Source organism: Methanococcus mangrovi, assembly GCF_054506835.1.
Window position 1 is genome coordinate 1,663,923 of the sequence record NZ_CP197114.1, and the last position, 57,671, is coordinate 1,721,593.

Genomic DNA, 57,671 nt, shown 5'->3' on the forward strand with positions numbered 1-57,671 from the left:
TTCCAAGAAGGTTATTGTTTGTAACCATTATTAATGCAATCAGTGAAGCCATTATTGGGGAAATTACCGATAATTTAAACGTTACATAACCTAAAATAATCGACATAACGCCCAAACTTAAAAACGTGTGCGTAATCCCCCTGTGTTCAGCATAATATGGTATAACATAAATTAAACTGCTTAAAATAGCTGCTATAAAAAAGCCGGTGTTGAAATATTCTGGTTTAAACAGATACGCTAAAATAGAAACTAAAATAAGGCCGCCTGAAAGATAGAGTCCTCTCTGAACTATTTCTGATTTTACATCGTGATCCAAGTCCGGATAGAGAGCGCCTGCAACAAGTAAAAAAATCTGTTCAGGAGAAGAAATAAATGGAAGTCCCATTAATATTCCAAGAGTGATATGTCCTTTCCAGTTCATTGTAACCACCAAAAGAAGCGCCTGCCTCTTTGGCAGGTTTATAGCAAGGGTATTGCATCAAATTTATTTTTAATTCTAAGTACGATTTCGGGAATCATCGTAGTGATTACTGTTTTGTCAGCACTTTCAAGAGCCTTTTTATCATTTCCGCTGCAAGCGTATGCATTTATCCCGTTATCATTTAAGATTTTGACGGTTGCATGTTCGACCCACGGGTCAACATCGCTTACGTATAGTTCTTCTGGTTTAAGTGCACTTGCAATACCCCATGAGATGTACCGTCCACCAAGAACCCCTACTTTATCGCAATTTAACTCTTCTTCAAGGGAATCAAGCGTTTTTCCAAAGTATGGCGCAGTATACATTTTGCTGTTTGTAACTGATACCCAGTGAGCATCACCCATGAAGTAATCTCCAACCATTGAAGGATATATCAAATGATTTCCTTGGTAGTTTAAAAATCTGCTACTTTTTGAAAGTACTTTTAAAAGTTCCCTGTTTGCAATGCAGATGTTAATTTTTTCAGCTTCTTCTTTCATTATTTTTAAAACTCTTGGAAGTCCAAAGTTGTTTCTTCTTGCTTCTTTAATATTATATCCACACATGTATCCGTGGTGGTTTCCACTAAATCCAGATAATATTACATTTAACCCGCTTCTAAGTCCAACCCTACATTCATCTTCGTATGCACCATTTGTTGCAACGACTCCTCCTTTAACAAGGATTCTTGAAACAGCAACTGCTTTCGCAAAATCTTTAAGGCGGTCTTTTGACCTGTTAAATGGTCCTCCTTCAACTACGAGTGCATCGACATCTAACTCAACACATGCGTTTAAACCCGCTATTAAATCTTCGTAACCATCTCCGACGTGGAATATTCCTTCAACGCCCCTGCCGAATTTTTGGGCTGCTTTTGCAACGTCTTCCATTTCTGACATATCTGCGCCGTGGTCTGTACCGCCCTGTTCTTCAACAACATTTACGCAGACAGTCGCGGATTTTTTTATCCAGTCACTAAATTCGTTAGAGTAGTCTCTTTCTTTTGTTGTGAGCCTTTTATGTATTCTATCTCTTGGACAACCTTTGTATGGTGGTCCATTATAATAGCAATCACCCATGCAGTGTGTTATCTCTTTTGGGAATCTCATCGGGCCAAATCTTCCAAAATGGTCGAGGTCGAGTGGAACTTCAACATTATTGTAAACTTCATTCATAACTTCAACAGGAGTTAATCCTTCTTTTTCAGCAATGTCTGCGAGAGCATATCCACAAAGATGTATCGGAAAACCCATGTAATCTGTTAAAATACAATTTTCAATAAATTGGGATAGATTTAATGACGAAGAACACGGTCCAACTCCAATTTCTAATAAATCGCAACCTAAAGGGAATCTACGAAAAATACTTCCCAATTTTTGAGTATCTTCAAAACTTAAATTATCAACAGAGTCTACAATCTCTATAATATCGGATTCTGTTAATTTCTGATTATTGATTTTATTGATAACAAGTTCTCGAAGTTCCATTGCAGAATCAAGATTGTTCAGGGAATTTTTTATGAGTTCGTCCATAATTTCACCTTATTTGCGGAATAAAAATGGTTAATTTAGTTTTGGGGTTAGTCCAAGTTCTTTTATCATGCATATGACATCGTTGAGGTTTCCAGTTTTTGGATTTCCAACACCTTTGATGTTCATCGGGTGGTTATCGGGGATTACTGTGGCAATGTTGCTTGCACCACCCAAAAGTGCAAACTGGGCTAATTCTGGCCCCATCGTTGGAGTTGGTGAGGTAATCCTGATATCGGGAAATAATAGTCTTGCAATTGCAATAGTTTTTGCCTGCTCAATTGCCGAGCATTTCGGGCAGTTTTCCATTGGAGTATCTTTGTACGGATTAAAACCCATTATCGGAATTTCTTCAACATCTAATTCTTTTAAAAAGAAGAGGTGATCAACCCTATCTTCATAAGTTTCCCCGATACCTATCAAAAGACCAGAAGACAGTTCTATCTTGTGTTTTTTAACTATTTTGCAGACATTTATTCTGTTATCTAAATTTTCTCCAGGTTTTACTTTATTAAAAACTGATTTATTGGTGGTTTCAAGATTACAACAAATTGTATCTATATTATATTTTTTAAGTTCTAAAATACAGTCTTCAGTTAGGTCCGCTCCAGCATTTACCAATACTTCTAAATTAGAAGCTGATTTAACTGCTTTAAGCGCTCTTATGACTTCTTTTCCATTATAACCGTGTCCTGAGGAACAACTTACCCTTCTAATACCAGAATTTTCAATTGCAACAGCCGAAGATTTTATCTGATCGTCGTCAGACCTGAAAGGTTTTACATAACCTTCAGAACTTGTACCTGCTGCAAAACCGCAGTATTCACATTTTGGAGTTACAGAACAGATGTTTGTTACGTGAACCGTTGATGTAATTTCAATTTTAGTTTTAAAAAAGTCCCTAACTTCAGAGGATATTGAAAAGAGTTCTAAATAATCATTCCAGTTTTTAATATTAAATAATTCAAGTGCATCTGATTTTGTTATCAAACCTTGTTTTACACTTATTTTCCCATCTTTAAGGTCTTGAAAATTGCTCCTTATTTTTGAAAATATCATTAAACCACCGGGTTTTAAATTACGCTGAAAAATTAAAAAAGAAATATGTTTTAGTAATACTTAAGGTTTTATTGAACAGCCGCATTCGCACTTGTTTTCGTTTGCGTGTTTTTCAAGAACTTTTAATGAAGCAGGAAGAATGTCTGCTAATGGACCAAAGCACATACTGTCTGCAGTTCCAGTTAATGCTTTTGGATTTAATTTTTCTTCCATGTTTTTAATGCCTTCTTTTTTCATCAAATCTAAGATTTGTGTGATTGCTTCGTCAGCCATCATTTGAGCAAAGTCTGCAGGAGCACCTAAGATTTGAGTTACTGAATCTCTGTAAGCTAAGATAGCAGCGTAAACTGGTGCGGTAACTGCTGAACCCATGTCACATACCGGGCTGATTAAGTTTGCAGGCATTTTGAATGCTTCTCCTCTTGCAGCTTTTGCAATACAGTAGAAGTCTTCTACTTTCTGTGCATCAGCTAAACCTTCTGAAAGGAATGCCTGACCTTTCATTTCAGGAACTGCTCCTGGGTGGTATGCGATAATGTTTAAATCGTCTCTTCCTAAGTCTTTGAAGATTTTTGCGAATTTAGGTGTAGGGATTGTACAAGCGTGTGTTACGATTGCACCTTTTTTAATTTCGCTTGCGAATTTTTCAATGATTGCTGGCTGGCTGCCACCTTTTGGTAACCATGTAATTACGATGTCTGCATCTTTTACGGCTTCAATATCGTTTGCAGTTACTTTTAAACCTACTGTTTCAGGGTGTACAAAGTGAATACATCCTTTAGGTGGTTTTGGTGTTTCTTTTGCTTTAGCAGTAACTGCTGCTCTAATTTCAGGCATTACTTTTTCTGCTTCTCCTGCTAAGTGTGCTTCCATTACCGCTTTGTAGTCGAACTGGTCGAGTACTACGATTCCAGGTTCTTCAGCAAAGCAAGGGTCTGAAACAACAACTTCTGTAATTTCAGGGATTAAGTGTAATAATTCTGCACCCATCGTGATTGTTGAGTGGGTCATTGCAATTTCTGGGATTCCTGCTTCTTTTGCAACCTGCGAAGCTCGTGAAAAGTTTGTGATTCCTGATGCAGCGTGTGTTCTGTAGCAGCCTGCACCTAATATTGCCACTTTCATATTTTACACCTCAATCATTGTAGAATTCATATAGGTAATATGAAACCTATTACGGGATAATACCTATATAAATATTGGTCATTAACTTAGTTAGTAACGATAGTTAAAAATAAATATTTTAATAAAATATTTTTTATATTTCATATTATAGTATTGGTTATTAGTATATAATACATATAGAAAAATTATCTTTTTGTCAATAAATAATATTATATCTATACAAAAATATTTGATGCTATTAAAGAATTAAATATCATGATAATAATGGCACTTATATCATTTTTAAGAATAATTTAAAAAATAGAATTTTAAAGGAATGCAACTGTATTGATTGGGGATCCATCAATTTTTTCAATATTTAATGGAAATCCACAGAATTTGAAGGATTTACCTTCCAAAAGTTCAAGATTTTTCATATTTTCAATTACTTTGATTTTTGAGGATAAAAGTTTTTCATGGACAGAAAAGTTACCGATTGAATAACAGTCGATTCCAACCGCTTTTAAATTTAAAGAAATTATCTTTTCAACAAATCTTTCAATATTCCCTTCTTTTTCAAAGTATATCGAATTTCCCCAGTATTTCGAAAAGCCTGTTTTTATCAATAATATTTCCACATTTTCGGGAGGATTTTTAAAAAAATCGTCTAAATTTTCAATCGAAACACAGTAACCGTTTCCAAAAACATTTTCAAATTTTTCGTTTGTAAGTCCAACATGCATTGGGTAGTCAATATGAGTTCCGGTATGAACGCCCATATTTAGCTCTGAAACAAAATATTTACCGTTATTTTTAGTTTGTATGTTAAATTCCGGGTCATTTGGATATACAAAATTTTCAATTTTATGGGATAAATTTATTATTTTTTCTTCTGCCATATTTTCTCCACATGGTTATTTATTTGATATTAATTATAATTGGATACGTTATAAATCTGGGCTTTGGTGATAATTTGAGGTATGACTTTCACACCCACACGGTATTTAGCGATGGAGAACTTATTCCTTCAGAACTTGTTAGAAGAGCAGTCGTGTTAGAACACGGGGCTATCGGGATAACTGACCATGCAGATGCAAGCAATTACAAGGAATTAATTGAAAAAAACACGTTAGCAAAAGAAGAACTTTCAAAATATTTAGATGAAATTGAAATTGTTGTTGGGGTCGAATTAACGCACATTCCTCCAAAATCGATTCCAAAAATGGCAAGAAAATGTAAGGATATTGGTGCAGAAATTGTTGTTGTTCACGGGGAAACTCCAGTTGAACCCGTAGCTGAAAAAACCAATTATTACGCGTTATCTTCAGAAGATGTTGATATTTTGGCACACCCGGGACTTATCGACTTTGAAACTGCAAAAAATGCCATTGAAAATAATATATTTTTTGAAATAACTTCCAGGAAAGGCCATTCACTTACAAACGGCCATGTAGTATCTGTTGCAAGGGAATTAAAAATTCCAATGGTTATAAATACAGATACGCATGCTCCAAGTGATTTAATAACTTACGAATTTGCAAGAAAAGTGGGACTTGGTGCAGGAATGTCATTTAGAGAGCTTGAAAATTCGTTAACAACGAATCCAATGGAAATTTTAAAAAGAATATAACTTATCGGTGTTTTTATGAGTAATATTTCAGAGATAGTCGTTGAATTATTTAAAGAAGCCTCAATTTATCTTCCAGATGACGTAAAGTCTAAATTAAAACATGCTGAAGAAATCGAGTGTGGTGCATGTAAAGATACATTAAAAGCAATTGAATTAAACAATAAAATTGCGGAAAGTAAGCAAATTCCGCTCTGTCAAGATACTGGAGTTCCGGTTGTTTTTTTGAAAATTGGAACCGGAATTTCGAGTGAAAAAATACTTGAAATAATCAAGGAAATTGAAAAAGGTGTGAAAAAAGCAACCGAAGAAATCCCGCTCAGGCCAAATGTTGTAAATCCGCTTACAAGGGAAAATCTTGGAACAAACACTGGAATGGGCGCACCATTTATAAATTTTGAATTTAGTGCTGATTTAAATAATGAAATTGAAATAACTGTTTTTCCAAAAGGCGCTGGAAGCGAAAACATGAGTGCCTTAAAGATGTTAACGCCATCTGAAGGAATAAACGGAATAAAAAAGTTTATACTTGAAACTGTTGCAAATGCAGGCGGTAAACCCTGTCCTCCAATAGTCTTGGGTGTTGGAATAGGTGGAACTGCAGATATTTCACTAAAATTAGCAAAAAAGGCGCTTTTAAGAGATATTGGTAATAGGAATCCTGAAAAATCGATTGAAGATTTGGAAAAAGAGTTAGTGGGCAGCATAAATCAGCTTGGAATTGGTGCAATGGGGCTTGGCGGCAAAATAACTGCTTTAGACGTGTTTATTGAGGTAAATGGATGCCACACTGCATCCCTTCCGGTTGGAATATGTATCCAGTGCTGGGCTGATAGAAAAGCAAAAAGAAAAATAACGCTATAAAAATTCGTAAAATAATAAAAATCATGAAATCTCTTTTTTTTAAATAGTTGAATGATTAGATAAGATATGTTTTTAAAAAGTGCAATAATTTTATAAACAATTAAAATTAACAGAAATTAAAAAATCTTTACCGGTAGATTGCCAATGGAAGAACAGGAAATTTTAAACGAATTAAAAGAATACAGGAGTCAGGATTTAAAATACGAAGAAGGCCACATTTTAGGCTCAATGTGTACTAAACCACACCCAATATCTCGAAAAATTTCAGAAATGTTTTTTGAAACAAATTTGGGGGATCCCGGATTATTCAAAGGTACTTCAAAGCTTGAAAAAGAAGTAATTTCAATGATAGGCGGAATTTTACACAATGAAAATGCATTTGGCTATATTATTTCGGGGGGAACAGAAGCAAACCTTACGGCAATGAGGGCATTTAAGAATATTTCAAGAACAAGGGGCAAAAAGCAAAATATTATAATTCCTGAAACAGCACACTTTTCTTTTGATAAAGCAAAGGATATGATGGATTTAAACGTTATAAGGCCCCCCCTAACAGAATATTTTACAATGGATGTAAAATTTATTCGAGATTATATTGAAGATTCTAAAAACGAGATATCTGGAATTGTAGGAATTGCAGGATGCACGGAACTTGGATCAATTGACAATATTCATGAATTATCAAAAATTGCGGTAGAAAATGATATTTTACTCCATGTGGATGCTGCATTTGGCGGTTTTGTAATTCCTTTTTTAAATGAGAAGTATAAATTAAACGGATACCATTACGATTTTGATTTTTCATTAAATGGGGTTTCTTCAATTACAATCGACCCTCACAAGATGGGACTTTCTCCAATTTCTGCAGGAGGAATTTTGTTTAGAGATAATACTTTTAAAAAATATTTGGATGTAGATGCCCCGTATTTAACCGAAAAACAACAGGCAACGATAATTGGAACAAGGTCTGGAGTTGGTGTTGCGTCCACTTGGGGGATTATGAAATTACTTGGAATTGAAGGATATGAAAAACTCGTAAACGAATCAATGGAAAAAACAATGCATTTAGTAAAAAAAGCAAGGGAGTACGGTTTTGAAACTGCAATTGATCCTGTACTAAATATTGTTGCATTAAAAGATGAGAATAAGCAGGAAACGTGCATGAAACTGCGAGAGGATAACTGGTATGTTTCAGTATGCCGTTGTGTAGATGCTTTGAGGATTGTTGTAATGCCCCATCTCGAAATTGAACACATCGACGGGTTTTTAGAAAGTCTTTCAAATACAAAAAAATATTAAGAATTAAACTCTAAATTGCATTAAAAGAATTTTTGATGGTGGTTTAATCATGAAAATTTACCTTGATGGAAAATTCGTAGAGAAAGAAGATGCAAAAGTATCCGTATACGATCACGGTTTGCTTTATGGTGATGGGGTTTTTGAAGGAATTAGGGCATATGATGGAGTAGTATTTAAATTGGAAGAACATATAGAACGTCTTTATGATTCGGCAGATTCTCTTGCGATGAAAATACCTGTTTCAAAAATAGAAATGGAAGAAATTGTTATTGATACATTAAAAGCAAACGAATTAAAAGACGCATACATAAGGCTTGTTGTTACAAGGGGGGTTGGAGATTTGGGTCTTGACCCCAGAAAATGTTCAGTACCAACTGTTTTTTGTATTGCAGAAGCTATGAAACCGCTTCTTGGGGAAGATGGTATAAAAGTTATAACTTCTTCAGTAAGAAGACTGCCAGTTGATGTTTTAAACCCTGCAGTAAAATCTTTAAACTACTTAAACAGTATTTTAGCAAAAATTCAGGCAAATTACGCGGGAGTAGAGGAAGCATTTTTACTCGATAGTGAAGGGTATGTTGCGGAAGGAACCGGAGACAACGTATTTGTTATTAAAAATGGAAAACTAAAAACACCGCCTCTTTCTTCAAGTGTTTTAAAGGGAATTACACGAGATACGGTTGTAGACCTTGCAAAAGAAGCAGGTTACACAATTATCGAAGAAAAAATGACATTGCACGATTTGTTTGTGGCAGATGAAATATTTATTACTGGAACTGCAGCAGAATTAATCCACGTGGTTGAAATTGACGGAAGAAAAATCAACAATGGAAATATAGGCCCGATTACAAAAGATTTAAGCGATAGATTTAAAGAAATAAGGTCAAAAATCGGTAAAAAATATATCGAATAATATTTAATTTTTTTCAAGACATTTTAAAAATTTTTTTAACTTTTAAACTTTTTTAATAAAAAAATAAAAAAAGAATTTATTTTTCAGTATTTATTGGATAGTTTGGAGCTTCATTTGTAATTAAAACATCGTGTGGGTGGCTTTCTTTTTGTCCGCTCTGGGTGATTATTACAAATTTTGCTTTTTCATGCATTTCAGAGATATTTTGTGCACCACAGTATCCCATGGATGATCTCAAACCACCAACGAGCTGGAAGACGATGTCGCTTGTAGGTCCTTTGTATGGAACTGCACCTTCGATTCCTTCGGGAACGAGTTTTGAGTGTTTCATGTGTCCGCTTTGGAAGTACCTATCTGCAACGTTTCCAGAACTTCCGCACATTGCACCAAGGGAACCCATTCCTCTATATTGTTTGTATTTTCTTCCGTTAATCGTCATCAATAATCCTGGAGCCTCTTCTGTACCTGCTAAAAGACTTCCAACCATTACAGCGTTGGCACCAGCTGCAATTGCTTTTGCAATGTCGCCGCTGTATTTGATACCACCATCTGCAATTACTGGAACACCGTACTTTTTGGCAACTTCTGCAACTTCTGCAATTGCAGTTAATTGTGGAACCCCAACTCCTGCGACAACTCTCGTTGTACATATTGAGCCAGGCCCAATTCCAACTTTAAGTGCGTCAGCACCTGCTTTAATCAAGTCTTCTGCAGCTTCGCCGGTTGCAATGTTTCCAACGAATAATTTTGTTTTGGTTCCTTTCAACATTTCTTTTAATTTTTTGACGTTTTCTACCACTTGCATGTTATGTGCGTGTGCACAATCAATTGCAATTGCATCAGCACCTGCTAAAAGCAATGCTTCAGCTCTTTCAAAATCACTTGGACCACATGCTGCTGCAACAACGAGTTTTCCATCACTATCTCTTGCTGCATCAGGGTATTTTTTTCTTTTTAAAATATCCCTTAATGTAACCATTCCAAGTAATTCTCTGGTTTGTTTATCTAAAATAGGGAGCCTTTCAATTTTGTTTTCGTAAAGTCTGTTTAAAATTTCTTCGTAAGGCGTATCTTCATGTACGTGAAGTACTTCTTTTGTCATAACTGTTTCTACAGCCACATTTTTATCTGGAACGAATTTTAAATCTCTTGTAGTGAGAATTCCAACAAGTGTTTTGTTTTCACAAACTACTGGAAGACCACTTACGTTGTATTCGTACATTATTTTTTCAGCGTCTAAAACCGTGCTGGATGGTTCAACAGTTACTACATCCCTGATTACAAGATTTTCCGCCATTTTAACAGCTTTGATATGTTTCAACTGTTCTTCAATGGTCATGTTCCTGTGAATTACTGCAATTCCCCCTCGTCTTGCAAGGGCAATTGCTAAATCTTTTTCAGAAACGGTATCCATCGCAGCAGAAATAATCGGAATATTGAGTTTTAATCCTGCAATATCCACCGAAACATCCGTAGTTTTTGGATCAACGTAGGATCTGTTCGGAACTAATAGTACATCATCAAAAGTGTATGCTTTTTGAGCACTAACTATTTTATCTAAAAACAAAATAACCACCATTACCTTTTTTTGTATATTATTTTAATTGATATATAAATTTGGTGGTAACGTGGATGAAATCAGTATTGCTTCAAAAGAGCTTGCCAAAGGGGCAAAAATGCTTGGAAAACACTGCACTTCTTGTGGGTTTCCAATATTTGAAAAAGATGGTATTGAGTACTGTCCAAACTGCAGCGGGTCTAAAATTGAAGTTAAGGATGATTTAAAAGACTCTGAAAAATATGAAAAAGATATGCATAAACTTTCAAAAAATACCGATAAATTAAAGATAATTGACAAAAAAATCGAGTATTTATTTTTAAAATTGGATTCAGAAGAAGAAATTGGTAGAATTAACGAGATAACTTCATCAATCAAAACACTTCTGAAAATAAAGAAATATCTGTAAATTTGGAAAGAAAAAAACTTTCCTAAGAAAAAATAAGTCTTATCCAAAATGCACAATATTTACAATGGTTCATATCAATTGGTGGCATGTTAATTACTATATTAGATTCCCCAATCTTCCTATACCATTATTAGTATTTATGATTTATGATATTAAGTTTTCTAAATCGAAAGTTTTCAAGATATTTCCATCAACCATCATTTTTAAATTTATTATTTAGTGATACATTTATATTTTATAATTCGATAGTGGTATTCAATCAAAATAACAAGTGAGAATATGATTCAAAAATGCAGAGTATGCGGAAAAGAGTACGATGTTGATGCCATAATTTATAACTGCGAATGTGGCGGATTACTCGAAATTAAATACGATTTTGAAAGTATCAAAGAAAAAGTTTCAAAAGAATCCTTAAGAGAAAGAGAACTTGGCGTATGGAGATATTTAGATTATTTGCCAGTTAAAGACCCTGCAAAAATTGTAAGCCTTCACGAAGGGGGAACTCCTCTTTACAAATGTGAAAATCTCGCAAAAAAATTAGGAATGAAAGAATTATATGTTAAAAACGAAGGTGCAAATCCAACAGGAAGTTTCAAAGATAGAGGAATGACTGTTGGAGTTACAAGAGCAAATGAACTCGGTGTTGAAGTAGTAGGCTGTGCTTCAACAGGAAACACATCTGCATCCCTTGCAGCATACTCTGCAAGAGCAGGTAAAAAATGTATCGTTCTTTTACCTGGAGGAAAAGTAGCTCTTGGAAAACTTGCTCAAGCAATGTTTTACGGTGCAAAAGTTATCCAAATCAACGGAAACTTCGACGAAGCTCTTGTAATGGTTAAAAACCTTGCATTAGAAAACAAACTCTACTTATTAAACTCAGTAAACCCATTCAGACTCGAAGGTCAGAAAACAATTGGTTTTGAAATCTGCGACCAGTTAGACTTTGAAGTTCCAGACATGGTTATTTTACCTGTAGGAAACGCTGGAAACATCAGCGCAATCTGGAAAGGATTTAAAGAATTCAAAGAAACAGGAATGATTGACAAGTTACCAAAAATGACTGGAATTCAGGCAGAAGGTGCACAGCCAATCGTAAAAGCGATAAAAGCAGGACTTGATGAAATAGTTCCTGAAGAACACCCTGAAACAATCGCAACTGCAATCAGAATTGGAAACCCGGTAAACGCTGCAAAAGCGCTTGAAGCAATTAAATCTTCAGGTGGACTTGCAGAAAGCGTAAACGATGAAGAAATTATCGAAGCTCAGAAACTCCTCGCACAAACAGAAGGAATTTTTGTTGAACCTGCTTCAGCTTCGTCAATTGCGGGCCTTATCAAGTTACTAAACATGGGATTAATTAGCAAAGAGCAAAAAATCGTATGTATTACAACCGGCAACGGATTAAAAGACCCCGATGCTGCAATCAAAGCAAGTACAATGCCTACAGAAATTGAATGTGACATGGAAGTACTTAGAAAAGCAATAGAAGAATAATTAAATTGGTGGAATTTATGAAAAAGACTGTTGAAGGCAAAGCATGGGTTTTTGGAGATAATATTGATACTGATGCGATATTACCTGCAAGATACCTTGTATACACTACCGAAGAACAGCTTGCAAAATATGCAATGACTGGAACAGACCCAGAATTCCCGGAAAAAGCTACTGTTGGCGATATAATCGTTGGCGGCAAGAATTTCGGTTGTGGAAGTTCAAGAGAACACGCTCCAATTGGTTTGAAAGGTTTAGGAATTTCAATGGTTATTGCAGAGAGTTTTGCAAGAATCTTTTACAGAAATTCCATCAATATCGGATTTCCGTTATTGGAATGTAAAGATATTTCAAAACACGTAAAAGAAGGCGACGTTTTAAGAGTAGACCTTGATAAAGGTACTATCAAAAACGTTACAACCGGTGCTGAATTAACTGGCCAAAATCTTCCAGACTTCATGATGGAAATCTTAAACAATGGCGGATTAATGCCACATTTGAAGAAAAAGATTTCAAAAGCTTAAATTTTTTTATTTAGTTTTTATTTTATTATTTTTTACATTATTTTTCGGTGATTTTTATGTCAGATCCAAAAAATGTAGTTTTTAAGGAAAGCGAAGATTTAAATGGTGTTTTTATCGAAGGGCCCGATTTTGATAAAACTATCGATTTAAAAGACGTTTTAACAGATTATTATGAAAAAATAGGTTTTCAAGCAACCCACCTTGGAAAAGCAGTTAAAATCTGGAAACAAATCGAAGAAATTCGAAAAGATGAAGAAGTAGTAGTCTTCATGGGTTATACTTCAAACATGGTGTCTTCAGGTCTTCGAGAAATTATTTCATACCTTGTAAAGCACAAAAAAGTTGATGTACTTGTTACTACCGCAGGTGGAATCGAAGAAGATTTTATAAAATGCATAAAGCCCTTTGTTCTTGGAGAATGGGATGTATCGGGTTCAGAACTTAGAGAAAAAGGAATAAACAGGATTGGAAATGTATATGTTCCAAATGATAGGTACATTGAATTTGAAACATATATGACTAAATTTTTCGAAACCCTTTCTAAAAAACAGCAGGATGAAAATAGAATAATAAGTGCAAGCGAGTTTTGCTTTGAACTTGGAAGATTCATGGATGAAAACTTAGGACAAGAAAAAGAAAAATCTATTATCTATTGGGCTTATGTGAATAAAATACCAATATTCTGTCCTGCAATTACCGATGGGTCAATTGGAGATATGCTCTACTTCTTTAAAAAGAACGAAACAGGATCAGATTTAAAAATAGACGTTGCAAGCGACATTGTAAAATTAAACGACATGGCAATTGACGCAAATAAAACTGCATGCATTGTTTTGGGTGGATCCCTTCCAAAACATAGCATAATAAATGCAAATCTATTCAGGGAAGGAACTGATTATGCGATATACATTACAACCGCAGTTCCATGGGATGGTTCATTAAGCGGTGCACCACCGGAAGAAGGTGTTTCATGGGGTAAAATTCAAGAAAAAGCAGATTTCGTAGAAATTTGGGCAGACGCAACGATAGTATTTCCAATGCTCGTTTACGGAGTATTTAAATAAATCTAATAAAATCGATTTTAAATTTTTTTAAATTTTTGAAAAAAGCTCTTTTAAAAGGATATAAAGAAAAGATATTTCTTGATATCTTTCTATTGTTGGGACAAATATTTTGGGTGATCTTTAAAAGTGGAATATGAATGTCACTTTTTAAGATGTGCAACTATTGCACGTTACAATATGTATCCCCAGTAATATATATAGATTACTATATCGATTGAGGTAATGAGTATATAAATAACTGATCAGTTAAAATTTAAAAACGATTATATGGCTGATTATATCGGATATATGGAATTTTGGGAGTTATTTTTCTTTTTTAAGGTTTTTATAGTTACTATCCATCTATTAATAAACTTTTTAACGAGTAATAAATATGTATTAATAATTTCTAATTACATAAAATCGATAAGTAATTATATGTAGTAAACATATATGTGTGGGTGTGGCCCCACAAGACCACAATATTCACAATGGAACAAGAAAAGTTTTGAGATAGATTTCTGAAATTTTTCTCAAAAATATTTTTAAACTCATTTTTAACCTTGAATTGGGGATTTACAGGCTTTTAAATTTTTAAATTAGCCTGAATTTTCAATTCTTGGTTAAAATAAGTATAACAAATAAAAGGTGGAATAATGACCGAATTTAAGGTTGTTCATACCATATGCCCCTACTGTGGAACGGGTTGCGGTATTGACCTCGTAGTTAAGGACAGTAAAGTAGTAGATTCCCACCCTTTCAAGAGACACCCTGTAAACGAGGGTAAAGTCTGTATAAAAGGTAATTACTGCTATGAATTTGTTCATAGTGAAGACAGGCTTACAAAACCACTCATTAAGAAAAATGGGGAGTTTATTGAAGCGACCTGGGATGAAGCACTTGATTTAATAGCTGGAAAGTTAAAACAGTATGCTCCTGATGAAGTAGCATTCTTTTCATGTGCGAGAGGTGCAAATGAAGAGAGCTACGCTTTACAGAAATTTGCAAGAACAGTGATGAAAACGAACAACGTAGATCACTGTGCAAGGATATGACACGCACCAACAGTTGTAGGGCTCGGAGAATGTTTCGGGTCAGGTGCAATGACCAATTCAATCACCGATTTAGCACAAGCAGATGTACTGCTTATCTACGGCTCCAATACTTTTGAAGCTCACCCTTTAATAGCAAGAAGTATTGTAAAAGCTAAAGAAAAAGGAACAAAAATAATTGCAATTGATCCAAGGACAACACACACTGCAAAAATGGCAGATTTGCATTTAAAGCTTATTCCTGGATCAAACATTGATTTAATAAATACTATCACGAATATCATCATCCAAGAAGGAATGGCTGATGAAGAATTTATTAAAAACAGAACCGAAGGTTACGATGAACTAAAAGATGTAGTTTCAAAGTATACTCTCGAAAAAACAGCAAAACTTTCGGGAATACCTGCAGAAACAATTCTCGAAGCAGCAAGAATGTACGGAAGTGCAGAAAATGCAGCTATAATGTATTGTTTAGGTGTTACTGAATATACATTCGGTGTAGATAACGTTAAATCCTGCTGTAACCTTGCAATGGTTACCGGAAACCTTGGAAGACCTGGAACGGGTGTAAACCCATTAAGAGGTCAGAATAACGTTCAAGGTGCATGTGATATGGGTGCACTTCCAAACGTATTCCCCGGATACCAGAAAGTTGGGGAAGCTTATGAAAAACTCGAAGATTTATGGGAAACCGCAGATTTAAATAGGGAAATTGGCTTAACAAGCCCCGAAGTTTTACATGAAGCTGGAAAACAGATAAAATACCTTCACATTGTTGGGGAAGACCCAATGGTTGCTGATGCAGATATAAACCACGTTGAAAAAGCTCTGAAAAGCTTAGATTTCTTTGTAGTTCAGGATATATTCTTAACGGAAACTGCAAAACTTGCAGATGTTGTACTCCCTGCAGCTTGCTGGGCTGAAAAGGACGGAACATTCACAAATTCCGAAAGAAGAGTACAGAGAATCAGAAAAGCAGTTGATGCACCTGGAGACGCACTTCCAGACTGGCTTATTATTAGAAAGCTTGCTGAAAAAATGGGTGCTGGTGAAAAACTCAATTTCAAAAGTGCATCAGAAATATTCGATGAAATGGCAAAAGTTATTCCACAATATGCGGGAATGTCTTTTGAAAGACTCGGTATTGATGGACTCCAATGGCCATGTAAAACCCCAGAAGACCCTGGAACACCGATTCTTCATAAAGAAAAATTCTTAAGACCAAATGGACTTGGTAAATTTGTTCCAGTTGAACATAAAGATGCTGACGAGTTAATCGATGAAGAATACCCACTTATACTCACTACTGGAAGAATAATATTCCACTACAACTCTGGAACAATGACTCGAAGGTGTGAGAGCATCACAAACGAGATTGATGAAAACTTCATCGAAATAAACACTGAAGATGCTAAAAGTTTAGGGATAAAAGACGGAGAAAAAGTTAGGGTTTCGTCAAGAAGGGGAACAGTAAGTGCAAATGCTAGAGTAACTGAAAACGTCATAAAAGGAGTAGTTTACATGTCATTCCACTTTTTAGAGGAAGCTACAAATAAACTAACAAATTCCGCATATGATCCAGTATCAAAAACCGCAGAACTCAAAATATGTGCCGTTAAAGTTGAAAAAATTTAATAATTATTTTTGAGGTGATTTAAATGAGCTATTATTTAGTTCAGTCAACGGACGAAGATATTTTAAAGCATGCGGAATGTGGTGGGGCAGTTACTGCATTTTTCAAGTACCTTCTTGATAAAAAAATAGTTGATGGAGTTTTGGCACTTAAAAAAGGAGTCGACGTTTACGATGGAGTTCCTTATTTAGTTACCGACTCGAAAGAACTGGTGGAAACTTGCGGTTCACTTCACTGCGCTCCAACAATGTTTGGAAAAATGATTAGCAAGCACTTGAAAGATATGAATCTTGCAGTATCTGTAAAGCCATGTGATGCAATGGCAATAAAAGAGCTTGAAAAAAGACATCAAATCGATAAAGACAAAATCTACACAATTGGATTGAACTGTGGTGGAACCGTACCTCCACAAACTGCAAAAAAGATGATCGAACTCTTTTATGATGTAGATCCAAGAGATGTAATCAAAGAAGAAATCGATAAAGGAAAATTCATAATTGAATTAAAAGATGGAAGCGAAAAATCCGTCAAAATCGATGAACTCGAAGAAGAAGGATACGGAAGAAGAACAAACTGCCAGAGATGCGAATTAAAAGTTCCAAGAAATTCAGACCTCGCTTGTGGAAACTGGGGTACTGAAAAAGGATGGACTTTCGTAGAAGTTGGTTCCGAAAAAGGAGAAGAATTACTTAAAAACGCGCAAAAAGAAGGCTATATAAATGTTAAAGCACCTTCTGAAAAAGCGCTTGAAATAAGGGGAAAAATCGAAAAATCAATGATTAACCTCGGTAAAAAATTCCAAAAAGAACAGTTGGATGAAAAGTACCCTTCAAATGAAAAATGGAATGAATACTGGAATAGATGTATAAAATGCTACGGTTGTAGGGACGTATGTCCAATATGCTTCTGCAAAGAATGTGCTTTAGGTGAAGATTATCTTGATAAAGGAACAATACCACCTGATCCAATAATGTTTCAGGGAATAAGGCTTTCACACATGAGTTTCAGCTGTATAAACTGCGGACAGTGTGAAGACGTATGTCCTGTAGAAATTCCACTATCAAAAATATACCACAGGGCACAACAGAAAATACAAGAAACAACAGGATTTGTACCAGGAATTGATGACAGCATGCCATTTTTATATAAATAATGATAGTTACAGGTAATGCATACTTCTTTTTTTCTTTTTTTTAAAATAAATTAATTAGAATTTAAAAGATATCCAATAGCTTGACCAAATGAAATTCCGCCGTCCCCATTTGGAATTCGCTCATGAATTAGTGGTTTTAAAGATTCTTTTTTAATGTTTTCAACGATTCTTTCAGAAATTATTTTGTTGTACGAAACTCCGCCAGTTAGTCCGATATATTCTATTTTATGTTTTTTTGCAGTTTCAATTGCAATTTTTGATAGTCCATCTGCAATTGCAATATGGATGAAATATGCTATTTTTTCAATTTTTTCATTGTTATTTAACATTTCAAGTGCTTTAACGACCAATGAAGTAGTATCGAGTATATTATCTTCAATTTTTAGCGAATCTTCTACTAAATTTTCAATATCCAAGATTTTTCCAGTATATGTATTTGCAAGTGCTTCAAGCCTTATTGAGGGTTCACCATCGTATGTTTTCTCAAAACAAAGAGAAACAAGTGCAGAAATCGAGTCAAGAATTCTTCCAGTTGACGTAGTTTTTGAAACATTGATATTTTTTTCAAGTTGGAACAATATTAATTTCAGCTCTTTTTCTGAAAAGTAGTTATATCCTTTAATAATTTCAGAAACGTTTAAATTAGTTTTATTTAGTATTGAAGCGAGCATTCTGAGAGGATATTTTGATGCAAGATCTGCTCCTGGCTGAATCTGTTCTTCAAGATGTCCAGTTCTTTCAATTTTTCCGTTCTCAAATAAAAATACTTCTCCACCCCAGATATTTCCATCGCTACCATATCCAAGACCATCAATTGCAATTGTGACGTTATTTTCAAAAATATCTGAGTCTCCCATCAACGAATAGCAATGGCTTTCATGGTGCTGAACTTGCGTTACAGGAATTTTGTATTTTTCTCCGAGTTCTTTTGCAAAAATCGTTGAATTAAAAGAAGGGTGTAAATCGCAAACTATTGCATCGATTTTATTCGTGTTCGTAATTTTTATTAAATTTTCAACAGCTTTCTTTAAATAATTAAATGTCTCGTATTTTCCAGTGTTTCCAATATACTGCGTTAAATAAAACTTGTTATTTTTAACCAAACACGCAACAGAGTTTAATTCCGGGCCAAGCGCAAGAATGTTTTTTGAATTATTTTCAATTTTTTCATAATTTACTTCAACTGGTTCTGGAGCAAAGCCTCTTGAACGCCTTAAAAGTTCCATTTTTCCATTTATTTCTTTTAAAACGCTGTCATCACATCGGTTCACAATTTTTCGATTGTGGAGTAAAAAATAATCTGCAATATTTCCCAATTTTTCTAAAATTTGACCATTATCTATTGACATTGGAAGTCCCGGCAGGTTTGCAGACGTCATTATATATCCAATCTGGTCAGTATTTTCAAAAAGAAGATAGTGAAGTCCCGAATAAGGAAGCATTACTCCAATAGTGTTCAAATTTGAAACGTGTTCTGAAAAATATTTTTCGTAAAATTCATTTTTTTTCAAGGCAACGATTGGTTTTTTTGGAGATTTAATTGCATTAAGTTCATTTTCATCAATTTTTGAAAATAAATCAAGATACTCTTCCCGACTCATAATTGCAAACGCCTGAGTTGGTCTATTAAGTCTTTTTCGAAGTTCTAAAACCGATTTATCAGAATTAATCGAACAAACGAGATGCGTTCCACCAATTCCCTTTATTGCAAGAATTTTTCCATTTTCAAGGAATTTAACAGCATCTGCAATATCATTACTTCTTATTTTTCCAGAATTGTCAGTTATGAATATTTCTGGCCCGCAATCGTCACAGCAAGTGGCCTGAGCGTGAAACCTTCTATTTTCTGGATTTTTATATTCTTCAATACAGTTTTCACACAATGGAAAATCTTTCATTGAAGTGTTTTCTCGGTCATATGGCAGTTTTTCAATGACTGTAAACCTTGGGCCGCAGTTTGTACATGCGGTGAACGCGTAATCAGATCTTCTGTCTTTTTTATCCATTATTTCTTTTAAACATTCATCACATATCGAAATATCTGGTGGAATAGTTCCTTCTTCCTCAATTTCGGAAGTATCACTTAATTTTATTGTAAAATCGTTGTAAATTTTGTTTAAATTTTCATCCATATCTTCAATTGAAATGTTATCGATCTTTGATAGTGGCGGTTTTTCGAGTTTTAAATCTGATAAAAAAGCATCAATATTCTTCAATTCCCCAGAAACAACTATTTCAACGTAATTTCCCATGTTTTTAACATAACCTTTCAGGTCATTTTTTTTAGCAATTTTATATACAAATGGCCTAAAACCAACGCCCTGAACGATGCCTTTGACATCTATTCGTTTTGTAGTCATTGAAACGTCACCAAAATAAATCGATAATTAAAAAAAAGAATTATTTTATTTTTTATTTAAAAATCGCCTGTACAAACATGTTGGATAGGAGGAGCATCCTAAAAATTCTCCTTTTTTAGTTCTTATGAGCCTTAACTTTTCCCCACACCAAGGACAGGTATTTTCATCGTTATGTTTTTTCAACTCTTCGGCAAGCGAATATCCTGAAGTACAGAGTCTTTCACCGTTGTATCTAACGACACTGTTTACTGTGTCAACGTAGATGAGGTAGTTTTCGAAAACTTCTGTATTTTCAAGGTCTATCGTTAAGTCGCAGTCTTCTTCAACGAAACCTTTTGTTAATTCCATCTGAGTTTTCAAAGGAAGTAACCAGTATCCTTGACCGGAATAGTTGAATAATTTACCTTTGTATTTTAATCTGCCGATTAACCAGTTGTAATCTCTATCAGCAATGTACTGAGCACTTTCTTCAACAGATTCAAAGACATTTCTATCTTTCATTCTTTCTAAAACTTCGATTGTATGTGCATCTCCTCTTTTGTACTCTTCAAGGAGCATACTTTTGAAAGTGTTTATAAATTCAGTTTTTCCTATTTTTATTCCGAGTAATAGGCCGTTAAATCCGTTTGCAACAACGTATTTTTCTTTTTCAACAATTGTATCTTTACAGAATCTGAAGTAAACTCTGGCATTTATGTATTTATTGCCGTTTTCTGAAGTTCCTTTTTTTAAAACGAAGTTTGTCCTGTAATTTTCAGTAAGCCCGTAGTAGAATACCGGTTTTTTACCATTTTTAAGTCCTACAATTGTAATAAGGTTTTCAGGAACCATCCAGTTCTGAGTCCACGTTTTTCTACCCATTTCAGTCACATTAAAGTGAATATTGCTTGTAAGGGTTTCAAATAATTCGTTTGACATATTTTCACCGAATAAGTTATGTGTTAATTTTAAATAAACGGTTTTGGAAGTTTTTCATTTTCGCATTCTACAACCATAACGTATGGAATGCTCTTTTTTAAGAAGTAAGATACATTTTCACCGATTTCATCGCTATTTTGAATGTAAACATTTTCAATTCCGTATGCATCCGCAATTTTATTGAAATCGGGCGTATTGATTTTGCCAAACATGTTTAAATGATTGTTTTTCATCACTACAATAAGTATTTTTAAGTTGTTTTCAGCTACAGTTCCAAGTTCTTGGATATTCATCTGAAAACCGCCGTCTCCACTAATGGAAACGACTTCTCGGTTTATATTGTAATCATTGCATCCAAATTTGACACCAATTGAAGCGGGAAGTCCAAAGCCCATGGTGCCCATTGAATGAGAAGAAATGATATTTCGTGGAGCCACACATTTTTTTAATAAAGAAACGAAAACAGTGTGATTTCCAGCATCCGTAGTTATTATTGTATCTTTTGGTAAATTTTCCAATATTTCATGGATTTTAGTAGAATAGTCGCCGAATTTAAATTCGTTTCGGCTTAAATCTTGTCCGGACGGCTTAATGTGGCCGGAAGAAAAGTTTTCATTAAATGTATTTACAATAGTCTTAATGTCGTTGGTACTATTGATACCTAAATTAAGGGGAATTACATTATATAAAATTTTATCCCTTATGCTTTCTGGAAGTGTATTGTACGAAAGACTTGCACCTATTGAAAATACCGCATCGCTTTTTAAAATGAGTTCGTTTGAATTTAAACTTCCCCTTCTTCCAACCATGCCACAGACATTTTCAAAATTCTCATCAACAACTCCTCTTGCAGGATAAGTTGTTAATATTGGAATTTGAAGCTTTTTTAAAATTTCACCAATTTCAAGAATTTCAAAATACGTTAAATTGCCATAAATTCCCTGTCCAATGAGTAAAACTGGATTTTTAGCGTTTTTGTGTTTTTTTATCGTCGAAAAAGCATTTTCAATCGATTCAGTATTTTTATCGTTAAAATCTGTTTCTGACCCATTAACCTCTTGATTGTAGATATCTGCAGGGATGTTTATTGAAACTGGTTTTTTAAGTTCATAACTATCATTATAAGAATTTATTAAATATTTGGAATCAGGATTTTCAACAAAATACCCTTTTTCAAAATTCAAAAAATCCATTGGAATTTCTTGAAAATAATTCTTATCGATATAATTTTTAGAACACCTGCCTGTAAGTGCGAGAATTGAAGAAGAATCTTTAAATGCAGTTGCAATTCCGGTAGTTAAATTTGTAGCACCTGGGCCAGCAGTTGCAAGGCAAATACCAACTTCATTTGTAATTCTAAAATACCCATCAGCGGCATGAGCCGAAGCCTGTTCATGTTTTACATCGATACAGTTTATTTTCGAATTTTCATGAAGTGTCCTATAAATTGGAAGAATCTGCTCTCCAGGATATGCGAAAACAGATTTAACGCCTTTATTTTCAAAAAAATCTATCATAAAATCCAAATATTTCATAAAATCCCCATTTTAAACTCAATGGATTATTTCTTCAAATTCAATACATTCTTTCTTCATTATTTGTTTTATAGTTTCCACATATTTTTCAAAATTCCCTAACTTTGCAGAATTATCAAGTTCTTTTTCAAGTAATTCCCCAACATCGTCATCTTTTTGATTTTTAATCAGAAATACAACAGAACCACTTAAAATACTTGGATTTTTCAAAATATCGTCTCTATCCCCGTCAGTAATTCCAATTATTTTAACTCCAAATCTTGAAAGAATATCTCCGCAAATTGTTGTTGTATCATCACCAACCGTAATGACCGCGCATATCTGTTTATTATGTATTGTTTCTAAAACATCTTCTCCGGCATGGTTTACAAATAAAACTTCACCTAAATCGGAATTTAAGTTATATTTGGCAATTTTCTGGTTTTTTGAAGGATGGCGCCTTAAAAGTCCAGTTTTTACAACAACTTTTTCAAGGTCGATATTTCCTAACTTTTCAACACCATGCCATTTAACAGTTCCACCAATAATGTCAACAATATTTCCATTTTCAGAAACTATTGTAACGTCGTTTTGGTTAGATCGTCCAATTATAATCCCGTTTAGCATGATGGACTCGTTAATATCTACGCCATTTATTTTTCTAAATGATTTAGTTCCTTCAACCCAGAAATTTAATCCTTTACTGATACACTCTTCAACACTTAAATCGAGTTTATCTGAGATTTCAGTTACTATTTTTCCTAACTTTTCATCATATTTTGTAGTATTCCATAGTATTATTGTGCCGTCAACTTCTCCAGGTCTTTCAATCTGAATTACCGGTTTTTTAACAGTTGATCTTTCAACAACAATTTTTCCGAAAGTGTGCCCTGTAATTTTTGATTTTCCATAGTTTAAAAGAATTAAAATGTCATTATTTTCAAGTTTTTTAAGCGATTTTGATGGAACCAACTTTTCAGAAATATCGATGATATCTTCAAGAGAATTGTCAATTACTGCAACTCTTCCAATAGTCCCCCCTAATTTTATCTGTAAATTGATATTTTCATCTAAATTTTTCAAAATAGCAAAGATTTTTTCTGCAAATCCTGAATCAATGATTTCAGGCCCGTGTACAACAATTCCTACGTTCAAAGTATCACACATAAAAAAATATTAAATTATTCAACGAAATTTTTTAAAATTCCAATGTTTTCAATTTCAATTTCGACAATATCCCCCTTTTCAAGTTTTCCAACTCCCGGAGGAGTTCCTGTTGAAATAATGTCGTCAGGATAAAGTGTCATTACAGATGAAACAAATTCAACAAGTTCTTCAACACCAAATATCATGTTATTAGTGTTAGAATCCTGTTTTATTTTTCCATTAACTCGTAACTGTATTTTTAAGTTATTTGCATCAATTCCAGATACTATTTTTGGACCAATTGGGCAAAAAGTGTCGAAAGATTTAGCTCTTGTCCACTGCCCGTCTTTTTCCTGAAGATCTCTTGCAGTAACATCGTTCAAAATTGTAAATCCTTTAATGTAATTTTTAGCATCTTCTTTTTTTACCAATTTACAGGTTTTTCCAATTATAATTGCAAGTTCAGCTTCGTAATCGACTCTTTCAGATGCTTTTGGTATTTTAATGGCCTCTTCGTTAAATATTATCGAAGAAATGGGTTTTAAAAATATAACTGGCTCTTTTGGCAACTTCATTTTAAGTTCTTCTGCATGATCTTTGTAATTCAGACCCGCACATACTATTTTTGAAGGATTTATATCCAAATTTCCACCCAGATTATTCTAAAATTTGTACTTTTCCATCAACAACTTCAATTTTTACGAGAGTTTTTACTTTGTATCCGGTTTTTTCTTCAACAATGTTCTGCCCGTTTCCCCTATCGATTATACACAAAACATCCTTGATATCTGCACCCGCTCTTTTCAATGCGTTTATAATTGCAACAAGGGTTCCTCCTGTTGATATAACATCATCGAGGATTACAACTTTGTCTCCTTTATTTATCCCGTTTAGGTAGAGTTCTCCTTTACTGTATCCAGTTTCCTGATGGACCGGAATTTCTCCTTCAAGTAAATATTCTCTTTTCCTCATTATAACATAAGGGATATCCGTTGCAATCGATACTGCAGTTACAATTGGAATTCCCATTGCTTCTGCGGTCACTATTTTATCAACTTCTGTATCTATCATTTTGATAACTCTCGTAGAAACATCCCTCAATAATTCTGGTTCAACAAGAGGAACTCCATCCGATATCGGATGTATAAAGTAGTGGTATTCTCCTCTTTTTACAATAGGGCATGTTTTCAATGATTCTTCTAATAATTTGCTCATAAAATTCACCGATTTAAATTTAGTTTATTTTCACTTGATCCGTTCTGAGTATCGTAAATACTTTTAAATTCTGATAACATGACTTCAACAGAATACGCGGCTCTTGTTATACCCATACTTCTTGGGTCAGAATCCGTTCCAACAACAAAGAATGTATCATCAATTTTTGGGTAAACAAAGAACTGTCCGATTGAACAAGATGCCTGCTCTGGAACCGTTTCCTGAACATAGAGCATATCGACTTTGTCAGTATTTAAATTTAGTTTATTTTCAATAGTTTGCAAAGCATCTTCTCTCGTTGAATTTACAAAAGAAAAGCCCATCAAGTGTTTTCCTTTTGGAGCAAGGCTTTCATCATAATTTGAAACTGTAGATGCCCAGCAGGGATTTTCTATCCATATTTCTGAACCCAAATATGGGAAATAATTTTTTTCATCCCCGATCCAGACCGTAGTTGATTTTGTAAATTTGATATTGCTTAATTTTTCCTTATTTTTTTGAATTTTATTTATTTTCGCTACTTTTGGTAACGTAATTGCAGGCGCAGAATAAACAATAATATCTGACGTGTATTCTCCTTCAGAAGTTTTTACGGTGTATTTTTTACCGTTTTTTGTTATTTTTTTAACTTCTTCATTTTTGATTTGAGTATTTACCAACGAATAAGTTACGCAATTACATATAGACTGAACTCCACCAACAGGATAGCCTTGTGTTGAATATCTGTGCTCAGTCATGAATTTATTGATGTATTTTTTTGATCCGTTCTTTATGGAACTTATAAATCCGGCATTTAGGATATTGATGATTCTTTCAGTTCCAAATTTCTTTACAAGTGTGGATTTTAGCGGATTTATTTTCATATCCTTGTAGATGAACGGTAAAATATCATCTTCAGGGATATAGCCCGCACCCGTAAAAAATCTCCAGAGCGGTGTGTGTTCAAGGTCTTCCCCACTTAAAAAGTAAGCAATAGTATTGAAAAAGTCTATAGAAGTTTCACTAAGGCCCATTTCTTTTACAAAGTCATGTACTGAAGCATCTTTTGTAAAACCCATTGTCATTAAGTCCATAATCTTTGAAGTGATCAAAACTTTATCTTTATTTGGAATTACGGGCGTAGTCATCCATTCATGCATCGAAACAGGTATCCTATGCAATTTATCCGTTCTTATGTAGTAATCCCCGTAATTTCTGAAATTTGGGAGGTATCGCGAATATTTATTTAAAAGCCTGATTAAAGGCCCGTTATCGAGCATGGTAATTGCATGGACTCCAATATCAACAGTATACCCATCAATTTTTTCACTCCTACATAAACCCCCTATAACATCCTCTTTTTCAAATACTGTTACATTATGTCCTTCTTTTTCAAGTGCAAGTGCTGAAAGAAGTCCGGAAGTTCCACCGCCTACTACAATTACATCCATGGTTTCACGCATCTATTACTCGACAATTTTCTGTTTTTTTATTCTTTCTTTAATCATTTTTCCAATCTGCATTATTTGAGCGTTTTCAAGCGGGTTGGGGGTCGTTCCAGTATTATTTTCGTATATTTTTTCTGCAAGTTCCATGTATATTTTACTTATTTCTTCTTCTGGCGCATACTCAATTGCAGTTTGCCCATCAATTTCAGCTTCATTAATTATTGGAGAATTTGGAACTTTTCCAATGATATTTGCATTTAACTGGTTTGCAAATTCATTTACAATATCAAAAGCATCCATAGAACCCCTGACATTGTATATTATTCCTCCAAGAGTACTTCCCCCTCTTTTTACGAACTGGCTTATTCCACTGCAGATATTGTTTGCTGCATAGAGTGCCATGTAATCCGAAGAAGTTACGACGTATATCTGGTCAGCAAGCCCCATTCTAAGTGGCATTGCAAATCCCCCGCATACAACATCCCCTAAAACATCGTAAAGAACTACATCAACACCTAATTCTTCAAAAACGTTCATTTTTTTCAAAAGATCAATTACAACGATTACGCCCCGTCCAGCGCATCCGTATCCTGGTTTTGGACCTCCTGCTTCAACGCAGTAGATTCCATTAAATCCTTCGTAAATTATGTCTTCTTTTTTAAGTAATTTCTCGCGAATTATGGTTTCAATACCAAGTTTATCAATTCCTTTTTCCCTCAAAACATCTAAAACAGTAGGTATATCTTCACCAAGTCTTAAATTGGAAGTACAATCGTGTTTCGGGTCACACCCTACAACGATAACTTTTTTACCGCTTTTTGATAATGCTGCAGCCAAATTACAAACAGTAGTCGACTTTCCAATTCCCCCTTTTCCGTAGAACGCAATCTGTTTCAAAATATCACCGATTAACCTAAAATGATGGATTCTCGCAATTAATTAAAACAATATAGTACATATAATCCAAATAACTAATATAATTTATTATGGGATTATTGATTGAAAAATCCATAGTTAAAATCTTTGAATTATTTAAACTAATTTTTTTTAAAAACCGATATTAAACGTAATCGCTATTTTATTTAGAATTATTTCGGCATTCAACTAACTTACACACACTTCCGTCGAAATTTATATATACTTTGTCGTATCTATAATGATTAATAATGATAAATAAAGTTGAGGGACGATAATGAAAACTGGTGACAAATATATAATGCTTGAAAAATATTCGGAAATGCAGCAGAAAGCTTTGGATGATCCTGAAAAATTTTGGGGAGAACAGGCAAAATGTTTAGAATGGGATAAAACTTGGGATAAAGTATTAGATTGGACTCCACCTTACGCAAAATGGTTCAAAGGCGGCAGTTTAAACGCGAGCTACAACTGTGTTGATAGGCACATAAAAGGAAACAGGAGAAATAAGGCAGCAATAATCTGTGAAAAAGAGGATGGAAGCTGTGGAATCTTAACATATTACGAATTATATCGAGAAATAAATAAATTTGCAAATGTTCTTGAGAATTTGGGCGTTGAAAAAGGCGATGTAGTCACAATCTACATGCCGATGATGACAGAAGCAATTATTGCGATGCTCGCATGTTCGAGAATTGGGGCAATCCACAACGTTGTATTTTCCGGGTTTTCATCAGATGCGCTTGCTGACAGGATAAACGATTCAAAATCAAAAATATTGGTGACTACGAACCTGTTATACCGGCGTGGAAAAGAGATTGACCTTAAAAAAATATTGGATAAAGCTTTATTAAATTGTAATTCAATAAAACACGTAGTTTATGCAAAAAGGGGCAGTGAAGAATTTAATTTAGTTTCCGGAAAAGAGTACTTCTGGGATGAATTAATGGGCGGTGCTAAAAGCTATGTAGAACCTGTTCCCGTAGAGTCAGAGCACCCGCTATTCATTCTCTATACAAGTGGTACAACCGGAAGTCCAAAAGGGGTAGTTCACTCAACAGGGGGATATTTAACTTACGCTACAAAAACCATGGATTGGACATGGGGATTAAATGAAATGGACGTTTTCTGGTGTACTGCAGACATTGGATGGATTACAGGTCATACTTATGTAGTTTACGGGCCATTATCGCTTGGTGCAACAATAGTACTCTATGAAGGCGCTATAGATTACCCTGAACCTGATAGATTATGGGGTATTGTAGAAAATCACGGGGTTACATTGCTTTACACTGCACCAACTGCGATAAGAATGCTCATGATGTATGGTGAAAAATGGGTAAATACCCACGATTTATCGACATTGAGACTTTTAGGAAGTGTAGGAGAACCAATAAATCCAAGAGCTTGGAAATGGTACTATAAAGTAATTGGAAAAGAAAAATGCCCAATTTGTGACTGTTATTGGCAAACAGAAACTGGGGGACACATGATATACCCACCAATTGGAATCCAGTCAGTTCCACTAAAACCAGGGTCTGCAACGTTCCCAGGAATCGGAATTGATGTTGATGTCGTAGACAACGAAGGAAATCCAGTTGACGCAAATGTAAAAGGAAATCTAATTATAAAACGACCATGGCCAGGAATGCTTGCAGGATTATGGAATAACGATGCAAGATACCGTGCTGCATACTGGGATAGGTTCAAAAACAAATTCTCAACATCTGACTATGCAATAAAAGATCAGGATGGATATATCTGGGTATTAGGACGATCTGACGAAGTATTGAACGTTTCAGGACACAGAATCGGAACTGCGGAACTCGAGCACGAGCTTGTATCGAATAAGATGGTTGCAGAGGCTGCAGTTGTTGGAAAACCTGATGATGTAAAAGGAGAAGTTCCTGTTGCATTTGTTATATTAAACGAAAAATACCGTGAACTTCCTTCAAATGAGGTAAAAGCTACACTTATCAGGCACATTAGGGATACGGTTGGCCCAATTGGAACTCCTGCAATGATATTCTTCGTAAATAAACTTCCAAAAACAAGAAGTGGAAAAATAATGAGAAGAATCTTGAAAAAACTCATAATGGGCGAAGATATCGGAGATGTTACCACATTGGAAGACAACACAAGTCTCGAAGAAGTTAAAAAAGAGCTTGAAGATTTCAAGTACGATTAAATAAATTTTTTCTTTTTTAAGTTTAATTTTTTCTGTAAACGTGAATGTACCTTGTAAGGCTTTTATGAACTCTCATTTCGTAGAATTCTACCAAATTTAAATCAAGTTCCATTTTGTTTGGTGCTGCAAATACTAAATAATCGTTATCTTTTAAAACACCGACAATTTTTTCGAATATTTCAAGCATATCTCCCTTTTTAGATGTAGAAATTCCATATGGGGGGTCAGTTACAATTCCATCTATTTTTTCAATTTTTAGGTCTTCCAAATATTTTGAAACGTTTTTAGCATCGTTCTGTTTTATTGAAATGACTTGTTTTGATAAATCATACGTGTTTAAGTTTAATAGTGCACCTTTTACCATCTGTTCATCAATGTCACTACCAATTAGTTTACATCCTAAAAATCCAGCTTCAATTAAGAATCCTCCAGTTCCGCAGAATGGATCTAAAACAATCTCTCCTTCTTTAACTCTTGATAAATTTACAAGGCACCTTGCAAGTTTTGGCATGATGCATCCTGGATGAAAATATGCTCTTAAGTGGGGCCTATTATTTTGGAAATATTCAATATCCCTTTTTTCAATAACAAGTCCTGTATATATCATATCATCTGAAATAACAACTCGGATTGTTTTTATCGGGTTTTTTAAGTTTACTTCTGAAGAAGTTTTTTTCTTTATTATTCCGCCAAGTTTTCTTTCGATTTCCATCGAATTAAATGGATTTTCTTTTTCCAATTTTAAAACACGAACTGAAAAAGTTTCATTCTGTTCGACTGGAAAATCAAGAGTTTCAGAAACATTGAAAAAATTTTCAAGGGTTTCTTCTACATTCTGGTTAATTATCGGAGTTTCTGAGAATAAAACGTGTCCTTCGTTTGTGTAGCCCCCTCTACTAACCATTTTTTTTATAATATCTTCTGAAATTGAACTTTCCAATATCACGTAATTTTTAAAGCAGTTTAAATTACCTTCAAGACTAAAAATATCGATCAAAGCATTTAATTCTGCCATAGGGAGTTTTTCGTGTTCAGCACTCAACAGAAAACCTGCTTTTGTGTTTCTTAAATTCAACATATCACCAGTAGGTTTAAATTTCAAAACATCATAGGTGTTATATTCATATATATCTTAGTGATTTTAATGAAACTTTTCATATACCATGAAAAACAGTGCGACCCAAAACGGTGTACCGCATTAAAAATGGGAAAACTCGGGTACGCAAAGATAATTACAAATCCAAACAAGGTTCCGAGGAATTCACTTTTATTAAATCCATATTCGGAAAAGACAGTTTCCGTTGAAGACAGGGAAATTATCGAAAAATATGGAATTTTGGGATTGGACTGTTCGTGGAAACAGGCTGAAGTTGTATTTAAAAAAACAAACGCCCGGAATCAGAGAGTTTTACCTTTCTTAATAGCAGGAAATCCTGTAAATTACGGAAAGCCATGTAAACTTACTACTTTGGAAGCAATAGTGGCTACCCTCTATATAGCAAACTATAAAAATGAGGCCGTCTCTTTATTGAATGGTTTCAAATGGGGAAACACTTTTATAGATGTTAATAAAGAATTACTTGAACAGTATCGTGGAAAAACATCTGATGAAATCATTAGGATTCAGAACGAAATTTTAAACACTACGCGAAACAGGTGAGAATATGGCATTTGAAGAAGCAATCAAAAGAGTTTTCATGAAAAAGATTTGCATGAAATGTAATTCAAGAAACTCATGGAAAGCTACAAAATGTAGAAAATGTGGATACACAAATTTAAGGCCTAAAGCTAAAGAAGCTAGGGCATAATCCATTACTTTTCTTTTTTGGTTTAAATTTATATTTTATTTTACAAAAACGCTTTTTTAAAGGATTATTTTTGAAAATTATGGAATTATTTTTTTCCGATTCAAATGAATAGTAATAAATATTACACAGAATATAGGAATAAAAGTTCCTGATAGAATCGAAGAAAAATCTATTCAGGTATGTTGGAAATTAAACTTTTAACTCGGGAAAATTCCTCGAAGTTCTTTAAAAACTACCAATCAAACAAGTTAGTAGTTATTCAAAAACTGATAAGCCTAGTTTTATATGCATTCTCATTTTTTACGATTTTTTCAAAAGTTTCTTTAAAGTCGATTCTACGAGGTGGATTTATCGAAATTTAAATAAACGAGGTGATTTTATGAAAAAAGCGCTGATTTTACTCGTGCTCGCCGTACTTTTAATTGGTTTTACAAAGATTGCGTACGTGGACGAAGAATCTGCTGACGGAATAAACGGCCAAAAAGCGATAATTACACTTATAATTTTAGGAACTGCAGCGTTGTTATTTTTCACAGAAGCACTTCCCTTACCAGTTAGTGCAATGCTCGTTCCCGTAGCTTTAAGTTTTCCCGGGATAGATATTCTGTCGAGTACGCAAGCCTTTGCTGATTTTGGGAATAAATGGGTAGTACTGTTCATGGCCGCATTTATACTTGGTGAAGCAGTATTTAGAACTGGTTTTGCAGATAAAATCGGGCAAATGACAGTAAAAGCAGCAGGAAAAAGCCAGTTAAAACTAATGCTTCTCGTAATGTTGGCAATAGGTACAATGTCTGCATTTTTATCAAACACTGGAACAACAGCAGCATTTATACCAATTGTAATGGGAATCTGCGTTTCTGCAAGTTTAAAACCTGGAAAATTGTTAATTCCTATGGCTTATGCAGCATCCCTTGGTGGAACTTTAACTTTAATTGGAACTCCTCCAAACGGGCTTGTAAATGATGCACTCGAAAAATCAGGGATTGCTCCATTTGGTTTTTTCGAGTTTGCAAAAATAGGAATTTTAATATTCATTGCAGGAATTTTATACTACGGTACAATTGGGCACAAGTTACTGCCCGAATCAAAAGCAAAAGCAAGAGATTTTGTTTCGGATACATTGAAATATCGAACTAACAAGATGTGGATTGCAACGCTTGTCTTTACGTTTGTAGTTTTAATGACTGCAACTGGAACAATTCCTCTTGTAACTGCATTCATGCTTGGTGCATGTGTGGTTGTAATGACAGGATGTATCACGATGCAGGAAGCTTTTAACAGTATCTCATGGACAACGATATTTTTGTTCGCAGGAATGCTCCCACTTGGAACTGCAATGGCGGCAACAGGTGCTGCTACAATGATTGCAAATACGGTTATTACGTATGTTCATAGCCCGCTTGCACTTTTAGCCGCAGCATACATACTGACTGCATTAATTACGGAAGTAATGTCAAACACTGCAACAGCTGCTCTGGTAATGCCTCTTGGAATTGCCCTTGCAGATGCATTTGATGTAAGTGCAAAACCGATATTGATGGCAATTGCAGTTGCAGCATCTTCATGCTTCTTAACTCCAATTGCAACACCTCCAAACATGATTATACTTGGTCCCGGAGGTTATTCATTTAAAGATTACGCAAAATCCGGATGGCCACTTGAAATAATTTGTGCAATAATTGCAATTGTATTTATTCCCCTAATCTGGCCTTTCTAATTCTTTTTTATTTTCTTAGATTCTTACTGTGATACTAATTTTAAATAATATAATTATTAGTATGATTTTTTTGCAATTCGTAATACTTATATAGTATAAGTGTGAAGTACTATTATGGTTGCAACCATTAAGCCATCACTAGCCACATCATAAAAACATGACATTAACCTATCTATCTCTATTAGTCACCACTCCAAACTAATTGGGAAATTTTTTATTTTAAAAATTTTTTAAAAAAGTTAAATTAAAATGCTCAGCGCGTAAACTAAAAGGATTATCGCTGCAAAAAGCATTACGAGTTTTATTGTTGTAAATACCATTTTAAACATGAATTTTAAAATCAAAAATACAACAAATGCAGCAATGACTGCTGTTATTATCCAGCTAAATCCAAACAATTTTCCACCCAAAAAGTTTTTTTATGTTATTTTATAATATTTTTGACAATCTTTTCAAACACATCGTCGCTTATTTCAGTACCTTCTTCTCTTGTTTCTTTAGTTTTCTTTACAATTTCCCAGAGTTCATCTCTTGAAGCTTCAAGGCCCATTTCGTGGAGCCGGTGTGCGACAGCTCTGCAACCGGAGTGTTTTCCAAGTATAATTTTTCTTTTCTGACCGATTTTTTCAGGTAAAAACGGTTCATACGTCAAAGGATTTTCTAAAACTGCATCAACGTGTATTCCGCTTTCGTGGTAGAACACCATTTCTCCAACGAGAGGTTTATTTTCTGGAATCCTGATTTTTGAATAGTTTTCAACGAGTTTTGATATTTCAGTTATTATTTCGGTATTTAATCCCATATCATGGTCATAGAGTACTTTCAATGCCATTACAATTTCTTCAATTGCAGCATTTCCAGCTCTTTCGCCTATTCCATTGACAGTTGTAGATACTGCTTTTGCTCCACCCATTAATCCATATATCGAATTTATAACTGCAAATCCAAAGTCATTGTGGCAGTGTACTCCAATATGTGCTTTTTTCAAGTTTTTGCTTAATTCAGAACATATGTAATACATTGCCTGCGGTGTTGCACAGCCGAGAGTGTCTGCAATGTGAACCCTATCAGCGCCGTGTTCTTCTGCATTTTTGTGAATTCTTATGATGTCTTCAATTGGGGTTCTTGTTGCATCTTCTGCAGAAAATGCTACAAAAAGTCCATGGTCTTTTGCGTATTCTACTGCTTTCATACCCATTTCTTCGACTTCATCGAGACTTTTATGTAGTTTATATTTCAAGTGCATCGGAGAAGTTGCAATAAATGTAATAATTCCGTCAACGTCGCATTCAATTGCTTTATCAATATCTTCTTTTAAAACTCTTGATAATGCTAATACTTGCGCATTTAATCCTTCACTGGTGATTGATTTGATGGCTTTTCTTTCATTTTCAGAAACAATTGGAAAACCTGCTTCAATCTGTTTAATTTTAAGTTCATCCAATTTTTTTGCAATTTCAAGTTTTTGATTTCCAGTAAAACAAACTCCAGGGGTCTGTTCTCCATCTCTTAATGTTGTATCATACAAATAACAGTCTTTTAAATCTAATTTTGGGTTGTACGGAGATACTGCTTTCCAGTCCATACTTATTCCTCCAGTTAAAAATGATTAAATCAAATAATTTGAAAAATTTATTAATTTTTATTAATTTCAAGTATGTATATGTTTTCGCCCTGTTTAACGCTTTTTAATATTTCCGCGTTTTTAACTACTTTTCCAACGATGTTTGTACCTTCAAAAGTTTCTCCTGTCGGTCCGTATTTATCGTGTGCAGCGGTTCTAACCCCGATATATCCTTTATATCTTTTAGCCATGTTTGTAACTGCAATTATTCCAGAATCAACAGATTTTTTAGGCGTATTTTCAGGTAAAAGTCCTTTTGAATAGTCCCAATTTCTTTCAAACATTGAAATATCTTCGTGTTTGAAATATATTTTCAATGTACCTATTCTTTTTGTTGTAAGTCCGGTGGTTTTTCTAAAGTACCACGTGGAAGTTGGGGCTTCCTTATCAAATATTTCAACATACAATAATTTTTCGGGTTCAATTCCCTTTGTAGTAACTTCTTTTGATTTTAATATATCCATCGTGTATTCTGGGACTTGTTCAACGATTATAGCATCGTCATTTGTATTTCCTTCCATTTTTAATGTTATCCCGTGTTTTTCAAACAAGATTTTCGCATCTTTTTGTGTTTTTCCAATTACATTCAGCCTTTCGGGGCTCGTTTTTACCGTGATGTGCCCAGAATTTGAAAAATCAACGATTTCAATTCCATCAGTAACTTTTCCAACTACCGTATGGGATAAGGAGGATGCCCTGTTTTCTTGATAGATATAAACTTTTCCAACACCGTTTCCGATATTTCTAACCGTAATTGTTCCTCTATCTCTATCTTCAGGGTTTTCTTCGTCTATTAATAGAGTCTGCAGTCTGCAGTCTGCAACATAAGTGCTTGTATTTTCTGAAATTTCGAGAACGCCGTTTTCAAGTATTGCAAGAGCGTGTTCTGTACTTTTTGACGGGCCATCAAATTCTGCTTTACAATAAGTGTATATTTTCCAGTCATCTTGAAGTTCTTTATCTAAATCAGTAGTTATTTCGTATTCAATGTTTTCCTTGGATTCTCGCATCCTTTCAATAGATATAATACTGTCATTTTGTGCCAGTGTTTTTAAGACTCTTTTTCCACCGATTAATATACCAATTTTCGGATTTTCAAGACCGTACAACTCTAACACGTCTCTCTGAACAAATATCAAATTTCCTTCACTGGTATCAAGCCCTGAAACGCTTAAAACTACGTCCCACTTTTTAAAATTCTGTTTTAAGCTACTTACGGATAAGGGTATCTCGATAGATCCAAAAGATATGTCAGAAATACTTTTCCAGATCAGGGATTTATCTTCAAATGATTTGTAATTTTTATTCCAGAAGTCAACAGTTTCATTTTCTTCAGTTATTCCCACTACAAAAGAACCTTTTGTAGTTTTTATCAGGTATTTTTTGGTTTCTTCTTTAACTACCGTAGAAGTTCCCTTTACGATTACAATATTTGACCCGGAGATATAGTATTCGTCTTTTATTACGTCTTTTAAAGTTTTTCCAGATTTTGGGTTGTTGTTTACTAATACATTCATATAAACCCGCCTCTCTTGGCTTCTCAAATAAATTTTAAATATATGCTGAATTTTCCAAAAATCCAAAAATATTTTTATACTCAAATAACAATAGTATGTTGCTAACTGTACATTATATATATGATATTTTAAATAACTTAGCGGACAGATTAATTTATTGATTATCTTAATGATTTTACTGTTTTAATGGAAAAATTAACTCAGGGTATCAAATTATATGCATACATATCAAGGAGAGAGAGTATGACCGAAAATACTGAAATAAAAATATCATCCAAAGCCAAGAAGATATTAAGGTCCCAATCACACGAAATCGAACCTGTAGTCTGGGTTGGAAAGGAAGGGGTCGACAAAACCATAGAAGAAATTAAAAGGCAGATAAAAGATAAAAGCCTCATAAAAATTAAGGTAAGAAAAAGTGCACTTGAAAGTGGCGATAAAACAGAAATGGCTGAAAAAATCGCTAAAGAAACTGGTGCAGAAGTTATCAGCGTAGTTGGAAATGTTATTACTATTTTCAAGCCAAAAGAAGGCTGGAAAAAGTATTCAACAAAGAAAACGAAGAAAGAAAAGTACGTTGAAGAATTTGAAGAAATGCGGTCTAAAAAAGCACTCCTTAAAAGATAAAATGTTATTTTAATAAAGGATGATATTTTAACCTTTTTTTCATTTTTTACTCTTTTTTATATTACTTACAATCATGGAAAGTAATATATATGGGGTGCAATTATTATAATAAGATTGCTCGGTCTTAAGGATTTTTAAATATTGTTTTAATGAATCCGTTAATTGTCCAGATTATCCGAATATGAGTTACAAAAGGATGAACTGAACGTTATTATTAGAGGTGTTTACATGGTAACCGTTTACGATGTGCCAGCAAACGATTTAATCGCAAAATTAGCTGAAAAATTGAAAGAAATGGGCGTAGAAGAGCCTGAATGGACAAACTTCGTTAAAACAGGAGCTCACAAAGAAAGAAGACCTGACAACGAAGACTGGTGGTACGTAAGATGTGCTGCAATATTAAGAAAAGTATATACCAACGGTCCAGTTGGTGTTGAAAGATTAAGAAGCGTTTACGGTGGAAGGAAGAACCGAGGATGCGCTCCTGAAAAATTCGTTAAAGGTAGTGGAAACATTATCAGAACAGCTTTCCAAGCTTTAGAAGCTAAAGAATTACTTGCTAAAGCTGAAAACGGTGGAAGAATTATTGCACCAAAAGGCCAATCTTTAGTAGACAACACTGCAAAAGAAGTAGCTGATTCAGTAGCACAATAATTTAATTTTATTAGAGGGGGTTTGATGAACCCAGAAGAAATAAGGCAAAGAAGATTGCAGGAAATGCAAGCAAAAGCTCAAGAACAAGGGGCACAGGACCCTGAAGCTCAGAGACAGATGCAAGAGCAGCAAATGCAATACGAAATGCAAAAACAAAAAATTCTCAGGCAGATTCTTTCTGAAGATGCAAGATCGAGATTAGCAAGAATAAAACTTGCAAAACCCCAGTTTGCAGAACAGGTTGAAATGCAGTTAATACAACTCGCACAGGCTGGAAAACTTCCAATTCCACTCACTGACGAGTACTTTAAAGGCCTTCTTGATAGAATATACGAGATGAACAAACCTGCTAAGAAAGAAATCACAATAATGAGAAGATAATTGATTCATATGAAAGCTCACGTTTTATTCAGCGGTGGAAAAGATAGTTCCCTTTCTTCCATAATTTTGCATAATCTGGGCTATGAGATTCAATTAATAACCGTTAATTTCGGAGTTTTGGATTCATACTGTCATGCAGAAGAAACTGCCAAAATAATTGGCTATCCTCATAAAGTCGAGTCAATGGATAGAGAATTAATCGAAAAATCTGTTGATATGATTTTAAAGGATGGGTATCCTGGAAACGGGATTCAGTTTGTTCACAAGCAAGTTCTCGAAATAATTTCCGAGAAATACGATGTAATTGCGGACGGTACGAGAAGAGACGATCGCGTCCCAAAACTCGATCACTCAGAAATCCAGAGCCTTGAAATGAGGAAAAATATTCAGTACGTGACTCCTTTAATGGGATTTGGTCACAAAACTTTAAGAAATCTAGTTAACAATTATTTCATAATTTCTGAAAAAGAAAGTGAAGAACTTTTGAAATCAGACTATGAAACCGAAATAAGGGAGTTAATTCGGCAAAGAGGAATCGATCCGCTTGAATACTTCCCAAAACACATTCAATCAAGAGTTATTGGTTTAAAAAGATAAGTTCAGAGGTGAAAAGATGGCAGGCAACAAACCTTTGGGTAAAAAAATCAGACTTGCAAAAGCTTTAAAACAAAATAGAAGAGTTCCTATGTTTGCTATTGCAAGAACGAAAGGAAGCGTTAAACAACACCCAAAAATGAGACACTGGAGAAGAAAAAACCTTAAAAAATAATTAAAATATCTTCTTTTTTTCATCAAATTAAAATTTAAAAAAAATAATAGAATTTAATCGAAGTTTCTTAAATCTTTTACACGTTTTGCTTTACCTTCAAACCTTTCGAGGGTTTTAGGGTGGACGATGTTTATTTTAGAGCTTAATCCAAGCACAGTTTTTAATTTATGGTCTACTTTTTTGCTTACCTGTTCAAGACAGCTGAATTTTTCGAGGAATTTACCATCTGCAAGTTCTATATTGATTGTCATCTGGTCTAAGTGTCCGTTTTTAGTAACTATTATTTCATAGTGTGGTCCGATTTCTTCTATTCCTTCTAAAACACTTTCAATCTGCGATGGAAATACATTTACTCCCCGAATAATTAACATGTCGTCGCTTCTTCCTTTTATTTTTACCATTCTTGCGGTAGTTCTTCCACATTTACATTTTTCATGAGTAAGGCTGGTCATGTCTTTTGTTCTGTATCTGAGAACAGGAAGTGCTTCTTTTGTAAGTGTTGTAATTACAAGTTCTCCAACTTCTCCTTCAGGAAGTACTTCACCGGTTTTCGGGTCGATTATTTCTGCGATAAAGTGGTCTTCAGAAATGTGCATTCCACATTTATATTCACACTCTCCAGAAACTCCCGGGCCGATTAATTCGCTCATACCATAGTTCTGGGTTGCAAGCATGCCCCACTTAGATTCAATTTCTGCTCTTGCAGATTCTGAGCATGCTTCTCCACCAAAAAGACCTATTTTTACATTCAAGTCTTTTTTAGGGTCGATTCCCATTTTTTGTGCAACTTCTGCAATGTAAAGGGCATATGATGGAGTGCAGATTAAAACTGTTGTTCCAAAGTCTTTCATGAGCATTATCTGTTTTTCCGTGTTTCCGCTTGAAATTGGAATTACCGAAGCTCCAACTTTTTCAAGACCGTAGTGTAACCCAAATCCGCCTGTAAAGAGTCCGTAACCAAATGCCACCTGAGCAGTATCTTCATCGGTTACTCCCGCAGCACTAACGACTCTTGATACGAGTTCAGACCAGGTATCTAAGTCTTTTTTTGTGTACCCTACAACTGTAGGTTTTCCAGTGGTTCCGGATGATGCATGGATTCTCACGATTTCTTTTTTAGGAACTGCAAACATTCCAAATGGATAATTTGCCCTAAAATCATCTTTTATTGTAAATGGAATTTTTTTAACGTCTTCTAACGTGTTTATGTCCTCTGGCTTTAATCCGATCTTGTCAAATTTTTCCTTATAGAGCGGAACATTTTCATAAGCTCTTTTTACAGATTCTTTTAATCTTTCAAGCTGTATTTTTTCGATTTCTTCTCTATCGAGTGTTTCTTCTTTGGACCATATCAATTTTACTCTCCCCCATCTTTTTTTATCCAGTTTAGACTTAAGTTATCTATTTTTTGTGAAACATACGTTAAATAAATTTTAAAATAATCCATTAAATATGAGATTATTAATATAAAAACCAAAGTCTACTTATATATTATTTTCTAAATTAAACGGGAGATTTTTCCAGATTTTTTATCGAAAATTCCAACAGATTTTTGACTGTTTTTCGAAGTGCAGAATATTAAATCTTCAAAATAGCCCAATTTTTTCAAGCTTTCTCCGGAATTTGATTCAAATATTTTTCTTACCCAGTCTGATTTAGTTAAAGCTCTTGCAGGGATTAATTCTTCAAATTTTTCATCAGGAATTTCTTCATCGTACTCTTTAAAAAGATAATTTGCAATAATTCCTGCCCCGATAAAGTCTTCAATTGCGAAATTTCCTTTCCTATGGCATGGAACGAGCATTATTCCTTTTTCATTTTCTCTTGCAATATTGTAGGCTTTTTTTGCAACACTTTCTGCGTTTGTAATTGAACCGATTAAAATATGTTCTGAAGTGATACTTTCAAGAACCCTTGTTCCATTTGTCGTGGTCAATACAATATTTCCCCCGTTATTGGCATGCTCTTTTATTAAATTTTTATTTACAGTTAATTCAACAGGAGAATTTCCAAAATCAAATCCTTCAATTTTTCGGGCATTTCTTTCCCCGATTTTAATGGAATTTTCTATTTTTTCAGCTTTTTTAAGACTGTCTGTTATATATATCTTGTCAGATAACTCAAGTAGTGTACAAATGGTAGTAGATGCTCTTAAAACATCGATTACGATAACGCAGTAATCACTAAAATCAACTGTTTTCTGGTTTTCATCGCTACCAAAAAAATCAAAAGAAATTGAAATTTTCATTTAGTTCACCGTGATAAAATGGATATTAGTGGTATATGGATTTTTGAGTATTTAGGGATAATTTCATCAATATTAATTGTTTTGGCAATTCTTTTATTGTTTACTGCAATTGTTCTTGGATATTATCTTTTAAAGAAGAATAAAATCCTGTTTCCTAAACTATCATTGTATATTACAAATAACTTCTACTCCATTCTATTAAGAATGTTCCTAATAATTGGAACGGAAGATACATTTTACAAAGTTGCGAGTGACTTTTACAATAAGTACTACTGCGAAGAATTTAAAAAAGCAAAAAATAAAGTTTTAATCCTTCCACACTGCCTGAGGGACTTGAAATGTCCTGGAAAACTCGGCCCAGATGGAGTAGAGTGTGTATTTTGCGGAAAATGTCCAATCGGTAGCATAATAAAAGTCGCTAACGAAAAAGGATACAAAACTTACGTAGTTCCCGGTTCAACTTTTTTAAAAAGGGTTTTAAAAGAGAAAAAACCAGACGGGGTTTTTGCAGTAGCATGCCATAATGACATGTTTCACGGAATGAACTCACTTTCGAGAAAGAATATACCGATTCAAGGACAGCTTTTAATGAAGGATGGATGTATTTCAACACTCGTGGATGTTGAAGAATTAATTAGTCGACTTAAAAATGAACCGTGTTAATTAAAAACCTATAAAAACGTGTAACTACTAAGTATCTTAGATTATCAATAAGGTGATATTTTGGTATTATCTAAAATAAAGGAATCATTGAAAGGAATTACTGCTAAAAAACTTGAAAAAGAAAACGGAACCAAGTACATCATGTTTGGTGGAAAAGGTGGAGTTGGAAAAACTACAATGAGTGCTGCTACAGGTATTTACTGTGCAGAACAAGGTTTAAAAACTGTTGTAGTTTCAACAGACCCTGCTCACTCATTAAGAGACAGCTTTGAACAGTCATTTGGTCACGAACCAACAAAAGTAAACGGCATGGAAAACCTCTATGTTGTAGAAATCGACCCAGAAGTTGCAATGTCAGAATACAAAGAAAAATTAAAAGCTCAAATGGATGAAAATCCAATGATGGGTGGAATGCTTGAAGATCAACTTGAAATGGCTTCATTATCCCCCGGAACCGACGAAAGTGCAGCATTCGATGTATTTTTAAAATACATGGATAGCGACGAATTCGATATAGTTGTATTTGATACAGCACCAACAGGACACACTTTAAGATTCTTAGGACTTCCAGAAATCATGGACAAATACATGACCAAAATGATCAAGTTCAAAAAACAGATGAGCGGTTTCATGAACATGATGAAAAAAGTCATGCCATTTGGCGGTAAAGGCGAAGATGTAGATTACGACAAAGCTTTAGAAGAAATGGAAGAAATGAAAGCAAGAATTACAAAAGCAAGAGGAATCTTGGCAAACCCTGATAGAACAGCATTCAGACTCGTTGTAATTCCTGAAGAAATGAGTATTTTAGAAAGTGAAAGAGCAATGCAAGCTTTGAACAAGTTTAAAATACCTGTAGATTCAGTTGTTGTAAACCAGATCATCCCTGAAGACGTAGAGTGTGACTTCTGTAGGGCAAGAAGAAGCTTACAAGAAAAAAGACTTGAGCTTATAAAAGAAAAATTCGGCGACAAAGTTATTGCAAACCTTGAATTATTGAGAACTGAAGCAAAAGGTCTCGAAGTTTTAAAAGATATTGCACACAAACTCTACGCAGAAGCTAAACCTGAAGAAAAAGAAGAAGTAATCATAGCTTAAATACAAAAAATACTTTTTTTATTTTTTAAAATTAAAAGATTAATTTAAAGTCCGTTAGCTCTATCGAGGACTATATCTATAATTCTATCATCTGCACCCATCGGTTTTCTGTAAACTAATTCAACACCTTCTGGAATTTCGACAGTTTCTGTGTCGTGATGATGATGGTGGTGATGGTGTTCGTGATCGTGGTCATGATGATGATGTCCGCAATCTTCGTCTCCTTCGTAAATTCCGAGTATTTTTGGGATATCTCTTTCAGTATGGTTTCCTGGAGCTAAAAATACCGGTGTTACAATTACTTTTTTAGCGCCTGCATCAATTACCTTTTTTATCGCATCAGGGATTGTAGGTTCGTTGAATTCCATCATGCCAACTTCAACAATATCATAAACATTCTTTGCTTTTATTTTTTCAGCAACTTCCATAACAACGTTTTTTGAGTGTGGGAGCTTGCTACCGTGGCCCACTAAAACTAATGCTTCCATAATTTGCACCTGTAATATTTTTGAATTCATTTTTAATATTTAGGATTATTTTACTTTACAGCCATATATAATTTACGTTTTATAAATCGAAATTATTCGATAACAGCCTTTTCAAACGTGTACATTGCCAAAATTACGAGAGAAACGCTCAAAATAATCAAAATTGAAACATCGAGTACTATTGGAAATCTTGAGAAACCTGCTAAGAAATATCTTGCAGAATCAACAGCATATGTTAATGGATTTATGTATGCTAAAAGTTTCATCCATGTGGGCATTGCATCTATTGGATAAAATGCACCGCTTAAAAATATTAAGGGTTGCATTAAAAGCCCAAAAATTAAGTGAAATCCTTCCTGGCTGTTTATTTTTAATCCGAGAGTTATTCCAACACTTGCAAACGCTATCGCAAGGATAAAACTTGTAAAAACCACGGGAATCATTCCGTAAGGATTTAATGATACTAAAAATAGGCTCAGTGCCATGATTAACACTCCCTGAACGAGTGCTGTAACTGAGTCCCCCATAATTCTACCTAAAATCGCTTCACTTCTTGAAGTCGGAGCAACTAATGTTTCTTTTAAAAATCCAAACTGTTTATCCCATATAACTGTAACACCGCTGATGAAGCTTCCGCTAAACACCGTCATTGAAACTACGCCGGGAATTAAATATGTTAAATAATCAACTCCTCCAAATATTTCTCTTGCAGCGGGAAAATCAAAGGCCCTGCTCCAGCCAATTCCAAAGAAAATTAGCCAGACGAGGGGGTTTAATAAAGAGCCGATTACTCTTGATTTTGCACGGGTAAATCTTTTAAGTTGCCTGTAAAGCATGGCTGAAAATGCGTTCATAATTATCACTTACCTAAATTTTACGTTTTCGGGAGTTAACGTGGTTTTAAGCTGTTTTATCGTGTATAACCCTAATAAATATGCAATAGATACTGCAACAACGTGTCCAAAAATCATTCCAAACCAGACACCTGTCAATCCCTGATTAAATGTTATTCCAAAGAGATAGGCCATTGGAATTTGGAGTATTATCGTTCTTAATATGGAAATGAACAGCGAATTTTTTCCTTTTGAAACGCCCTGAAACATTGCTGCAGTGAGCATTCCAAGGGGGAGTGTTGGGTAGAATAAGAACATGTATTTTAAAAATACGAGTAAATCGCCTAAAATATTAACTGAATTTTCCGAATAAGTAAATAAATACGTGATCTGATTTTCGAATAGTAAAATTAATAATGCAATTACTAATTCAACGATAATTCCCATTTTTATGGCATATTTATACGAAATTTCTAATTTTTCAGGGTTTGCAGAGCCGTATGCTGCCCCGGTTACCGCGGTAACTCCTGTTGCAAATCCGACAAGTGGGATGGTTCCCATAGATACGATTCTCCAACCTGTTGAAAATACTGCAATTCCAAGATTTCCTCCAGCTTTTGCTACAATTGCAGTCAGTAGAAACATGGAAAATGCCATCGTAAGCTGTGAAACTGATGCTGGAATTCCTATTGAGAATATTTCTTTTACAATGTTCAAATTCATTTTAAATTTTTCAAAGGAAATTTTTACAAACGTATCTTTTTTTACAAAAAGCCAGTAAACGAACAAAATACCTGTAATCACCATGGAAAGAAGGGTGGCCCAAGCAGCGCCTGCTACGCCCATATTTAATGTATATATGAAAATCGGGTCGAGCACGATATTCAAAACTGAACCAAGGATTATCGCATACATCGCTCTTTTGGTGTCCCCTTCTCCCCTCAAAATTGCATTTGCAATATTTGTAAAGAGCATTACAACAGCTCCACCAAATAAAATCGTGGAGTACTCAACTGCCATCGTAACTGTACTTCCCGATGCTCCAATGACCGAAAAAATGGTTTCTAAAAATGGAATCACGCCTATTAATAAAATTCCAATAATTATTCCAAGTACAACCGAGTGGGTTGCGATGTTGTCTGCCGCATCTTTATTTTTCTGCCCAATTCTTCTTGAAATTGCAGAACTTCCTCCAATTCCAACACCGTTTGAAATTGCCATTAGTGCGAACATGAATGGAAAGAACAGCCCAATTGCTGCAAGAGCATCTGAACCGAGGCCTGCAACCCATATCGCATCGATTATATTGTATAATGACTGAAACGACATTGCAATTACCATGGGTAGTGAAATTTTTACAATGGCTTTTTTAGGGTCTCCGAGTAGATTTTGAACTCCTTTTGTCGTTTTCATTTAAAATCCTCTCCTTCCCATCATCATTGGCGGGCGCATAGCTGTTTTTGAATTTTCTCGTTCAGCCCTTATTTCCCTTCCAGTTAATTTTATAAAAACGTCGTTTAAATTTGGCTTTTTATAACTTATTTCTTGAATTTTTAAGCCGTTTTCATGTGCAAATTCGAATATTTTTGGAATTTCCAAATCTGCATTTTCGGTATAATATGTTACTTTTCCATCTTCTTGGATTTCACAACTCGAATCCAGATTTTTTGGGATTTCTTCAAATTTTATAGATATGCAGTCATTTCCAACGATTTTTTTAAGTTCGTTTACAGTTCCCTCGGCAATAATTTTCCCGTTATCAATTATCGCAACTTGGTCTGCCAAAAGTTCTGCTTCTTCCATGTAGTGCGTAGTTAAAAATATTGTCATGTTATTTTTTGTTCTCATTTTTTGGATATATTCCCAGATGTGCGACCTCGTCTGCGGGTCAAGGCCAATTGTTGGTTCATCCAAAAATAAAACTTCAGGTTCGTGAATTAGTGACCTTGCAATTTCAAGCCTTCGAACCATTCCTCCACTGAAATTTTTTACAACCTTGTCTTTAAACTCTAATAATTCTACAAATTCGAGCAATTCTTCAATCCGATTTTTTAAGGCTTCTCCCTTGTACCCATAGATTTTTCCGTGAATGTATAGGTTTTCAAATGCAGTTAATTGATTATCAAGGGTAGAATCCTGAAAAACAATGCCAATAGTTCTTCTAACTTTTTTAGGGTCTTTAGAAGCATCAAATCCTGAAATTATCGCATTACCTGACGTTGCTTTAAGGAGTGTTGTAAGTATATTTATTGTCGTGCTTTTTCCAGCACCATTTGGGCCTAAAAATGCGAAAATTTCCCCTTTATTGACATTAAACGATACATCATTTACTGCAACGTTCGTATCAAATTTTTTTACCAGATTTTTTACTTCGATTGCATACATTTTATTCATCCCCATATTCAATCAGGTATCGAATATCTTTCGCGCATTTTTGCATAATTTCGCCGATTTTCTTTCTTTTTTCATCATCCATATTCATAAATTCTTCAAAAGCTAAATGGACTGCTTTTTTAAGTTCGTTTCCACCACCGCTGTGAAAATAATAAAGCGCTTCTGATTTTTTCATGCAGTATTCTACTTTAGCCCTGTTTTCATTTAAAAACGAAAATCCAGATTCAGTTAGCCTGTAGATTTTTTTACCGCGGTCTTCAGTTTTTTCAACTTCAACCAGGCCTAAAGTTTTTAAATTGGATAATATTGGATAGACCATGCTGGGACTGACAGAAATTCCCGTAGTTTCACTAATTTTTGAAATCAAAAGATACCCGTGGATTGGCTCTTTTTCTAAAAACTTGAGTATCAAAATTTTTATTAGTTCCTTCATTTTTTTTGCATGCTTCATTGTATCACGAAATATATCTTAAGATATATTCTAAAATATATGATATAAAAAGTTAAGTACTTTTGAAGCATTTTATTTGTAGTGTTGATAATTACAAAACGGTGAAGAAAAAATGGAACTTACGTCAACAGCAGTACTGTTGGTTTTTTTAATATTTTGGACGGTCCTGTATATTATAAACCAGAATAAAGATAAACTTGGGATTAATTTGGATTTAAAAACGTATATAGGTATTTTTGGGATATTGAGAACGCAAGTAGGAATGAATATAATAAAAAAATTTGGAAAATATAAAATATGGCAGAAACTTGCGTATTTATCAATTCCAGTATGTGTTGTTATCAGTATATACACATTTTACGCATTTATTTTATCTACGGTTGGTCTTTTTGATGGAACAGTTGAAAAAGAGGCAGCTAAACCGATTATATTTTTGTTTGGAAGCACAATTCCATGGATTCCAGGACTTCTGGCGATTATTATCGGAGTTACAATTCACGAACTCTCGCACGGGATTGTCGCGGCATCCTTTGGGCAGAAAATAAAAAGTTCGGGACTTTTGTTAGCTCTTGGAATTCCTATGGGGGCATTTGTAGAACTTGGAGATGAATTTAAGGATTCAAAACCAAAAATAAGGGGTGCAATTGCAGCGGCAGGCCCGATTTCAAATGTACTGGTATTTTTCCTCGTACTTTTTGCAATGCCTTATTTTACAGGAATGAATTCAAAATTAACTATAACTGATGTTTTAGAAGATGCTCCAGCTCATGGAATAATCTTTGAAGGTGACGTAATTTATTCAATAAATGGAAAAACGGTTAATTCTTTAAATGATTTTTATGATGCAGTAAGCGATATAAAACCAGAACAGACTGTAAATGTTATGATTTTAAGAAATAACGAAGTAAATTCGTATAATATAACGACATCCGAAGAAGGAAAAATAGGGATTGTTTCAGAACCTTCAAAAACAGTATTATACATATTACAAACGCTATACTGGACGTCTTTATTAAACATGCTCTTAGGATTTTTCAATTTACTTCCTGCAGTTCCGCTTGATGGGTATCACATCTGGATGGCACTACCTGACGCGATAAGAGATTTTAGAAAGAACAATTCAGTAGTTTCAAAACTTGCAAATTTAATTGGGTATGTAATTAGTGAAAAGAATTTAAACTCGATAAGTATATTTGTGTGGCTGGTAATATTAGCTTCAATGATATATTCATTTATTTAAACGTTAATTTTTGGTGAATGATGATAACGATTGCCTGTGTAGAGGGGGGTACTACTATAAACTCCCTGAAAAAAGCTATTGAAGATTTGGGCGAAAAATGCAATATATTGCTACTTTCAAGCGATAATTTGTTAGTCGATACTGAATTTAATATCGAAACAGATTTGATACATTCAAGATGTGGTATTGGGGACTATTTAGATAGATTAACCCTTTTTTCGTGGCAGGTTTTAAAAAATTTAGAATCAGAAGGGCACTATTTTATAAATCCGCTTGAAACAATTTACAATTCATCAGATAAATTTAAAGCAGCGAAAATAATCAGTAAAAGTGGGCTGAAAACACCAAAAACAGCCCTGATTCGTGATTATGATGATGGAAAACACTTTTTAAACATGAACAAAATAGATTACCCCGTAGTTTTGAAAAATTCATTTTCAAAATGTGGAATGAAAGTTAACAGGGTAAATTCGGATTCTGAATTAAAGAAACTTTCAAGAAATGCAATCTGGGAAAATAAGCTGATTCAAGAGTACGTGGATTTTAAAGAAGGAGATTCGTATAAAGATATGAGAATACTCGTAGTTGACGGTGAAGTTGTTGGGGGATATAGGCGGGTCAGCAGTAACTTCATAACTAATCTTTACACTGGTGGTCAAATCGAGGCTTTAAACATATCCTCAGAACTTGAAGAAATTGCTTTAAAGTGTTCCGAGTGCATGAATGGTTATATTATGGGAATCGACATCCTACCAAAAGATGGCGAGTATTATATTGTTGAAGTAAATACTGCACCCGGTACGAAAGGATTTAGGGCTCTTGGAATTGATGTCGACAAAAGAATTGCAGAGTGCCTTATAAAATACAAAAAAAGCTAAAAGATGATAACAGTGTTTGAATCTCTTTTAATTTCTTTTTCATTCGTTTTACTTTCTTTAATCTTGATATTTAAAGAAAAACTCGGTATAGGAAAAGAGATATTTATTGCAGAAATTATGGCATTAATCCAGCTTGTTATTCTTGGATATGTTATCGGAATAATATTTAACCTCGGAATTTATTATGCTGGGATTATGATTCTTTTTATGATATCTGTTTCAGCGCTCATGGTTAAAAGAAACGTAACAAAAGAAAAAAACAGAAAAATTGTTACAGCAGCATTTTTATCGACTTTTACTATAACGATTATCGCGTTGATTATTTTAACGGTATCAAAAACGATTTCATTTGAAGTACGTTATTTAATCCCGTTAATGGGTATGGTTATAGGAAATTCCACAAATGCAATGTCTATCGGACTTGAACGGTTTTTAAATGATTTAAGGTCCGAAAAAGATGTACTTTGGGGTTATCTTGCACTTGGGGCAACTGAAAAACAGGCTGTAAACAGCTTTGTTAAAAAAGCAGTTAGGGCCGCATTAACACCGCATTTAAACTCCACAAAGGCAGTAGGACTCATATTTATTCCTGGAGCAATGGTTGGAATGCTTCTTGCAGGTGTCGACCCCTTAGAAGCTGCAAAGATTCAGATAACGATAATGTGGATGATAATGTCATCTAACATATTTTCTGTAACAATTTCTTGCTACCTCCTTTATAAAGAATTTATTTACCAGGTTTCTTGATTGTAATAGGTATAATTAGCGGATATATGAATATATCACCGTGAAAAAAATTAATGAAACAGAAATAAGAACTATTGCAACGAGTTTAACTGCGTATGGCGTTGCAGGTATTATTAAAATAACTGCCGCTGTTGTTATTAATGCAATAAAACTCTTGTTTGCACTTTTAAATAGGAAAAATACCGACATTGAAACGATTCCCCCGACAAACATCGGGTAGAATATTCCGCAGAGTCCGTAGACCTGTACAAACAAGATATTGTAGATGGTATTCACTATTCCAAAGATTTCAACAATGTTCAAAACTATCCCCCCAGATAATTCCAAAAGAATTATCAACATTATGATTTAAAAAGGTATCTAAAACGACATAATGGTGAATGTATGCTGTTCATTGATGTAAACCACGGTGCTTTAGATTTGGCTTTAGAATATAAAAACGGGGAAAATCCGGTAATTTGGGATATATACGGGAAATTAGAGCGAGATAATGAATTTAAAGAAAAAAATAAACAGATTTTATCAAAATTTAAGATAATTCCAAAAAAAGAGATTCCAGATTTTTCAGATTACCGCGAAATTATTGCACCAGTTCACTGCCCAATAGAAGTTGAATTCAAAACTTTCCACGATGCAGTTTCAGAAATCATATCTAAAAAATATCCCAAAGTTATAGAAAAAATGATAACTGTAACAGGTGTTAAAGGAAAAACTACCACTACTGAGATTTTAAAACATGTATTATCGGAAAAATATCGGGTTTACTGCCACAACAGTAACAATGGGTCGATTACTCCAGTAACGGTTTTAAATATCTTGAATAAGCTAAGCGAAGAAAAAAAACTTGAAATCTACGATTTTTTAATATTTGAAATTTCTTTAGGTGTGGTTTCTTCAACATATTCAATATTGACAAATATTTTGGAAAATTATAAAATTGCCGGCGGTAGAAGAAGTGCATCTGTTAAGATAGATTCCCTAAAAAATTCAAAAACTGTTATTACGAGCCAAAAAATTCAAAAAAACTTCCAGATAAACCACGAAAATCTTAAAATTCTTCAAAATGCAGAAATAATTTCGAAATATCCTTTAAAATTTAATTATCTAAATTATGATTTCGAATTTAATGAGTCTGTTTTTGGTAGCCATTATGTAGAAAATTCAAGTTTTGCAATCGAATTATGCGCTGATTTTTTGAATTTTGAGGAAATAAAAAACAGTTTGAAAAAATTTAAGATTGAAAACAGGATGAATGTTGAAAAAAAGAATGGTTATACAATTGTTAAAAATATAAACCCCGGACTTGATTTAAAAGCAATAAATTGTGCAATAACTGATTTTTTGAGTTTATTTGAAACCGGAACGATAATTATTGGCGGGGATTTTGGATGTACCTGTGAAGAAATAAATATCAAAAAACTTGCAGATTTAATAAATCGATATACTAAAAAAGGCGCCAAAATTTTACTTTCCGGTGATGTTGGAAAAAAATTAAAAGAACATGTCGATTTAGAAGAAATGGACTTTAAAACTTACGAATTTAAAGACAATACGTTGGTAATTTACCGCTCAAAACTGTGTTAATCTATTGAAACTGCGGTATAATCATACCTGTACGTCCCTCGTACTGGTTCGACTTTTTTATCAACTAAACCACAGAATATTAATTTTTGAAGCTCACTGTGAAATTCCGTATCATTTGAACTTTTTTTAACAAGTCCTGCTAATTTTGTAACGCCTTGAACCGTTCCCTGTTCGTTTAAAACGTTTAAAATTGAATTATCAATTGGTTCATCGCTTATAAATTCAAATAAAAATTTTTCTTTATCTTTTAGTAATTCAGATAGTTTTTTTGCGGATTCAGGTTCAGAATAAACCATTATACTCCAAGATTTTTTGTACGCATTTTTCAAACTTTCTGCAAGGGGCGATATTTCGTCGAGTCTCTGTTTTTTATCTCCCATTATAACCGTAATTCGATGTTCTGCCATTTTAGGTGGTTTTGGAATATCTAAAAAAGTCCTTGATTCAAAATATTCAGTCATCTCGTTTTCAATTAATCCCATTTCATTTTCAGACAGATTTATCAAATTCCATCTTTCTTTTGGGGACAGTTCATTGTACCTTTGAATAGATATGCTTTTAAATAAGTCTCTATTATCTATTCTCTTCATTATTTCATTTGAAGAACCTTCTGACCTCCTGAGAGTGCTGATTAAGTCAATATCGTCCATTACTGACAGGTCTCTTAATTTAAAGACATCATCCTTAATCGCATCTATTGTTGCATTTTTAATCATGGTTTCCGAAATTCTTGATGTGGGGTGCATGTAAACTGTCGGGTACATCTGGTATCGAGCAGTAAGCAGTGATTCAACAGTAGTTCTTCCTTTTTCTATAATTCCGAGTTTATTTGTGTCCTCAAGAACTACGATACTTCGAATGAGTCTTGGAATATCTATTGAACCGTATGCTACTCCAGTATGGTGGCTGTCCCTTACCAAATAGTCCATCCTATCAGCATCGACATCTCCATGAATTAAAGAGCCTTCCAATCCTTTTGAGGAATATACATCTAAAACTTCTTTTGAAGTGTAGTTTTCAAAATTCATTTTTTTTATTTTTTCTTTTGTAAATTCTTCGTGGTCATAACCTGCAACTTCTAATGTATGTGAAAAAGGAGGATGTCCAATATCGTGAATTAGTGCAACGATTTTAGTTAAATTTTTATCAATATTTTCTAAATTCTTTGCAATTTCGCCTGCAACGTGCATTGTACCAATGGAGTGTTCAAAACGGGTGTGATTTGCACTTGGATATACCAAGCAAGTAAGTCCGGTCTGCTTGATATTTCTCAATCTCTGGATTTCGGGCATATCAACTATTGAAATTTCTTCTTCATTAAGTTTGATATCTTTGTGGATTGGATCCCGAATTATTTTGAGTTTTGACATGCTACAAAATATATTTAAACAAATATATAAATTTATATGGATATATTGATAATTTAATTAATTTCTTGTTTATTTTTGAGTGTAGAATAAATAAAATGTGGTAAAATTCAATAAAACGTTGGTAATACCTGAGTTAAAATACAATTTAAAAATAGTTTTTATTCTAAAGATAACAACTAATATAGTATTTTTAGTGATTTTAAAAATAAAAAAGGAATTTTAAGATAGTTAAGTTAAATAATTTTAGAATTTATTTATTCTTCAATGTCGGTTTCCTGATCAGGGTCAATTTCGGATACTCCTGTAGTTCTTCCGTATTCTTTTGCAAGGTCTTTATACTCATCCATATCTTCTTTTTTCACTGAAGGGGCAATCCTGTTAAATGCAGCTTCAAAATGCCTTGATTCAACATGTTCTGAATTTACGTCTTCTCTTAGTGCAATCATCGCAGCTTCTCTACAAACTGCTTCAATGTCTGCACCTGTGTATCCTTTGGTTTTATTTGCAAGTTTTTTGAGGTCTACGTCTTTTCCAATAGGCATTCCTTTCGTGTGGACTTTGAATATGTCGTATCTTGCATTTTCATCAGGAATAGGTACTAAAACGATTCTATCGAGTCTTCCAGGTCTTAAAAGTGCCTGATCTAATATGTCCGGTCTGTTTGTTGCAGCAATTATTACAACGTCTTTTGGCTCTTCAAGTCCATCGAGTTCTGTTAAAAGCTGGTTTACAACTTTTTCGGTAACTCCGCTACTACCGAAGCTCATTCCTCTTTTTGGAGCAATTGAGTCAATTTCATCAAAGAAGATGACTGTTGGGGCAGCTTGTCTTGCTTTTCTGAATATTTCACGGATTGCTTTTTCACTTTCTCCAACCCATTTACTGAATATTTCAGGACCTTTTACGCTGATGAAATTTGCTTCGCTTTCATTTGCAACAGCTTTTGCAAGCAAAGTTTTTCCAGTTCCTGGAGGACCAAAGAGCAATACTCCTTTTGGAGGTCTTATACCCATTCTTTCAAACATTTCCCTGTTTTTAATTGGCCATTCAACAGCTTCTTTTAAGTCCTGTTTAATTTCTTCAAGTCCACCCACATCGCTCCATTTTATATTTGGAACTTCTACCAACACTTCTCTAAGGGCTGAAGGCTCTACTTCTTTTAATCCGCCTACAAAGTCTTCTTTAGTTACTTTGATTTTATCGAGAACTTCTCTTGGAATTTCTTCTTTTTCAAGGTCTATGTCAGGCAGGAATCTTCTTAAAGTTTTCATAGCAGCTTCTTTTGAAAGAGCAGCTAAATCTGCACCTGCAAACCCGTGGGTTTTGTCTGCAAGTTCTTTTACCATTAACTGGTTTAATTTTACTTTTAATTTGTCTTCTACTTCGCCATCTTTTAGTATTTTCTCAATTTCTTCTTCTGAAGATGCTTTTTCAACTAATTTAACTATTGTTTCAATTTTATTCCTGTCAAATTCTCCTATAAGTTCATTTAATACCGAAATTACTTCATTTTTCTCGTAATCTGGTTGAAGCGGCATATTTCTTGTATGTATCTGTAAAATTTCGTTTCTTGCATGCCTATCTGGAATTCCAATTGTGAGTTCTCTGTCAAGTCTTCCAGGTCTTCTTAATGCCATATCAATTGAATCTGGCCTATTGGTAGCTGCAAGAATTACAACCTGACCTCTACTTTCAAGACCGTCAAGTAATGTTAAAAGCTGTGCAACCATTCTTCTTTCAACTTCACCGCTTGCTTCATCTCTTTTTGGAGCAACTGCGTCGATTTCATCAATGAATATGATTGAAGGCGAGTTTTCTTCAGCTTCTTCAAATATTTTTCTTAAATTTTCTTCGGTTTCACCGACGTATTTACTCATTATTTCAGGGCCATTAATTGTGTAGAAATTAGCGCCTGCTTCGTTTGCAACAGCTTTTGCAAGTAATGTTTTACCAGTTCCAGGAGGTCCTGCAAGTAAAACTCCTTTTGGAGGTTCGATACCGAGTTTGTCAAATAATTCTGGGTATCTCATTGGAAGTTCTACCATTTCTCTGATTTTTTTGACTTCTTCTTTTAAACCACCAATGTCTTCGTATGTAACATTTGGAACCTTGGTTTCTTTTAATTCTGTAACAGGCTCGGTTTTCAATTCAATCTGGGTGTATTCGTTAATTTTTACAGGCCCTTTTGGGGTAGTTCCAGTTACGATAAATGGAAATGCCGTTCCCAAAACACCAATTACTACTTTTGAGCCCTTATCAACAACCTGTTCTACAAGTCTGCTTCCAACATAGCTTTCAAATCCCGTGCTGAACCTTACAGCCTGCATTGGAGCAAGTGTTATTTTTTTAGCCTCTTTTACTTCGACTACGGTAATTTTTACCTTATCTCCAATACCTGCTTTAGTGTTCTGTCTTAAAATACCGTCCATTCTTATGATACCTTTTCCCTGGTCTTCAAGGTATCCTCTCCAGACAGTTGCGTAAGTTTTTTCCTTTCCTGCAATTTCTATTGCATCTCCAGGTTTTAATGAGAGTTTTTCCATTGTTAATGGATCAATTCTTACAATTCCCTTACCTACATCTCCCTGATAGGCTTCTGCAACCATTAAGTCTACCATAAATCCACCTCACGAATAATATCATAAACATTTAAATTTATTATTTGACTTAGTATTCATTTGAAGTTCTATATATATGTTTTGGTTATAATGTATCACTTAATCGGCGTTATTCTCCTCCGGCAGGGTCGTGAATGTGGTATCGGTAGTATCTCGTAAATCCACAGTTTCTACATCTAACATATATTCCATTTTCAGTAATCAAGATGTCTTGGGGGCCAAACTCACTGCATCTGGCGCATTCGACATCTTTTTGGAGTACCCAGTTGTCATATTTTCGTTTAACGTTTAATTCGTCTTTTAAAAGATTTTCGTCTTCAATATCTGCTTTTTTAATCACATAATACCTTGTAGCGTTACAATTACTGCATCTAACTAACGCCTGATTTGGATAAATTTCAATAATCTGATCTGCAACTTTTCCGCAACTGTAGCATTTTGTAGAATGGCTTAATTTCCAGTTTTCCATGAAATCCCCCTTTTAGTTATAAATTTAGACTATGTGGTCAAAATTATTTATAAATTTCTAAAAAAATTAAAAATTCAAGATGAAAATAACAATTAATTCTGAAAATAGGGGTATCAAAAAATAGTTTGAATAGTTATTTAAAGTATTCAACCGCGTTTTTAAATATTTGGAGGTTACTTTCGATAAATTCTGGAACAGTATTTCCATTTCGTTTAGCAATTTCTTTTTTAAGTTGGTATTCTGGTTCACTTATTGAATAAAGTGATCTTTCAGGGTGGGGCATTAAACCGAAGATTCTTCCAGTTTTATCACAGATTCCTGCAATATCATAGTAAGCACCATTTGGATTTAAGGGGTACTCCTGATTAGCAGGATTTCCTTCAGAATCGCAGTAACTAAATACAATCTGTCTATTTTCTTTTAATTCAAGGTAGGTTTTTTCACCGCAGTAGAATCTACCTTCACCATGAGCAATTGGAACGTGTGTTATATCGATTCCTTTTGTAAATACACAAATGGACTCATTTTCTTTAATGTGTACCCATCTGCATTCGTACCTGTTGTTTGTGTTTGCTTCAAGTGCGCTAATTCTTTCCCCGTAATCGGTTGAAGGAAGTGCAAATAATCCCAAATTAGTCATTACCTGAAATCCATTACATATTCCTAAAATCAATTTTCCAGAATTAATAAATTCTTTTAAATCGTCAAATAAGTTGTTTTTAATTTTGTTTGCAAATGCGTTACCTGATCCAGTATCGTCCCCATATGAGAATCCGCCAGGAAACATGATTATCTCATAATCTGCCATTTTCTTTTTTCCAGCGATTAAATCGTTAATGTGGACAATGTCCGTTTCTGCACCAGCTTTTTGGAATGCGTGGGCGGTTTCTGTTTCACAATTTATGCCGTATCCAGACATTACAAGTACTTTTGGAACCACTTTTATCACCTAGAAATCCTCAAATCTACTTCTGTACACTTCGTCCATGCTTTCAAGGCTTGAAGTTATCACGATATCTTCATTATTCCTAATTACGAATTCTTTTTCAGTTACTTTACCTATTTTTCCGATTTTGAATTCTTTCATTAAATTTTCGAATTCTTCTTCATTTTCAGGAGCAATAGTTACTATGAATCTTGATTGTGTTTCAGAATACATGATTTTTTCAATAGAAATGTTTTCATTTGGGGCTTTTGATAAATCAGCTTCTAATCCGAGGCAGCCTGAAATTGCCATTTTTGCAAGTGTAATTGCAATTCCTCCCGCAGCAACTGATGCGCAAGAGCTAAATATTCCTTTCTGGCTTAATTCGTACATTTTTTCGTACAATTTTCTAGCAGATTTTGCATTAACTTTTGGAGATTTTCCGCCAACTTCGCCAAATGCATGGTAGAATTCGCTTCCACCGCATTCGTCTTTAGTTTCTCCGATAACGTAAATTAAGTCGTCTTTTAATTTTAAATCCATTGAATTTGTGTTTTCCACGTTATCGATTACACCAAGGGCAGACATCATCAAAGTAGGGTGCACTGAAATTTTGATTGGATTGTTATTTTCATCAAATCCTTTGAAATCATTAAACATACTGTCTTTTCCAGAAATCAATGGGGTAAGGTATGTTTTCGCATAATCATAGCATGATTTTGCAGCATCTTTTAACTGATCTAATCTTTCAGGCTCATCTGAGCTACACCAGCAGAAATTGTCCATTATCGCGATATGGTTTATATTTCCACCAACTGCAACGCAATTTCTAATTGCAGTATCCATGGCACATGCTGCCATGTTGTAGCAGCTAATTTCGCTTAATCTTGGGAAAAGTGACTGGCTCATTACAAGTCCTTTTTGACTACTCAAAAGAGGTCTTATAACTGAAGCAGTTCCGTTTACTCTTCCTTTTCCTTGAAGTGGTTTTATTACTGAATTATTCTGTACTTCATGATCGTACTGTTTTGAAATATACTCAAAGCTACAGTTGTTGTGATTTCCAAGTATTTTTTCAAAAGTTTCCAACTGGTTTTTAACAATAATTTCTGGTTCTTCTGTTTTGTATGGATAGGGTTTTGTTATTAACTTTCTTTTTGGAAG

56 protein-coding genes (2 of these 56 cut by a window edge) are annotated in these 57,671 nt (G+C 34.2%); 25 read left to right on the plus strand and 31 right to left on the minus strand.

Annotated features, from left to right (window positions below; genetic code table 11):
- From ACS5L2_RS09070 to ACS5L2_RS09090, 5 genes are all read right to left on the minus strand, one after another.
- Positions 1 to 421, minus strand: the 5' portion of a protein-coding gene (locus ACS5L2_RS09070) for a metal-dependent hydrolase (protein ID WP_459201663.1). Its footprint begins 254 nt before the window's first position; the window shows 421 of its 675 coding nt (coding positions 1–421); its start codon is at positions 419 to 421; the stop codon falls past the left edge of the window.
- Between the two features lie 38 nt (positions 422 to 459).
- A complete protein-coding gene (gene hmdC / locus ACS5L2_RS09075; protein WP_459201664.1) occupies positions 460 to 1,992 on the minus strand; it encodes a 5,10-methenyltetrahydromethanopterin hydrogenase cofactor biosynthesis protein HmdC in 1,533 nt (510 codons plus the stop codon).
- Between the two features lie 30 nt (positions 1,993 to 2,022).
- The gene (gene hmdB / locus ACS5L2_RS09080) at positions 2,023 to 3,048 is read right to left on the minus strand and encodes a 5,10-methenyltetrahydromethanopterin hydrogenase cofactor biosynthesis protein HmdB (RefSeq protein ID WP_459201665.1); all 1,026 of its coding nucleotides are present in this window, start codon (positions 3,046 to 3,048) and stop codon (positions 2,023 to 2,025) included.
- A 60-nt stretch (positions 3,049 to 3,108) separates the two neighbouring features.
- Complete coding sequence (gene hmd, locus ACS5L2_RS09085) at positions 3,109 to 4,173, minus strand: 5,10-methenyltetrahydromethanopterin hydrogenase (RefSeq protein WP_459201666.1); 1,065 nt, start codon at positions 4,171 to 4,173, stop codon at positions 3,109 to 3,111.
- A gap of 308 nt (positions 4,174 to 4,481) precedes the next feature.
- Complete coding sequence (locus tag ACS5L2_RS09090; RefSeq protein ID WP_459201667.1) at positions 4,482 to 5,051, minus strand: cyclase family protein; 570 nt, start codon at positions 5,049 to 5,051, stop codon at positions 4,482 to 4,484.
- A 74-nt stretch (positions 5,052 to 5,125) separates the two neighbouring features.
- Here ACS5L2_RS09090 and ACS5L2_RS09095 point away from each other — a divergent pair, with 74 nt between their 5' ends.
- The 4 genes from ACS5L2_RS09095 to ilvE all read left to right on the plus strand — a co-directional run bounded on the left by ACS5L2_RS09095 (position 5,126) and on the right by ilvE (position 8,855).
- Positions 5,126 to 5,782 carry a histidinol phosphate phosphatase domain-containing protein gene (locus ACS5L2_RS09095; RefSeq protein ID WP_459201668.1) on the plus strand — a complete coding sequence of 219 codons (657 nt, stop codon included), beginning with the start codon at positions 5,126 to 5,128 and terminating at the stop codon, positions 5,780 to 5,782.
- A gap of 15 nt (positions 5,783 to 5,797) precedes the next feature.
- Complete coding sequence (locus ACS5L2_RS09100) at positions 5,798 to 6,643, plus strand: fumarate hydratase (RefSeq protein WP_459201669.1); 846 nt, start codon at positions 5,798 to 5,800, stop codon at positions 6,641 to 6,643.
- A gap of 144 nt (positions 6,644 to 6,787) precedes the next feature.
- Complete coding sequence (mfnA, locus tag ACS5L2_RS09105; protein WP_459201670.1) at positions 6,788 to 7,942, plus strand: tyrosine decarboxylase MfnA; 1,155 nt, start codon at positions 6,788 to 6,790, stop codon at positions 7,940 to 7,942.
- Between the two features lie 49 nt (positions 7,943 to 7,991).
- A complete protein-coding gene (gene ilvE / locus ACS5L2_RS09110; protein WP_459201671.1) occupies positions 7,992 to 8,855 on the plus strand; it encodes a branched-chain-amino-acid transaminase in 864 nt (287 codons plus the stop codon).
- 76 nt (positions 8,856 to 8,931) lie between these two features.
- On the opposite strand, the gene guaB is transcribed toward ilvE, so the two are convergent.
- Positions 8,932 to 10,434: an IMP dehydrogenase gene (gene guaB, locus ACS5L2_RS09115; RefSeq protein WP_459201672.1), complete on the minus strand. Its 1,503-nt coding sequence runs from the start codon at positions 10,432 to 10,434 to the stop codon at positions 8,932 to 8,934.
- Between the two features lie 49 nt (positions 10,435 to 10,483).
- On the opposite strand from guaB, the gene ACS5L2_RS09120 reads away from it, so the two are divergent.
- From ACS5L2_RS09120 to ACS5L2_RS09145, 6 genes are all read left to right on the plus strand, one after another.
- Entirely contained in the window at positions 10,484 to 10,822 is a 339-nt protein-coding gene (locus ACS5L2_RS09120) for an Sjogren's syndrome/scleroderma autoantigen 1 family protein (protein WP_459201673.1), read from the plus strand.
- A 279-nt stretch (positions 10,823 to 11,101) separates the two neighbouring features.
- Positions 11,102 to 12,316: a threonine synthase gene (thrC, locus tag ACS5L2_RS09125; RefSeq protein ID WP_459201674.1), complete on the plus strand. Its 1,215-nt coding sequence runs from the start codon at positions 11,102 to 11,104 to the stop codon at positions 12,314 to 12,316.
- Between the two features lie 17 nt (positions 12,317 to 12,333).
- Positions 12,334 to 12,837, plus strand: coding sequence for a 3-isopropylmalate dehydratase small subunit (locus tag ACS5L2_RS09130; RefSeq protein ID WP_459201675.1), 504 nt, complete (start codon positions 12,334 to 12,336; stop codon positions 12,835 to 12,837).
- 56 nt (positions 12,838 to 12,893) lie between these two features.
- Positions 12,894 to 13,901, plus strand: a complete 1,008-nt coding sequence (locus ACS5L2_RS09135; protein WP_459201676.1) for a deoxyhypusine synthase — start codon at positions 12,894 to 12,896, stop codon at positions 13,899 to 13,901.
- Positions 13,902 to 14,536: 635 nt separating this feature from the next.
- A complete protein-coding gene (fdhF, locus tag ACS5L2_RS09140; protein WP_459201677.1) occupies positions 14,537 to 16,567 on the plus strand; it encodes a formate dehydrogenase subunit alpha in 2,031 nt (676 codons plus the stop codon).
- 23 nt (positions 16,568 to 16,590) lie between these two features.
- On the plus strand, positions 16,591 to 17,718 hold the full coding sequence (locus tag ACS5L2_RS09145) for a Coenzyme F420 hydrogenase/dehydrogenase, beta subunit C-terminal domain (RefSeq protein ID WP_459201678.1): 1,128 nt from the start codon (positions 16,591 to 16,593) through the stop codon (positions 17,716 to 17,718).
- 50 nt (positions 17,719 to 17,768) lie between these two features.
- Here ACS5L2_RS09145 and hypF read toward each other — a convergent pair whose 3' ends face one another.
- From hypF to nifH, 8 genes are read right to left on the minus strand one after another with little or no spacing between them, the layout of a single operon-like run.
- Positions 17,769 to 20,078, minus strand: a complete 2,310-nt coding sequence (gene hypF, locus ACS5L2_RS09150) for a carbamoyltransferase HypF (protein ID WP_459201679.1) — start codon at positions 20,076 to 20,078, stop codon at positions 17,769 to 17,771.
- A gap of 45 nt (positions 20,079 to 20,123) precedes the next feature.
- Positions 20,124 to 20,996: a topoisomerase DNA-binding C4 zinc finger domain-containing protein gene (locus ACS5L2_RS09155; RefSeq protein WP_459201680.1), complete on the minus strand. Its 873-nt coding sequence runs from the start codon at positions 20,994 to 20,996 to the stop codon at positions 20,124 to 20,126.
- A 29-nt stretch (positions 20,997 to 21,025) separates the two neighbouring features.
- Positions 21,026 to 22,531, minus strand: a complete 1,506-nt coding sequence (locus ACS5L2_RS09160) for a thiamine pyrophosphate-binding protein (RefSeq protein ID WP_459201681.1) — start codon at positions 22,529 to 22,531, stop codon at positions 21,026 to 21,028.
- Positions 22,532 to 22,549: 18 nt separating this feature from the next.
- Entirely contained in the window at positions 22,550 to 23,665 is a 1,116-nt protein-coding gene (locus ACS5L2_RS09165) for a DUF2117 family protein (RefSeq protein WP_459201682.1), read from the minus strand.
- 26 nt (positions 23,666 to 23,691) lie between these two features.
- Positions 23,692 to 24,300, minus strand: coding sequence for a fumarylacetoacetate hydrolase family protein (locus ACS5L2_RS09170; RefSeq protein ID WP_459201683.1), 609 nt, complete (start codon positions 24,298 to 24,300; stop codon positions 23,692 to 23,694).
- A 13-nt stretch (positions 24,301 to 24,313) separates the two neighbouring features.
- Positions 24,314 to 24,871 (minus strand): hypoxanthine/guanine phosphoribosyltransferase, encoded by a 558-nt coding sequence (hpt, locus tag ACS5L2_RS09175; protein ID WP_459201684.1) that lies wholly within the window; start codon positions 24,869 to 24,871, stop codon positions 24,314 to 24,316.
- A 5-nt stretch (positions 24,872 to 24,876) separates the two neighbouring features.
- A complete protein-coding gene (locus ACS5L2_RS09180) occupies positions 24,877 to 26,301 on the minus strand; it encodes an FAD-dependent oxidoreductase (RefSeq protein WP_459201685.1) in 1,425 nt (474 codons plus the stop codon).
- A 15-nt stretch (positions 26,302 to 26,316) separates the two neighbouring features.
- Positions 26,317 to 27,195: a nitrogenase iron protein gene (gene nifH / locus ACS5L2_RS09185; protein WP_459201686.1), complete on the minus strand. Its 879-nt coding sequence runs from the start codon at positions 27,193 to 27,195 to the stop codon at positions 26,317 to 26,319.
- 295 nt (positions 27,196 to 27,490) lie between these two features.
- Between nifH and acs the strand changes: the two genes are divergently transcribed.
- The gene (gene acs / locus ACS5L2_RS09190) at positions 27,491 to 29,401 is read left to right on the plus strand and encodes an acetate--CoA ligase (protein ID WP_459201687.1); all 1,911 of its coding nucleotides are present in this window, start codon (positions 27,491 to 27,493) and stop codon (positions 29,399 to 29,401) included.
- Between the two features lie 22 nt (positions 29,402 to 29,423).
- Here the strand turns inward: acs and ACS5L2_RS09195 are convergent, their stop codons facing one another.
- Positions 29,424 to 30,479 (minus strand): DNA methyltransferase, encoded by a 1,056-nt coding sequence (locus ACS5L2_RS09195; RefSeq protein ID WP_459201688.1) that lies wholly within the window; start codon positions 30,477 to 30,479, stop codon positions 29,424 to 29,426.
- Positions 30,480 to 30,545: 66 nt separating this feature from the next.
- Here ACS5L2_RS09195 and ACS5L2_RS09200 point away from each other — a divergent pair, with 66 nt between their 5' ends.
- The 3 genes from ACS5L2_RS09200 to ACS5L2_RS09210 all read left to right on the plus strand — a co-directional run bounded on the left by ACS5L2_RS09200 (position 30,546) and on the right by ACS5L2_RS09210 (position 32,929).
- Positions 30,546 to 31,061: a DUF367 family protein gene (locus ACS5L2_RS09200; protein ID WP_459201689.1), complete on the plus strand. Its 516-nt coding sequence runs from the start codon at positions 30,546 to 30,548 to the stop codon at positions 31,059 to 31,061.
- A gap of 4 nt (positions 31,062 to 31,065) precedes the next feature.
- Positions 31,066 to 31,209 carry a 50S ribosomal protein L40e gene (locus tag ACS5L2_RS09205; protein WP_011170095.1) on the plus strand — a complete coding sequence of 48 codons (144 nt, stop codon included), beginning with the start codon at positions 31,066 to 31,068 and terminating at the stop codon, positions 31,207 to 31,209.
- Between the two features lie 379 nt (positions 31,210 to 31,588).
- The gene (locus ACS5L2_RS09210) at positions 31,589 to 32,929 is read left to right on the plus strand and encodes an SLC13 family permease (protein WP_459201690.1); all 1,341 of its coding nucleotides are present in this window, start codon (positions 31,589 to 31,591) and stop codon (positions 32,927 to 32,929) included.
- 239 nt (positions 32,930 to 33,168) lie between these two features.
- Here the strand turns inward: ACS5L2_RS09210 and ACS5L2_RS09215 are convergent, their stop codons facing one another.
- From ACS5L2_RS09215 to mmp3, 3 genes are read right to left on the minus strand one after another with little or no spacing between them, the layout of a single operon-like run.
- Entirely contained in the window at positions 33,169 to 33,327 is a 159-nt protein-coding gene (locus ACS5L2_RS09215) for a hypothetical protein (RefSeq protein WP_459201691.1), read from the minus strand.
- Between the two features lie 26 nt (positions 33,328 to 33,353).
- Positions 33,354 to 34,514, minus strand: coding sequence for a homocitrate synthase family protein (locus tag ACS5L2_RS09220; RefSeq protein ID WP_459201692.1), 1,161 nt, complete (start codon positions 34,512 to 34,514; stop codon positions 33,354 to 33,356).
- A gap of 50 nt (positions 34,515 to 34,564) precedes the next feature.
- Entirely contained in the window at positions 34,565 to 36,070 is a 1,506-nt protein-coding gene (gene mmp3, locus ACS5L2_RS09225; protein ID WP_459201693.1) for a methyl-coenzyme M reductase-associated protein Mmp3, read from the minus strand.
- Positions 36,071 to 36,313: 243 nt separating this feature from the next.
- Here mmp3 and yhbY point away from each other — a divergent pair, with 243 nt between their 5' ends.
- The 5 genes from yhbY to ACS5L2_RS09250 all read left to right on the plus strand — a co-directional run bounded on the left by yhbY (position 36,314) and on the right by ACS5L2_RS09250 (position 38,501).
- Positions 36,314 to 36,697: a ribosome assembly RNA-binding protein YhbY gene (gene yhbY, locus ACS5L2_RS09230; RefSeq protein ID WP_459201694.1), complete on the plus strand. Its 384-nt coding sequence runs from the start codon at positions 36,314 to 36,316 to the stop codon at positions 36,695 to 36,697.
- A gap of 228 nt (positions 36,698 to 36,925) precedes the next feature.
- Positions 36,926 to 37,351: a 30S ribosomal protein S19e gene (locus ACS5L2_RS09235; protein WP_459201695.1), complete on the plus strand. Its 426-nt coding sequence runs from the start codon at positions 36,926 to 36,928 to the stop codon at positions 37,349 to 37,351.
- A gap of 24 nt (positions 37,352 to 37,375) precedes the next feature.
- Entirely contained in the window at positions 37,376 to 37,732 is a 357-nt protein-coding gene (locus ACS5L2_RS09240; protein WP_459201696.1) for a DNA-binding protein, read from the plus strand.
- A gap of 9 nt (positions 37,733 to 37,741) precedes the next feature.
- A complete protein-coding gene (locus ACS5L2_RS09245; protein WP_459201697.1) occupies positions 37,742 to 38,329 on the plus strand; it encodes a DUF7411 family protein in 588 nt (195 codons plus the stop codon).
- A 16-nt stretch (positions 38,330 to 38,345) separates the two neighbouring features.
- Positions 38,346 to 38,501 carry a 50S ribosomal protein L39e gene (locus ACS5L2_RS09250; RefSeq protein ID WP_011170103.1) on the plus strand — a complete coding sequence of 52 codons (156 nt, stop codon included), beginning with the start codon at positions 38,346 to 38,348 and terminating at the stop codon, positions 38,499 to 38,501.
- A 53-nt stretch (positions 38,502 to 38,554) separates the two neighbouring features.
- On the opposite strand, the gene ACS5L2_RS09255 is transcribed toward ACS5L2_RS09250, so the two are convergent.
- On the minus strand, positions 38,555 to 39,856 hold the full coding sequence (locus tag ACS5L2_RS09255) for a phenylacetate--CoA ligase family protein (RefSeq protein ID WP_459201698.1): 1,302 nt from the start codon (positions 39,854 to 39,856) through the stop codon (positions 38,555 to 38,557).
- Positions 39,857 to 39,999: 143 nt separating this feature from the next.
- The gene (gene comB / locus ACS5L2_RS09260) at positions 40,000 to 40,749 is read right to left on the minus strand and encodes a 2-phosphosulfolactate phosphatase (RefSeq protein ID WP_459201699.1); all 750 of its coding nucleotides are present in this window, start codon (positions 40,747 to 40,749) and stop codon (positions 40,000 to 40,002) included.
- An 18-nt stretch (positions 40,750 to 40,767) separates the two neighbouring features.
- On the opposite strand from comB, the gene ACS5L2_RS09265 reads away from it, so the two are divergent.
- Positions 40,768 to 41,412, plus strand: a complete 645-nt coding sequence (locus ACS5L2_RS09265; RefSeq protein ID WP_459201700.1) for a DUF116 domain-containing protein — start codon at positions 40,768 to 40,770, stop codon at positions 41,410 to 41,412.
- 60 nt (positions 41,413 to 41,472) lie between these two features.
- Positions 41,473 to 42,510: a TRC40/GET3/ArsA family transport-energizing ATPase gene (locus ACS5L2_RS09270; protein WP_459201701.1), complete on the plus strand. Its 1,038-nt coding sequence runs from the start codon at positions 41,473 to 41,475 to the stop codon at positions 42,508 to 42,510.
- 44 nt (positions 42,511 to 42,554) lie between these two features.
- Here ACS5L2_RS09270 and cfbA read toward each other — a convergent pair whose 3' ends face one another.
- The 5 genes from cfbA to ACS5L2_RS09295 form a co-directional block, all read right to left on the minus strand.
- Positions 42,555 to 42,998 carry a sirohydrochlorin nickelochelatase gene (cfbA, locus tag ACS5L2_RS09275; RefSeq protein WP_459201702.1) on the minus strand — a complete coding sequence of 148 codons (444 nt, stop codon included), beginning with the start codon at positions 42,996 to 42,998 and terminating at the stop codon, positions 42,555 to 42,557.
- Positions 42,999 to 43,090: 92 nt separating this feature from the next.
- On the minus strand, positions 43,091 to 43,852 hold the full coding sequence (locus tag ACS5L2_RS09280; protein WP_459201703.1) for an ABC transporter permease: 762 nt from the start codon (positions 43,850 to 43,852) through the stop codon (positions 43,091 to 43,093).
- Positions 43,853 to 43,861: 9 nt separating this feature from the next.
- Positions 43,862 to 45,244, minus strand: a complete 1,383-nt coding sequence (locus ACS5L2_RS09285; protein ID WP_459201704.1) for an MATE family efflux transporter — start codon at positions 45,242 to 45,244, stop codon at positions 43,862 to 43,864.
- A complete protein-coding gene (locus ACS5L2_RS09290) occupies positions 45,245 to 46,216 on the minus strand; it encodes an ATP-binding cassette domain-containing protein (protein WP_459201705.1) in 972 nt (323 codons plus the stop codon).
- Between the two features lies 1 nt (position 46,217).
- Entirely contained in the window at positions 46,218 to 46,676 is a 459-nt protein-coding gene (locus tag ACS5L2_RS09295) for a PadR family transcriptional regulator (RefSeq protein WP_459201706.1), read from the minus strand.
- Between the two features lie 112 nt (positions 46,677 to 46,788).
- Between ACS5L2_RS09295 and ACS5L2_RS09300 the strand changes: the two genes are divergently transcribed.
- Genes ACS5L2_RS09300 through ACS5L2_RS09310 form a run of 3 tightly spaced genes read left to right on the plus strand, consistent with a single transcriptional unit; the run spans position 46,789 to position 49,541 of the window.
- The gene (locus ACS5L2_RS09300) at positions 46,789 to 47,916 is read left to right on the plus strand and encodes a site-2 protease family protein (protein ID WP_459201707.1); all 1,128 of its coding nucleotides are present in this window, start codon (positions 46,789 to 46,791) and stop codon (positions 47,914 to 47,916) included.
- A 20-nt stretch (positions 47,917 to 47,936) separates the two neighbouring features.
- Positions 47,937 to 48,794 carry a coenzyme gamma-F420-2:alpha-L-glutamate ligase gene (gene cofF, locus ACS5L2_RS09305; RefSeq protein WP_459201708.1) on the plus strand — a complete coding sequence of 286 codons (858 nt, stop codon included), beginning with the start codon at positions 47,937 to 47,939 and terminating at the stop codon, positions 48,792 to 48,794.
- A gap of 3 nt (positions 48,795 to 48,797) precedes the next feature.
- Positions 48,798 to 49,541, plus strand: a complete 744-nt coding sequence (locus ACS5L2_RS09310) for an ABC transporter permease (RefSeq protein WP_459201709.1) — start codon at positions 48,798 to 48,800, stop codon at positions 49,539 to 49,541.
- A gap of 15 nt (positions 49,542 to 49,556) precedes the next feature.
- Here ACS5L2_RS09310 and ACS5L2_RS09315 read toward each other — a convergent pair whose 3' ends face one another.
- A complete protein-coding gene (locus ACS5L2_RS09315; RefSeq protein WP_459201710.1) occupies positions 49,557 to 49,844 on the minus strand; it encodes a hypothetical protein in 288 nt (95 codons plus the stop codon).
- 81 nt (positions 49,845 to 49,925) lie between these two features.
- Here ACS5L2_RS09315 and cfbE point away from each other — a divergent pair, with 81 nt between their 5' ends.
- On the plus strand, positions 49,926 to 51,125 hold the full coding sequence (cfbE, locus tag ACS5L2_RS09320) for a coenzyme F430 synthase (protein ID WP_459201711.1): 1,200 nt from the start codon (positions 49,926 to 49,928) through the stop codon (positions 51,123 to 51,125).
- Here cfbE and ACS5L2_RS09325 read toward each other — a convergent pair.
- From ACS5L2_RS09325 to ACS5L2_RS09345, 5 genes are all read right to left on the minus strand, one after another.
- Positions 51,122 to 52,495 carry an HD domain-containing protein gene (locus ACS5L2_RS09325; protein WP_459201712.1) on the minus strand — a complete coding sequence of 458 codons (1,374 nt, stop codon included), beginning with the start codon at positions 52,493 to 52,495 and terminating at the stop codon, positions 51,122 to 51,124. The two genes, cfbE and ACS5L2_RS09325, sit on opposite strands and share 4 nt — an antisense overlap.
- A 254-nt stretch (positions 52,496 to 52,749) precedes the next feature.
- The gene (locus tag ACS5L2_RS09330; protein ID WP_459201713.1) at positions 52,750 to 55,113 is read right to left on the minus strand and encodes a CDC48 family AAA ATPase; all 2,364 of its coding nucleotides are present in this window, start codon (positions 55,111 to 55,113) and stop codon (positions 52,750 to 52,752) included.
- 109 nt (positions 55,114 to 55,222) lie between these two features.
- Positions 55,223 to 55,582 carry a hypothetical protein gene (locus ACS5L2_RS09335; protein WP_459201714.1) on the minus strand — a complete coding sequence of 120 codons (360 nt, stop codon included), beginning with the start codon at positions 55,580 to 55,582 and terminating at the stop codon, positions 55,223 to 55,225.
- Between the two features lie 133 nt (positions 55,583 to 55,715).
- On the minus strand, positions 55,716 to 56,522 hold the full coding sequence (purQ, locus tag ACS5L2_RS09340) for a phosphoribosylformylglycinamidine synthase I (RefSeq protein WP_459201715.1): 807 nt from the start codon (positions 56,520 to 56,522) through the stop codon (positions 55,716 to 55,718).
- A 9-nt stretch (positions 56,523 to 56,531) separates the two neighbouring features.
- Positions 56,532 to 57,671, minus strand: the 3' end of a protein-coding gene (locus ACS5L2_RS09345) for a phosphoribosylformylglycinamidine synthase subunit PurL (protein ID WP_459201716.1). Its footprint extends 1,830 nt past the window's final position; only the last 1,140 of its 2,970 coding nucleotides appear in the window; the start codon falls outside the window, past its right edge; the stop codon is at positions 56,532 to 56,534.

Coding starts and splice junctions, on each gene's coding strand:
- cofF (WP_459201708.1), top strand. CDS start 47,937: ATGATAACGATTGCCTGTGTAGAGGGGGGTACTACTATAAACTCCCTG.
- ACS5L2_RS09160 (WP_459201681.1), bottom strand. CDS start 22,531: ATGAAATATTTGGATTTTATGATAGATTTTTTTGAAAATAAAGGCGTT.
- ACS5L2_RS09250 (WP_011170103.1), top strand. CDS start 38,346: ATGGCAGGCAACAAACCTTTGGGTAAAAAAATCAGACTTGCAAAAGCT.
- ACS5L2_RS09290 (WP_459201705.1), bottom strand. CDS start 46,216: ATGTATGCAATCGAAGTAAAAAATCTGGTAAAAAAATTTGATACGAAC.
- ACS5L2_RS09235 (WP_459201695.1), top strand. CDS start 36,926: ATGGTAACCGTTTACGATGTGCCAGCAAACGATTTAATCGCAAAATTA.
- hmdC (WP_459201664.1), bottom strand. CDS start 1,992: ATGGACGAACTCATAAAAAATTCCCTGAACAATCTTGATTCTGCAATG.
- mfnA (WP_459201670.1), top strand. CDS start 6,788: ATGGAAGAACAGGAAATTTTAAACGAATTAAAAGAATACAGGAGTCAG.
- acs (WP_459201687.1), top strand. CDS start 27,491: ATGAAAACTGGTGACAAATATATAATGCTTGAAAAATATTCGGAAATG.
- ACS5L2_RS09130 (WP_459201675.1), top strand. CDS start 12,334: ATGAAAAAGACTGTTGAAGGCAAAGCATGGGTTTTTGGAGATAATATT.
- ACS5L2_RS09180 (WP_459201685.1), bottom strand. CDS start 26,301: ATGGATGTAATTGTAGTAGGCGGTGGAACTTCCGGACTTCTTTCAGCA.
- ACS5L2_RS09330 (WP_459201713.1), bottom strand. CDS start 55,113: ATGGTAGACTTAATGGTTGCAGAAGCCTATCAGGGAGATGTAGGTAAG.
- ACS5L2_RS09145 (WP_459201678.1), top strand. CDS start 16,591: ATGAGCTATTATTTAGTTCAGTCAACGGACGAAGATATTTTAAAGCAT.
- ACS5L2_RS09280 (WP_459201703.1), bottom strand. CDS start 43,852: ATGAACGCATTTTCAGCCATGCTTTACAGGCAACTTAAAAGATTTACC.
- ACS5L2_RS09240 (WP_459201696.1), top strand. CDS start 37,376: ATGAACCCAGAAGAAATAAGGCAAAGAAGATTGCAGGAAATGCAAGCA.
- yhbY (WP_459201694.1), top strand. CDS start 36,314: ATGACCGAAAATACTGAAATAAAAATATCATCCAAAGCCAAGAAGATA.
- ACS5L2_RS09220 (WP_459201692.1), bottom strand. CDS start 34,514: ATGGACTGGAAAGCAGTATCTCCGTACAACCCAAAATTAGATTTAAAA.
- ACS5L2_RS09135 (WP_459201676.1), top strand. CDS start 12,894: ATGTCAGATCCAAAAAATGTAGTTTTTAAGGAAAGCGAAGATTTAAAT.
- hpt (WP_459201684.1), bottom strand. CDS start 24,871: ATGAGCAAATTATTAGAAGAATCATTGAAAACATGCCCTATTGTAAAA.
- ACS5L2_RS09295 (WP_459201706.1), bottom strand. CDS start 46,676: ATGAAGCATGCAAAAAAAATGAAGGAACTAATAAAAATTTTGATACTC.
- hmd (WP_459201666.1), bottom strand. CDS start 4,173: ATGAAAGTGGCAATATTAGGTGCAGGCTGCTACAGAACACACGCTGCA.
- ACS5L2_RS09210 (WP_459201690.1), top strand. CDS start 31,589: ATGAAAAAAGCGCTGATTTTACTCGTGCTCGCCGTACTTTTAATTGGT.
- comB (WP_459201699.1), bottom strand. CDS start 40,749: ATGAAAATTTCAATTTCTTTTGATTTTTTTGGTAGCGATGAAAACCAG.
- thrC (WP_459201674.1), top strand. CDS start 11,102: ATGATTCAAAAATGCAGAGTATGCGGAAAAGAGTACGATGTTGATGCC.
- cfbA (WP_459201702.1), bottom strand. CDS start 42,998: ATGGAAGCATTAGTTTTAGTGGGCCACGGTAGCAAGCTCCCACACTCA.
- ACS5L2_RS09285 (WP_459201704.1), bottom strand. CDS start 45,244: ATGAAAACGACAAAAGGAGTTCAAAATCTACTCGGAGACCCTAAAAAA.
- mmp3 (WP_459201693.1), bottom strand. CDS start 36,070: ATGAATGTATTAGTAAACAACAACCCAAAATCTGGAAAAACTTTAAAA.
- ACS5L2_RS09100 (WP_459201669.1), top strand. CDS start 5,798: ATGAGTAATATTTCAGAGATAGTCGTTGAATTATTTAAAGAAGCCTCA.
- ACS5L2_RS09335 (WP_459201714.1), bottom strand. CDS start 55,582: ATGGAAAACTGGAAATTAAGCCATTCTACAAAATGCTACAGTTGCGGA.
- ACS5L2_RS09200 (WP_459201689.1), top strand. CDS start 30,546: ATGAAACTTTTCATATACCATGAAAAACAGTGCGACCCAAAACGGTGT.
- ACS5L2_RS09310 (WP_459201709.1), top strand. CDS start 48,798: ATGATAACAGTGTTTGAATCTCTTTTAATTTCTTTTTCATTCGTTTTA.
- ACS5L2_RS09205 (WP_011170095.1), top strand. CDS start 31,066: ATGGCATTTGAAGAAGCAATCAAAAGAGTTTTCATGAAAAAGATTTGC.
- ACS5L2_RS09300 (WP_459201707.1), top strand. CDS start 46,789: ATGGAACTTACGTCAACAGCAGTACTGTTGGTTTTTTTAATATTTTGG.
- ACS5L2_RS09195 (WP_459201688.1), bottom strand. CDS start 30,479: ATGTTGAATTTAAGAAACACAAAAGCAGGTTTTCTGTTGAGTGCTGAA.
- hypF (WP_459201679.1), bottom strand. CDS start 20,078: ATGACTACAAAACGAATAGATGTCAAAGGCATCGTTCAGGGCGTTGGT.
- cfbE (WP_459201711.1), top strand. CDS start 49,926: ATGCTGTTCATTGATGTAAACCACGGTGCTTTAGATTTGGCTTTAGAA.
- hmdB (WP_459201665.1), bottom strand. CDS start 3,048: ATGATATTTTCAAAAATAAGGAGCAATTTTCAAGACCTTAAAGATGGG.
- ACS5L2_RS09090 (WP_459201667.1), bottom strand. CDS start 5,051: ATGGCAGAAGAAAAAATAATAAATTTATCCCATAAAATTGAAAATTTT.
- ACS5L2_RS09265 (WP_459201700.1), top strand. CDS start 40,768: ATGGATATTAGTGGTATATGGATTTTTGAGTATTTAGGGATAATTTCA.
- guaB (WP_459201672.1), bottom strand. CDS start 10,434: ATGGTGGTTATTTTGTTTTTAGATAAAATAGTTAGTGCTCAAAAAGCA.
- ACS5L2_RS09155 (WP_459201680.1), bottom strand. CDS start 20,996: ATGTCAAACGAATTATTTGAAACCCTTACAAGCAATATTCACTTTAAT.
- ilvE (WP_459201671.1), top strand. CDS start 7,992: ATGAAAATTTACCTTGATGGAAAATTCGTAGAGAAAGAAGATGCAAAA.
- ACS5L2_RS09325 (WP_459201712.1), bottom strand. CDS start 52,495: ATGTCAAAACTCAAAATAATTCGGGATCCAATCCACAAAGATATCAAA.
- ACS5L2_RS09245 (WP_459201697.1), top strand. CDS start 37,742: ATGAAAGCTCACGTTTTATTCAGCGGTGGAAAAGATAGTTCCCTTTCT.